Genomic DNA, 54820 nt, shown 5'->3' on the forward strand with positions numbered 1-54820 from the left:
AGTTTAGACAATGGTAGACACCAAAACAAGAAAAGCCCTGATTTTACAGGGCTTTTCGGACTACATAAGACAGCTCTGAACTGTCTCATGGCGGAGAGGGTGGGATTCGAACCCACGGTACACTTGCGCGCACAGCGGTTTTCGAGACCGCCCGATTCAACCACTCTCGCACCTCTCCGTGTTGTATTGCAAAAACTTACAGACTTTTTTCCGCCGGATCTGATGTTTTTCAACATAGGGTGTGAATATAATAAAATCCTGAATCTTTTTGGAAATTCTTTTAATCCGGCCCTGCAGAACGGGAAACGAAAAAAGCCCCGGTGGATACCGGGGCTTTTTCTGTTCCTGAGCGGGAAACGAGACTCGAACTCGCGACCCCAACCTTGGCAAGGTTGTGCTCTACCAACTGAGCTATTCCCGCGTTTATGAAGGCATAAATATAAGGATATTTCAAAACTGTGCAACACCTGCCTGAAATTTTTCGGAGGAAAAAATCAGGCCCGAAAACCCGTTTTATTTACGCTTTCCGGCTGTGCCGGAATGCCGTCCCTGCGTGACTGGATAGTGGCGCGCCATCTTCTTTCCAGGCTCCGCGCCCTTTCTTTTCAAGCCCCGTCAGGAGCGGCATACCGGCGGCGAGGGTACGAAAAACCCCATCTCGTTTCAGAGGCCGAGTGCGGTGATGATGGTTTCCATATCCTTGTCGCCGCGACCCGAGAGGCTGACCGCGATGATCGAATCGCGGCTCATGGTTGCGGCCCGGGTGATGGCGTAGTGCATGGCATGGGCCGATTCGAGTGCGCAGATGATGCCTTCGGTCTCGGCCAGCGTTTTCAGGGCATCGAGCGCTTCCCTGTCGGTGGCCGAGGTGTAGGTCACCAATCCGGTTTCCTGCAGGTGGCAGTGTTCCGGTCCTACGCCGGGATAGTCGAGACCGGCTGAAATGGAGTGCGCTTCAAGCACCTGGCCGTCTTCGGTCTGCAGCAGCTTGATCATGGCTCCGTGCAGTACGCCGGGAGAGCCGAGGGTAAGCGATGCCGCGTGCAGCCCATTGAGCCCTTCGCCCGCGGCTTCGACGCCAACCAGTTCGACGCCGGGCACATCGTTGAGGAATTCGTAGAACATGCCTATGGCGTTGCTTCCGCCCCCAACGCATGCGGTGACGACATCCGGCAGCCGGCCGGCCTGTTCGAGGATCTGTTTTTTCGTTTCCCTGCCGATAACGGCCTGAAAGTCGCGCACGATCATCGGGTAAGGGTGCGTGCCCACAACGGAGCCGATGATATAGAAGGTGTCCTCGGGGTTGTTCATCCAGTCGCGGATAGCCTCGCTGGTGGCGTCCTTGAGCGTTCTGGATCCGCAGGATACCGGCCGTACCTCGGCTCCGAGCAGTTTCATGCGTGCGACATTCGGAGCCTGCCGTCGAATATCTTCCTCTCCCATATAGACGATGCAGTCGAGACCGAAGAGCGCGCATACCGTTGCCGTGGCTACGCCGTGCTGCCCCGCGCCGGTTTCGGCAATGATGCGCCGCTTGCCCATTCTGCGGGCGAGCAGAACCTGGCCGAGAGCGTTGTTGACCTTGTGGGCGCCGGTATGGCAGAGATCCTCCCGTTTCAGGTAGATGGCCGCGCCTCCGGTCTTCCGGCTGAGGTTTTCGGCATGATAGAGAGGGGTCGGCCGACCGACATAATCGCGAAGCAGTTTTTCAAGCGTCGCATTGAAATCGGGATCGTTTTTTGCTTTCAGGTATTCCGATTCGAGATCGGCAGCATTTTTTATGAGGGTTTCGGGGATGAATTTTCCACCGAAAACACCGAAATGCCCCTTTGCATCGGGAGCAGAATAAGGAGTCGAGGACATGAACCTAAAGGACTATTGTTTTTTTCGAGGGCCGGTCAGTAGAGCGGACAGAGAAAAGTCAACGGTACTGCAACAATAAAATAATATATTGAAACTTTTCAGAGATACCTATGAAAGATAACCTTGTCCATCCGTTCCGGGGAGTTGTTTTGTGAGTGTTTCGAGGCGTACCATAGTGATTGCCGCTGCGCTGGGCATGCTCGTCAATACCGGCCTGCCCGGGTTGCCGTCGCCGGCGTATGCTGCCGGACAGCCGTCGGCTGCCGGAGGGGTTGCGGTTGCCGGGGACGGAGCAGCCATGCAGTCTCCGCAAAGCACCATATCCTTTTCGGCAAGGGATTCTGTTATCTACCGTTTCGACCGGAAGACCATGGAGCTTCTGGGGAAAGCGCGCGTCGAACGCGATTCCACCACGGTTTCAGCGCCGAAGATCAACGTCGATCTGCAACGTTCGACCCTCGACGCTTTCGCGGCGCCTGCAGGAGCCGCCGGAAAGCGTGAACCTGCGGTGTTCACCAACCGCGACGGCAGTTTCAATGCCGACAAGATCACCTATACGTTTACCTCCGGAAAAGGTGAGACCTCCAATATATCGTCGCGTTCATCGGGCGTGATTTTCAGCGGGCAGAAGGTTACCAGGCTCGAAAACGGCGAGATGATCGTGCGGGACGGCACCTTTACCACCTGCGACGACGAGGATCCGCATTACTGGGTGTCGTCGGGCTACATGAAAATCATTCCCGACAGCCGGATTATCGCCAGTCCGTTCATCATGTATATCCGGCCGGAAATCTTCTCGAAGCGCCTGCCGGCCATTCCCATTCTGCCGCTTCCCTTCATGATTTTTCCCCTCCGGGAAGGTCGGGCCTCGGGGCTGCTGATTCCCCGTTTCAGTCACGACAGCGACCGGGGTTACTATTTTTCCGATCTGGGCTATTTCTGGGCGATCAACGACTATACCGATCTGCGCATCGAAGGCGATATCGCTTTCAACGGAAGCTGGCGTCTGGGGCAGCGTTTCCGCTACAACACCCGTTACGAGTATTCCGGGATGCTTGAAGGGGAGTTCGAACGCTACCTGGCGGGGGATTCAGGGGACTCCGACTACGAGAAATACGACAGCTGGAACCTGCGCTTCCTGCATCACCAGAATTTCGGTCCCACGGCTGCCCTCGACATGAACCTGCGGTTTCAGGGCGGGGATCGCAACTACGACCTGAACACCATCGATACGGAGACCATCGTCAACGAGCAGTCCGAATCCTACGCCTCCTACGGCAAGACCTTCGACGACGAGAACAGTATCGCAACGGCCAGTTTTCAGATGACCGACGACTTGAGAAGCAGCGACCAGAGCGTGCTTATGGGCATCGGGTTCTACCAGAACCGGTACTATCCATTCCGTTCGGGCCGTCTGGGGACTTTCGACGACTGGCGCGACAGGCTTTCGGTCACTTCCGGCGCGTCGTTGCGGGGACTGTTCTCTTCGAACGACGGCCTCGATTCGTCGGAATACCTTGCCGAAGCCGGAGTGCAGGTCGGCTATTACCAGGAGTTTTCGGAAGGTAACAAAGCGCTCTTTACGCAGGGGATATCCTTGCAGGGAACCCTGCTCGACGACGATCTCAACGACGACGATCGCTACGGGATGAGGCTTCAGCTTCCGCTTCGCATGCAGTCGACGCTTTTCCGTCACTTCAACGTCAACGCGGGATTCACCTTCAACCATTACGTTGTCGGCAACGATCTCCTGAAGAGTTTCGACGGCACCGGTGTCGTAAGCACGGAGAGGACCGGTTCGGAAGGGTATTCCACCTTCAATTTCAGCACGGACATTTCCACCCGGCTGTACGCGAGCATGGAGACGCCTTTCCTTCAGGGCCTGACCGGTCTGAAGGCTCTGCGCCATACGCTCATACCTGTTATCTCCTATACCTGGAATCCGGATTTTACCGGTTCGGGGTACGACTATTACAGTGCCGTATACGATGGCGCCGGCTATCTGCGTTACAACCGCTTCGAACATTCGGTCTATCACGACATACCCGAAGGCCAGAGCACGATCGGGTTTATGCTCAAGAACCTTTTTCACGGAAAACTGGGACCGTCCGACCCGAATGGCAGCGGTCCGGACCGCACCGTGCATCTGCTTTCGCTTGCGGCATCGACCTCGTATAACATGGCTGCGGACGAATTCCGCTGGTCGCCTCTGCTCGTTACCGCGTCGAGCAGCGCGATCTCGCCGAACTTTCTCATGAGCGCCGGCGCCCTGTATGATTTTTACGATTACGACCGGGCGAGCGGCGAGAGAGTCAACCGTTTTTATGCGGAAGGGGGCAACGGACTGCTCCGGTTCGTGAGCGGCTATCTCAACATGAGCCTCAATCTCGAAGGGAAGAGCCTGACCGGCGGTTCGGGAAGGCCCGAAGCGCTTCGCGCCGAACAGGCGATTTTCCGTGAACGGTTCAACAACGGGGATTTCACCGACATCGATTACTCCATTCCCTGGAAACTCCGTATGTCGCTCTATCTGCAGTCCGACCGTCCGAACCCGCTCGATAAGGCTGAAACCACGGCGCTCCTGAACGTTTCGGCCAAAGCCGCCCTGAGCAGGAACTGGCAGGTTGGTATCAATACCGGTTACGATATCGAGCAGAACAAGTTTGTTTTTCCGATGCTTCAGGTCTTCCGCGACCTTCACTGCTGGCAGATGGGATTTCAGTGGGTGCCATCGGGAGAGTACAACAGCTACTATTTCCAGATCGGTCTGAAAGCGCCCCAGCTTCAGGATATACGCTTCAGGACGGGCGGCAAGACCAGAGGATGGACCGACTAGGGCGGCGCAGCGTCGCTTCCTCCGGGGAAAAACTCAGCAGATAGAGTCGAGTATGTTTTCGAGCCTTTCATTGAAGGCTTCGGGGGCGTCGTGGTGAATGCAGTGCGACGCTTTCGGAACGATGAAGGCTCCTGCCTGCGGGAGAAGCTGCTGGAACTCCGGGATGATCCTGTGCGGTGGCAGCGCGCTGTCTTCGGCTCCCCAGATGAGGGCGGCCTTCCCCTTGTACCGGCACGGCCGGGCGAGATGGTCAAGGGTGAAATCCTGCGGCCGGCGCGAGGGCGAGAGGTAGGACCATATGGCGCCCCTGTCCTGCAGCGGCCGAGTGAACTGGTTGATGAGACGCAGATCGACCTTGCTCTGGTTGTAGTAGGTTGGCGCAAGGCTCTGACTTACGCCTACCGGATTTGCAAATGCCGTGAAAAGTACCTCTCCGATCATCGGCGATCCCACCAGTCCGAAAAATACCTTTGCCATGCCGTCCATGCTGTCGCCGTAAAGCCCCGAAGGGTTGGCAAGCACGAGTGCGCGTACTTTTTCAGGTCTGAGATGGGCGTAGTAGATACTGCCGGCTCCACCCATCGAATGTCCAACCAGAATAACCTCGTCAAGTTTTTTCAGATGCAGGAATGCTTCAATCTGTGCGGCAAAGAGCTCGAGGCTGTAGCGGACATTGGGTTTCTGCGACCTGCCGAACCCGATGAGGTCCATGGCGTAGATCTTGTGTCTTCCGGCGAAATGCGGAATATTCTGGTCCCAGTGTTCGATCATCGCCCCGTATCCGTGAAGGAAAAGCAGGGGTGGTTGGCCGGAAGAATCGGCGGTTCCGGTTTCCTGGTAACGTATTCTGGCCTCATGCTCGGGGGATAGCTGCCACAGGAAATACTGATCTTTTGGAGAGCTGCTCATGGTTGAAAACCGGAATATTATCCTGAAGGAAAAAATTAAAATATAAAATGCTTCAAACTAATTATAATCCGGAGGTATTTAATACAGGTTAGAGCTATGAAACTCACTATACTGATTTTTTATGCTGCAGGTTTCAAGAAAATTCGAATACGGGCTCCACGCGGCGGCTTATCTTGCCACCAGAGGTTCCGGAAGGGTGGTAACGGTAAAGGAGATGGCCGACGAGATCGGCTTTTCGCAGGAGTTTCTCTCCAAAGCGATGCAGAGCATGAAAAAAGCCGGGATTACCGAGTCGGTTCAGGGAGTCAAGGGCGGTTACCGGCTGGCCAGAAAGCCTTCCGAGATCACCATTGCCGATATCGGGGTAGCCATTGAAGGCAAGCCGCATATGACCCGATGCGTGGTCAAGATCACCAGTTGCGAGATTTTCGACCAGTGTTCCTATCGCGGATACATGAACTCATTGCAGGATCGCATACAGGGGCTCATGTCGGCAACGACCATAGCCGAGCTGCTGGTGAAGAGTGAGGGCGAGCCCGAAGGCGGACGTGATTCCGGGTGAGCGGATGCGACATCCTGCAGACCCGGTTTTTCTGTCCTCCGGATTGTATATTGCCGTGTCCCTTTCAATGAAAGTTTCACCATTCAAGTAATGCCCATTTCCGCATCTACGGACACGGTTCCTGTCGAGACCGTCCTTCCCGATATCATTCTCCGGGGTATCCGTACCCACAACCTCAGAAACATTACTGTCCACATACCGAGGAACCGTTTTGTGGTGCTGACGGGCGTAAGCGGTTCGGGGAAGTCGAGCCTGGCTTTCGACACGCTTTATGCCGAAGGGCACCGGCGTTATGTGGAGTCGCTTTCGGCTTATGTGCGTCAGTTTCTCGAACGGATGCCCCGCCCCGATATCGAGGTCGTCGAAGGCATCGCTCCGGCAATTGCCATCGAGCAGAAAACCATACCGAAAAACCCCCGTTCGACGGTAGGTACGGTTTCGGAAATCTACGACTACCTCCGGCTGCTCTATGCACGCATCGGCAAAATATACTCCCGTGACACCAATGAACTGGTTCTCAAGCACAATCCCGAGGACCTCAGCTGTCAGGCCCGTTTTTTTGACGAGGGCACGAAGTTTTTCGTTGCCTTTCCCTTTCCCTGCCACAAGGATGCGGCCATGCACGACTGTTCGGCCGAAGCGGAGATCGCCAACCTCCTGAAGAAAGGCTTTTTCCGGATTATCGAGGGTGACAGCGTTGTGGACCTGAACGAGGAACAGCACTCCCTGCGTATCGGCAGGATGGGGCGCCAGGAGCTTGCCGGACTTTTCGTGCTCGTCGACCGCTTCATCGCGCGTCCTGACGAGAAGGTGTACAGCAGGATCGAGCAGGCCGCCGAGACAGCTTTCGCAGAATCGGGTGGCTATGCCGTGCTCAAGGTTGCCGGAGGCCGGCTGTTCAGGTTCAGCGACAGGCTCGAACTGAACGGCATCGAGTACCAGGAACCCTCGCCTCAGCTTTTTGCTTTCAATTCGCCGATAGGAGCGTGCACCCGATGCCAGGGGTTCGGCAGAATTGCCGGAATCGACGAGGATGCGGTCATACCCGATAAATCGCTGAGTCTTGCAGAGGGCGCGATCGTCTGCTGGACATCGGAAAAATACCGCTGGAACTGGACCCGGCTGCTTGCCTTGGCGCCGAAGGCGGGTATTCCGGTCGATATTCCCTATGAAAAACTCTCCTACCAGCACAAGGAGATGATCTGGAAAGGCATTGCCGGCCAGGAGGAGCGCTACAGCGGAATCTGGCCGTTTTTTGCCGAAATCGAGAAGGATGCCGGCTATAAAATGCACTACCGCGTTTTCCTGAGCCGTTACCGGGGTTATGCGACCTGTCCGGAGTGTGAGGGGAGCCGCCTCAATGCCGATGCGCGGCTCATCAGGATTTCAGGCCGTCATATCGGCGAGGTGACCCGCATGAACATCGGCGAGGCCTACGAATTTTTCACCACGCTCGATATTTCGCCCTTCGACCGCAAGGTTGCCGAAGCGGTTCTCGAGGAGATCCTCAAGCGGCTGACCTATCTGCTCGAGGTCGGTCTGAACTATCTTACGCTCGACCGTCTCACCCATACGCTCAGCGGAGGGGAGTTCCAGCGCATCAACCTTTCGACATCCATCGGTTCGCCGCTTGTCGGCGCAATCTATATTCTCGACGAGCCGAGCATCGGGCTCCACCAGAGCGACTCGGAACGGCTGATCAGGCTGCTCAGAAAGCTGCGCGATCTTGGCAATACGGTCGTTGTGGTCGAGCACGACCGCGAGATTATCGAGGCGGCCGACGAGGTGATCGATCTCGGCCCAAGGGCGGGACGAGAGGGAGGCGAGGTGGTTTTTCACGGCACCATAGCGGAAATGGCGGTTTCGGGAACTTCGCTGACGGCGGATTATCTCAACGGAAAAAAGGTCATTCCGGTGCCCGCCGTCCGACGCAAACCCGATTTTTCGGAAGCCATCGAGATCCGGGGCGCCATGCAGAACAACCTGAAGAACATCGATGTGCGTTTTCCTCTCGGCGTGATGACCTGCGTGACCGGCGTGAGCGGTTCCGGAAAATCCACCCTCGTCAACGATATTCTCAAGAACGGGATTCTCCGCGAGAAGGAGGGGGGCCGGGAAAAGGTGGGTACGCACCGCTCGATTTCGGGCGCGGGCCTTATCGACCGGGTCGAACATGTCGATCAGTCGCCGATCGGCAAGTCGAGCCGGAGCAATCCGGCCACCTACATGAAAATCTTCGACGATATCCGAGCTCTTTTCGCCCAGACCAGGGATGCGAAGGCAAGAGGGTGGAAGGCCGGCTATTTTTCCTTCAACATTCCGGGTGGCCGTTGCGAAAGCTGCGCCGGCGAGGGAAGCGTGAAAATAGAGATGCAGTTCCTGGCCGATATCGAAGCGGTCTGCGAGGAGTGCAACGGCCTGCGCTACAAGCAGGAGACGCTCGACATCAAACTCCGGGGGCTTTCCATTGCCGAGGTGCTCGATCTGACCGTCAGCGAGGCAATCGGGTTTTTCGGCAGCGAAAAGGCGATTGTGCGACGGCTGCAGGTACTCGATGAAGTCGGGCTGGGCTACGTACGGCTTGGGCAGTCGTCAAGCACCCTGTCTGGGGGTGAGGCACAGCGGCTCAAGCTTGCCGGCTTCATAGTCCGCGCCGACATCGAGCATACGCTGTTTCTTTTCGACGAGCCGACAACCGGACTGCATTTCGAGGATATCAACAAGCTGATCCGCTGTTTTGAAAAGCTGCTCGAGCAGCACAATACCCTGGTCATCATCGAACACAACCCGGATATCATCAAGCAGGCGGACTGGATTATCGATCTTGGACCCGGAGCCGGAGACAAGGGCGGTTCGCTCGTTGCGGAGGGAACTCCCGAAGCCGTTGCGGCTTCGGCCGTGTCGCTGACGGGGCTTCACCTTAGGCCCTATCTTTCCACGGGTGTCTGAACCGGAAAAGGGAGGCGGTCATCATCCGAAGGGATCGTCTTCGAGCGCTCCCCCGTGCAGCCTTATGTGGGGGAAGTGCGACTGGGATGTTCTTTCAACCCATACCGACCCGCCCTTGTGTCGGGCGGCCTCGTTTTCCGATACCGACACCCGGTTGCCTGCCAGTGCGGCTACCTCTTCGAGAATTGCAATATGCTTCCGGTCTTCGGCAGTCGCCGTATCGTCCCGCATTTTCGAGCGCAGACTTTCGAGTTTCTCCATGGCTACCTTGCCGATGGTGCAGTAGTACTGGTTATCGCCTGATTTCATGGGAACCGATGGTATAGCTGGATATGTCCGATAGTTTCGATCTTTCTCTTCATGGTACAGAAACAGTTTGGAGAGGGAAAATTTTTTTTTATACTTAGGTGTTCTTTTAGCACTCTCTTCGGTTGAGTGCTAAAAGGTTGATCTGATCCAGTGCAATCGAACACGATCGTTCTCTCAACCCAAATAAAAACAAGATAAGACAATGAACTTGAAACCCTTAGCTGATCGGGTTATTGTTAAGCCGGCTCCGGCTGAAGAGAAAACCAAAGGCGGACTTTTCATTCCCGACACCGGTAAAGAAAAACCGCAGTACGGTGAAGTTGTTGCTGTAGGTCCGGGCAAAGTTGCCGATAACGGACAGCTTCTCGACATGCAGGTCACGGTTGGCAAGAAAGTGCTGTACGGAAAGTATTCCGGCACCGAAGTGAATGTTGAAGGTGAAGACTACCTGATCATGCGTGAGTCGGACATTTTCGCAATTCTTGACTGATTCGTTTAACCATTTACCAACCCATTCCAGGAGGAACGCGTTACAATGACTGCAAAAGATATTCTTTTTGATTCCGACGCCAGGGCAAAGCTCAAAGTCGGCGTTGACAAACTGGCCAATGCCGTGAAAGTCACCCTCGGACCTGCCGGCCGCAATGTACTCATCGATAAAAAATTCGGTGCTCCTACCTCGACCAAAGACGGCGTGACCGTCGCAAAAGAGATCGAGCTCGCCGACGCTGTCGAGAACATGGGCGCACAGATGGTTCGCGAGGTCGCTTCGAAAACCAGTGACGTTGCCGGCGACGGTACCACTACCGCGACCGTGCTTGCACAGGCTATCTACCGCGAAGGCCTGAAAAACGTTGCCGCAGGCGCACGTCCGATCGACCTGAAAAGAGGCATCGACCGCGCAGTGAAAGAGGTTGTCGCCGAGCTGCGCAACATCAGCCGCAGCATCTCCGGCAAGAAGGAGATTGCACAGGTCGGCACCATTTCGGCCAACAACGATCCTGAAATCGGCGAACTGATTGCCGAAGCCATGGACAAGGTCGGCAAGGACGGCGTCATCACCGTCGAAGAGGCCAAAGGCATGGATACCGAGCTGAAGGTTGTCGAGGGTATGCAGTTCGACCGCGGCTACCTCTCTCCGTACTTCGTGACCAATCCCGAAACCATGGAAGCCGAGATCGAAGATCCGCTGATCCTCATTCACGACAAGAAGATCGGCAACATGAAAGAGCTGCTTCCGATCCTCGAAAAATCGGCCCAGACCGGTCGTCCGCTGCTCATTATCGCTGAGGACATCGAAGGCGAAGCGCTGGCCACCCTCGTGGTCAACAAGCTCCGCGGCACCCTGAAGGTCTGCGCCGTGAAGGCTCCGGGCTTCGGCGACCGCCGCAAGGCAATGCTCGAGGATATCGCCATCCTTACCGGCGGCACCGTAATCTCCGAAGAGAAGGGCTACAAGCTCGAAAACGCTACGATCGCCTACCTCGGTCAGGCCGGCCGCGTCAACATCGACAAGGATAACACCACCATCGTCGAAGGCAAGGGAACCCAGGAGGACATCAAGGCACGCATCAACGAGATCAAGGGCCAGATCGAGAAGTCCACTTCCGACTACGATACCGAAAAGCTGCAGGAGCGTCTTGCGAAGCTTTCCGGCGGTGTCGCCGTGCTGAACATCGGCGCATCGACAGAAGTCGAAATGAAAGAGAAGAAAGCCCGTGTCGAGGATGCCCTGCACGCCACCCGCGCTGCAGTCCAGGAAGGCATCGTGGTCGGCGGCGGCGTAGCCCTTATCCGTGCGATCAAGGGTCTTGCCAATGCGGTTGCTGACAACGAAGACCAGAAAACCGGCATCGACATCATCCGCCGCGCACTCGAAGAGCCGCTTCGTCAGATCGTTGCCAACACCGGCACCACCGACGGCGCTGTTGTGCTCGAAAAAGTCAAGGCTGCTGAAGGCGACTTCGGCTTCAACGCACGCACCGAGCAGTACGAGAATCTCGTCGAGGCAGGCGTTGTGGACCCGACCAAAGTAACCAGAAGCGCTCTCGAGAACGCCGCTTCGGTTGCCAGCATTCTGCTTACCACCGAAGCTGCCATTACCGACATCAAGGAAGAGAAGTCCGACATGCCGGCAATGCCTCCGGGCGGAATGGGTGGAATGGGCGGCATGTACTGATCCCGCTTTCCGGCCATAGCCAGACAAAGCCATCCCGAATGTTCTTCGGGATGGCTTTTTTTATGTCCTTCCGCACGATTAAAAGCGGAGAATTCCATACCTTTACAGAAAACTTCAGCAACCGTAACCATTTCCTGACATGAAAGCCGTTATCCTGATAAGCGGGGGAATGGACAGCCTCGTTACAACGGCCATCGCCGCCGAAGAGGGATTCGAACTGGCCGCCATGCACATCAATTACGGGCAGCGAACCTGGCAGAAGGAACTCGAATGTTTCCGTCTTGTCTGCACGCACTACGGCATCACCCGGCGGCTTGAAATCGATGCAGGCTACCTTTCCCAGGTCGGAGGCTCCTCTCTTACCGATCCATCCATGCCGGTCAGCGGAGCGGATCTGCAGGGGACGGACATACCTACCAGCTATGTGCCTTTCCGCAATGCCGGTTTTCTGTCGATGGCCGTGAGCTGGTCGGAGGTGATCGGGGCCGGAAAGATTTTCATCGGAGCGGTCGAGGAGGATTCGTCGGGCTATCCCGACTGCCGTCAGGCATTTTACGACGCCTTTAACAGGGTTGTCGAGCTTGGTACGAAACCCGATACCGATATCCGCATCGAAACGCCGCTTATCGCCATGCAGAAGAGCGGCATCGTGCTTAAAGGCATGGAGCTCAGGGCTCCCTTCGAGTACAGCTGGTCGTGCTATAAGAGCGAGGGTATGGCCTGCGGTGTGTGCGACAGCTGCGCCAGAAGGCTCAGGGCGTTCGAGCTGAACGGGATGCCCGATCCGATTGACTATGAGGTGAGGCCGAAGTATATTTGAAATCAGTAGTCAGTAGTCAGTAGGCTGGAGTTGTGACTTTTTGTCCACAACGTCCATGTCGTCCACAACGTCCACTTTTTAACATGACCTTTCCAGAATTAAAAAAAAACATGAAACCGGTTAAAGCGTATTCTGCAGGATTTTCCGCTCTCGACGAGCGGCTCAAGCTGTCATTCGGCCTTATGGCCCTGATATGGATCGCGGGTCTTGTGGGTCATTTCACGCCGCTTCTGGAGTGGCCGGCGCTGTTCATCTATGTTGTCGGCTCCATCGGTCTTGTTCTCTGGCGCGGCCGAACGTTCCATGAATGGTCCGATATGTACCTTGCCGGAGGCGACCTTCGCAAATCGCTTCTGTGGGGAGGAGTGGCCGGCGGCCTGCTGTTTGCCATGGACGTCATGAACACGGTGATGTACTACAAAAACGGTGGCGCGCCGATGGGGGAGATGGTGAACATTCTGGTGAACCGTTACATGCTGTTTCTTTTTCCCGTGCTGGTGCTGGCCGAGGAGTTTCTCTGGCGGGGTATCATGTTCGCCGCCATGATCGAAAAGGGGTACAACCGGCACCTGACGGTGTTTCTTACCGCCATGTTCTATGTCCTGAACCATTTCGCGGTTGCGCCCGTCGGTTTGCGGGAGCGCGCCCTGATGGCCATGATGGCTTTTCCCATCGGCATTTTCGGAGGCTATCTGGTGCTGAAGACCCGTAATGTATGGGGAAGCGTGCTGGTGCATATGATCACCATGATCTCGATGATCCTTGATATTTTCGTTATTCCGCAACTTCTGTTCTGAGCGTTCGCCGCTTTTTGCCATGAAAAAAAATCGAATCACCACTCTTCTTGAAGGCGAAAAAAAGCTGCTGATCGCCTACTACATGCCCGAATACCCGGTGGAGGGGGCAACGCTGCCGGTGCTCGAGGCGCTCCAGGAAAACGGAGCCGATATCATCGAACTCGGCATTCCGTTTTCCGATCCGGTAGGCGACGGGCCTGTTATCCAGGATGCCGCGCAGACCGCCATCCGCAACGGAGTAACGGTCAAGCACCTTCTGGAACTGGTACAGAAGGCCCGTGCGGGAGAAGGGTGCCGTAAAGTCACTGCGCCGATCCTGCTTATGGGTTACTGCAATCCGCTTATCGCCTACGGCGGGGACTGTTTTTTGCATGATGCAGCCGATGCGGGCGTCGACGGACTGCTCCTGCCCGATCTTCCACCCGAGGAGGCGGAGGATTTCCTTGAGAGGGCGAAAAGTTTCGGCCTCACGGTGGTCTTCCTCATCTCTCCGGTAACGCCTCCGGAGCGTATCGAGATGATCGACGCTCTTTCGACCGATTTTTCCTACTGCCTTGCCGTCAATGCCACAACCGGAACGTCCAAGCTTGCCGGAGCCGAAGGCGACCAAGCCGTTGAGGAGTATCTGAAACGGGTCAGGGCTCATACCCGGAAGAAATTTGTCGTTGGGTTCGGCATCAGGGACAAGGCGCGCGTTGAACAGATGTGGCGTTTTGCCGACGGCGCCGTTGTGGGTTCCGCGCTGCTGCAGCATCTTGCCGGTGCAGCCAGCCCCGCCGAGACCTCCCGGCTTGCCGGCGAGTTCTGGCGCAGCCTGCGCTGAAAGGCTGTTTTCATGGATATTTCCGTTGCTGTTGCTTACCCGACTGTTGAGGTCGTCATTCCTCATTACCGGGATGCCGGACGTCTCGAACGATGCCTCGATTCCCTTTCAAAAACCCGTTACCGGCCGCTGGGCATCCTGGTGGTCGATAACGGGAGCGGCAAGCCGGAGCTGGAGAAGCTTGTCTCCAGGTTTCCCGGTGTTCGCCTGCTCTCCCTTCCGGCAAACCGGGGTTATGCGGGCGGCTGCAATGCCGGCGCCGGAGCATCCGGGTCGGAATATCTGGTTTTCATGAACGACGATACCCGGCACGAGCCGGGCTGGCTCGAGGAACTTGTTTCTGCCGCACAGCGCGATCGGCGGATTGCTGCTCTGCAGCCTAAAATTCTCTCCCTTCCGGAGCACGAAAAGGGGCGGCAGGTTTTCGACCATGCAGGTGCGGCAGGAGGTATGATCGACCGGCTTGGCTATCCATGGTGCTACGGCCGGAATTTTTCCGGTGTGGAGGCCGATAACGGACAGTACAACCAGCCGAAAGAGATTTTCTGGGCTTCGGGTGCGGCCATGCTCGTCCGGCGGGATGTTTTCGAATCGCTCGGCGGGTTCGACGACTCCTTTTTCATGCATATGGAAGAGATCGATCTCTGCTGGCGGATGCGGCTCGCCGGATACCGTGTCATGTCGGCGCCCTCTTCGGTAGTCTGGCATGAGGGCGGCGCTTCGCTGGCGCAGGGTTCCCCGGAAAAAATATATTACAACCATCGGAACAACCTCCTGATGCTCCTGAAAAACATGAGCCTGTCTTCCCTCGTGGCGGTGCTTCCGGTGCGTCTTTTTCTGGAAGGGGGTTCTGCCCTGTTTTATCTTTTCAAAGGTCCCGACGGCATTTCGTGCTCCCTTTCGGTACTCAGGGCCTTGCGGGATGTTCTGCTGCGCTTGCCCGAAACGCTCGATGGCAGGAAGCTGGTGCAGGCTTTGCGGAAAAAAGGCGACAGGGCGCTTTTCAGCGGTCTGCCGTTCAGCGTTTTTTTTCGGAGGTGAGTCTTTCTATGGTTTTTTCGATGGAGCGAGATGGCCTTTGCGAACCATGTCGTCGGCTGCCTCGAGGATACTTTCCATGACCGGCATGAAGCTTATGCCAAGTTCCTGCTTGATTTTGCTGCATCCGTAACGGATCGAGCGTCCGATGTGCGTCCGGATGTAGGTTCCGGTATCGCGTGGCAGCGTCCACGAGAGAGCGGTCATGAGCGAGGTTCCGAGGCGTCCGGTGAGGTCCCTTTTCGGCAGCGGGTAGTCGGCGTATCCCGAAAGGCGAAGCAGTTCCACCAGTTCGCGCATGTGCATAAGGCCGGCTGAACAAAGGTACCTGCCGCTGGCTTCATCTTTTTCCATGGCAAGAATATGCGCACGGGCGGTGTCCCTGACGTCCACGAACCCCCAGTTTATGTCGAGTATGCCGGGGTAGACGCCGGTTATGATATCGCGGATCATGGCGTTGGTGGTGTTGATGGTCGGGACGATCGAGGGGCCGGTGACCATGGCGGGATTGATCGACACCAGGTCGAAATGCGGTTTATTCTGCCCGATATAGTCCCATGCCGCTCGTTCGGCAAGGGTTTTCGAGTAGTGGTAGGGATGACGCTGCAGGGATGAACGGGTGTTCCAGTCGCGCTCGGTGAACACTTTCGTACTGTCGGGCTCATCGGTGATCGCCGCCACGGAGGAGGTGAGTACGATGCGTCTGAGTGTGGCTGTTTTTCCCGCGGCTTCCATCACCGCGGCTGTGCCTTCCAGCGCCGGTTTGACAAGATCGTTTTCCGGATCCCTGACATTGATGACGTAGGGGCTTGCCGTATGGATGACACAGGCGCACTCCCTGAAAGCGGGAAGAAACGATTCGCTTCTGAGCAGATCGGCCTCCACCAGCTCAAGCCGATCCCTGGCGCCGGGAAGCTGCAGCAGGTACGGGTAGTGTTCGGGGCTCCTGCGCACGGTTCCCCTGACCCGGTACCCCTCTGCAAGGAGCTGGCTGACGATATGCGATGCGATGAATCCGGATGCGCCGGTAACGCAGACTGGTTTTTCTGTGATCATGGAGCGTGTTCCGTGAGACTTGTTACCTGTGGTTATCTGCCGCCGGAAATGCCGATCATGTGGCAGAGGCTTTTTCGGCGCTCTGTTTATGTGCTCTTAAAATGCCCGGAAGATCCTGACGCTGCACGAAACTGACCAGGATCGGCGGTGCGAAAAATGCCGGTTTGATCGTCGCTTCATAAGAGAGTATCGTGCTTTTTCGGCCGGAAAGCGGCAGCAGCAGCCAGGATCCCCCGTAGACAAGGAAGTCGCCGCTTATCTGCTCGAAGACAATCCGCTTCAGATGTTCCTCTTTGACCAGCAATCTGAAATTAACCGTTTTTTCAAATATAAATATTCCGGTTTTTCCGGTCTGATCGAGGATGACTTCGCTGTCGTTTCGTTCGACAAGCCGGCTTGCCATGACTTTCGGAAGGGTTCTGTGGAGGTTGTCGTAATCCGTCAGTGCCCTCCAGACAGCGTCAGGAGGGGCGTCGATAAAAACGCTTCCCCTGACGCCGATGATGTCGTCGGCAAGAAAGGCAAGATCGATCAGAATATCTCCCTGAACGAGACGACGCTCCTGAGCGGGTGAAATTCCGGATTGTTCTTTTTCCATCAGGAGGAATGGTTACTCCGGGCCGGCCTGCGCCCGGGTCGAAAAAAGGTTGCGCACGACAGGGCTTACATCGGCCGGTCTGCCGGATTTACGGTCTACGGGGCACCAGACCGTCCGGGCGACTGCCAGTATCCGGCCCCGGGATGCTTCGATGATTTCGGTATGGCGGTCGAAAGCGAATCTCGTTGCCGCGCCGATCCATGTTTCGGCTTTCAGCCTGTCCCCGGCAAATGCAGGCCTTTTATAGTCGATTTCATGGCGGCGCACCACCCAGAGGAGCGTTTGCCGCTCATCTGCAGGTGCAAGGGTAGCCCAGTGAGCGACAGCGGCGTCCTGAACCCATCGGAGGTAGACCACGTTGTTGACATGACCCATCAGGTCGATATCTTCAGGCAGGACGTCGATGCTGATTGAAAAACGGTCGCGTTCATTACTCATATCATGCCTCTATCCTTTTTCTAAAATAAGATTTCCTGATCGATAAGAGGCGATTGCCGGTCTGTTTTTCATGAGGTTTTCAATCTGCGTATTGTATGAAGCGGTACGAATTGTTACCATAAAGGAACCGCTCTCCTCGCTATACCGTTTAACAGGGCAAGCACGGTGAGTATGGTTGCAATATTGCAGAAACAGCCGGCCCCGCCCCGGAGGAAGATCGTCCGGTCGAGTTTCGGTAAACAGCAGCGAGAGCGTCCATGAAAATCAAGTTTGAAGCATACCTGCTTCGCTCATTGCACGGGTTCAACCATTTTCTTCATGCACTGGTCGCCATCGCTCTGGTTATAGCGAGCCTGATGGTGGTATGGGAGTTTTCCGTTGCCGTGGCCCACTCCTTCGGAAAAAACGATCTTGCCCACGGATTTCTGCAGGCTCTCGGCTCGCTCTTTATCGTCTGGACCCTTTCAAGCCTTATTGCAGCCGAAATCAACTATGTGCAAACCGGCGTGTTTCATGTCGCGGTGTTTATCGAGGTAGCCATGATAACCCTTCTGCGCCAGCTCATTGTCGAGCCGGTAAAGGTTGCCGCCGGCGCACAGGATATGGAGAGCATTTTCAACGCGTGGCATTACGGTCTGCTGCTTTCGGCCCTTCTTGTTACCGGAATCCTGCACAAGCTGGTCACCAGTTCGGAGAAACGGGAGGGCGAGTGACCTTTTCTGAAAAGATTCCGTTTTTTTCGTCCGGAAAACTATCCCCATAACAGCATCCCGAAAAGGATCTCCCATGAAAAAACCCGCTGCGACTCTTTTTTTTGCATTGCTCATGCTCTTCATGAGCAGCTGCGCCCGGCATCTGAAACCCGACAATTCCGCCGAAGCGGAGCCTCTTTCGACGGGAGACAACAGCAGGATTTCCCTCGACTGGCCGGGCGTCTACCGGGGAGTTCTTCCCTGTGCGGACTGCGCGGGCATCGAAACGACCGTGACGCTCTCTGAAAACGGCAGAAGCCTTGTCCTGAGCCGGTACACCGGAAAAAGCGGGCGGGTTTTTTCCGAAGAGGGCTCTTTCGTGTGGGACGGCGAGGGACGCACGATCAGCGTTTCGGGCAAAGGGAGCGGTTTACGCCGTTACCTTGTGGGCGAAAACATGCTGGTGCAGCTCGACAGTGAGGGTGCTCGCATTACCGGTCCTCTTGCAGAGCGGTATGTCCTGAAGAAAATCGCATCCCCCGAAGCGATCCTGCCGGACGCGGCTCTCTGTGAAACCCGCTGGAAACTTGTCGAACTCGGCGGCAGGCCCCTCAAAAAATCGCCGGGACGGCAGAATGAAGCGCATCTCGTTCTGGAAAAAGCCGGTGGCAAGATTCACGGTTCCGGAGGGTGCAACAGATTTTTCGGCAGTTACGAGCTCAGGCCCCCGGACCGGATCCGTTTTTCGGGAGTTGGCGCGACCATGATGGCGTGCCCGGACATGGAGGAGGAGAGCGCGTTTTTCAGGGTTCTCGAAACCGCCGACAGCTATACCATCAAGGGCGATACCCTGCAGCTGAACAGGGCGCGGATGGCGCCGCTGGCAAAGTTCGAGGCTCTCTACCTGAAATGAATGCCGCAGGTTCGGTGCTTTGTTTGCGGCTTCCGTAAGCCGCAGTGTGCCTGCAGGTACCTTCTGTCATCATGCAACCTGTTGTTTTTATGCTGCTTTTCGTGCTTTCTGTTGTGTTCGGCCTTGTATTGCTTGTCTGGAGCGCCGGTCGCTTCGTTGACGGTTCCTCCGCGGCCGCAGGGCATTTCAGGGTTCCGCCTCTGTTTATCGGCATGGTGATCGTCGGGTTCGGCACCTCCGCTCCTGAAATGACGGTTTCGGCCATATCCGCTTCGCAGGGAAATCCGGATATCGCGCTCGGCAACGTTTTCGGATCGAATATCACGAACATCGCGCTCATTCTCGGCCTTACCGCACTGCTGAGTCCTGTAGCCGTGCATTCCCGCGTGCTGCGCAAGGAGCTTCCGATTCTGACGCTTGCGACGGGCGTTGCCGCGTTTCTGATGTTCGACGGCATGTTCAGCAGGCATGACGCCTTCGTTCTGCTGCTTCTTTTCGCTCTCCTGATGGGATGGACAGCGTGGGAGGGTCTCCGGAAATCGAGCGACGGGTTCGCCACCGAAATGGAGAGCGAACTTGAACGGCATCAGTTGCCGCTCGGCAAGGCGCTCATGCTTGTCGTGACAGGTCTCTTGCTGCTGCTTGTCAGTTCGCGCATGCTCGTATGGGGGGCTGTCGGTATCGCCGGAACGCTCGGAGTGAGCGATCTCGTGATCGGTCTGACCGTGGTGGCCGTCGGCACCTCCCTGCCCGAACTCGCCTCGTCGATTGCTGCCGTTCGCAAGGGCGAGCACGAGATCGCGCTCGGCAACGTACTCGGCTCGAACCTTTTCAACATCCTTGCCGTTGCGGGCGTAGCGGGTGCGATCTGCCCTTCGGCCATCGAACAGTCGGTTTTTTTTCGTGATAACGTGATCATGCTTTTGTTGACCGTTTCCCTCTTTGTCATCGGTTACGGGTTTCGCGGTCAGGGGACGGGACGGATCAACAGGATCGAAGGTTCGATCCTGTTGGGCTCTTTTGCAGCCTATACCATCTATCTCGTTTTGACGGCCTTAGGGTAGCGCTTCCGTCGCGCAGGACGGAGCCGAACCGTTCTTCCCGCCCACCCTCCGGATTTCACCGGCATCGCGTTGCCCTCTCCGTTTCTGAAAAACGGCTAATCCGGAACGCCGGAACAGCGCCCGGCGGCAATGCCGTCGAGACCTTTGTGCGGGGTTTGTTCCTGCTTTTTGTGGTATATTGCGGCAACAAAAAAGCCAGAGAGTCATGAAAATAGGTATCTCCTGTCACCACACCTACGGCGGAAGCGGGGCGATTGCCGCCGAACTTGGCAAGGCGCTTGCCGGGCGCGGCCATATCGTTCATTTTTTCAGCCAGGCGGCCCCGTTCAGGCTGGGGACGTTTTCGAAGAACATTTTCTATCACGAGGTCGAGGCGATGCACTACCCGCTCTTCGAGTGCCCATTCTACTCGCTTGCCCTCGCCTCCAAGATCGCTGCTGTCGCCTTCTACGAAAAGCTCGACGTGGTTCATGCCCATTACGCGATTCCGCACGCCCTGAGCGCCATGCTCGCCCGGCAGATGCTCGAGGACAAGTGTGCCGAAGTCCGCTGTTTCCGTCTTGCCACCACGCTGCACGGTACCGATATTACCGTTGTGGGAGCCGATCCCGGCATGCAGGACGTCGTTCGTCTTGCCATCAACAAATCGGATGGGGTGACTGCGGTGTCGGGTTATCTGCAGGATGAAACCCGGCGGATGTTCAGTCCGAAAAAGGAGATTTCGGTGATTCCGAATTTTGTCGATACCGCACTGTTTACCCGCTCTCCCGATCCGGTGCTCCGCGGGCAGCTGGGACTCGGAAGTGAAAGGATCGTTATCCATATTTCGAATTTCAGGCCGGTGAAGTGCATCGGCGATATCGTCAAGGTGTTTGCAGCCATCACGGAGCATATCGATGCGACGATGCTCTTTGTCGGGGATGGCCCCGAACGGAGCTCCGCCGAGATTCGGGTGCGTGAACTGGGTATTGCCGACCGGGTGCGTTTTCTCGGCAAAATCGACGATATCGTGCCGCTGCTCTCTCTGGCCGATCTCATGCTGATGCCGAGCAACGCCGAATCGTTCGGCCTTGCGGCCCTCGAGGCGATGGCTTGCGGGGTGCCGGTGGTGGCTACCGACGCCGGAGGTTTTCCCGAGTTTATCGAATCCGGAGTGCATGGCTACCTGCTTCCTCCAGGCGATATCGGTGCGATGACCGAAAAATCGCTGACGCTGCTTCAGGACGAAACCCTGCATCAGGCCGTTTCTGCAGCCTGCGTCCGACAGGCAAAGCGTTTCGAAACCTCTCTGCTTGTCGAACGGTACGAGGCGTTCTACTCCGAACTGATCGAAGCGTCCCGCCCCGGCTGAAGGGTCAGTAGCGTTTTGTGGAAAGCAGGACGCTGCGGTACTTCTCGAGGTTTTCCAGCACTTCGCCGGTGCCTCTGGCTACGGCCGTCAGCGGCTCTTCGCTGATATGCACGGCAAGCTTCGTTTCCTCGTTGATTTTTTTATCGAGCCCCTTGATGAGGGCTCCGCCGCCTGCAAGGAAAAGTCCCCGGTCGAGGATATCGGCTGAAAGCTCGGGTTTGGTGACCTCGAGGCTTTTCTTGATCGAGATGATGATCTGGCTGATCGGCGTGGCGATCGCGTCCCTGATGGTGGGGGAGTTGATTTCGCGTTCTTCCGGGAGCGCCGTAACCAGGTTTCTGCCCCGCACGGTCATGGTCAGCTCCTTGTCGAGCTTGTAGGCCGATGCGATCTTGATTTTGACATCCTCTGCGGTGCGTTCCCCGATAGCGAGGTTGTATGCTTTTCTGAAGTGCCTGACGATTGAGTTGGTGATGTCGGTGCCGGCTACACGCAGGGACTCCCCCGATGCGATGCCTCCCAGAGAGATGACCGCAATTTCCGTGGTGCCGCCCCCGATATCGACGATCATGTTGCCCATCGGCTCCTTGACGTCGATGCCGATACCGATTGCCGCAGCCATCGGCTCGGCCACAAGGTAGACCTCCTTGGCCCCTACATGTTCTGCGGAATCCCGCACGGCACGTTTTTCGACCTCGGTGATGCCGGAAGGAATGCCGATAACCATCCTGCGTATGCCGAACGAGAACTGGGTTTTGGTTTTGTTGATCAGCCCCTTGATGAGCTCTTCGGTGGCTTCGTAATCGGCGATCACGCCGTTGGCAAGAGGTTTTATGGTAACAATGCCGGGGTGGGTTTTTTCATGCATCAGGAGGGCGTCGTGGCCTATGGCTACAACCTTTCCCGAGTTACGTTCGCGAGCGACAATCGAGGGCTCATTGAGTACGACCCCTTTGTCGCGGATATAAATAAGAGTGTTTGCCGTGCCGAGATCGATAGCGATATCCCGGAACAGGCTGCTGAAAAAGCTCATGTCATCAATAGATCTAAGTGTGGTGTCATCGCGGCTTGGAAAGGCGGCTGTTCAGGCTATATTCCAAGGTTTCATCTGAACCCTAAAAGTACTCCAATAGAACTTTTTTTTCAAATGAAAAGAGCCCCTCCTGCAGCTCTTTTTTCGGAGTCTGCTCTTTTGTCGGGAAGGGGGACGGTTTTTATAAACAGCACGATTCACTACATTAGCAAAAACAGGAAAAAGCGGTCTGCAAAACCATAAACGGGATTGAAAAAGTGTTGAATATCTACCGTTATGCCACCGACAAAGAGGCGCTGAAAAAACAGCTGGAAAGAAGCGTTGTCTACGAACCGGATGTCGAAAACGCCGTTCATGACATCCTTCATTCGGTCCGCACGGAAGGAGACGCTGCCGTGCGTGACTTTACCGAGCGGTTTCAGGGAGTCCGCCTGCAGGAGATGATGGTCTCTCCCGAGGAGATCGCCGAAGCCTACGAGAATGCCGATCCCGCCTTTATCGGGGTGCTCGAGGAGGCTTACCGGAACATAACGGCCTTTCATCGCCATGAGGTGGAAAAAAGTTTTTTCTATGAAGAACCGGGTGGAGTGATTCTCGGCCAGCGGGTGACTCCCATGGAGAAAGCCATGCTCTATGTGCCCGGAGGAAAAGCAGCCTATCCCTCCTCTCTGCTCATGAATGCCGCGCCTGCCCAGGTTGCCGGTGTCGGGGAGATCTGTCTGACGACCCCCTGCGACCGTGAGGGGAAGATCAGTCCGCATATTCTTGCCGCCGCCGCCGTTGCCGGTGTCGGACGCGTCTACAAGCTTGGAGGGGCCCAGGCGGTCGCGGCTTTTGCCTATGGCACCCGGACCATCCCCAAAGTCGATATCATTACCGGACCGGGCAACAAGTATGTCGCCCTGGCCAAGAAAATGGTGTTCGGCCACGTCGCCATCGACAGCATCGCCGGACCTTCCGAGGTGGTTGTGCTTGCCGATGAATCGGCCAATCCCGATTTCATCGTGCTCGACATGTTCGCCCAGGCAGAGCACGACCCCGACGCATCGGCCGTCCTCATCACGCCGTCCGAGAAGCTGGCATTTGCCGTAAGGGATGCTGCAATGCGCCGTATCGGCGGCATGCTCCGCAAGGAGGTGATCACCGGGGCGCTTTCGGCCAACGGGGCCATCGTCATTACCGGTTCCATGGAGGAAGCCTGTCGGGTTTCCGATATGATAGCGCCCGAACATCTGGAACTGCATGTTGCAAGCCCATGGGATGTGCTTACCGGAATCCGTCATGCCGGAGCCGTTTTCATGGGGGCGTACTCCTGCGAAACCGTTGGCGATTATTTCGCCGGGCCGAACCACACCCTGCCGACCAACGGGACGGCGAGGTTTTTCTCCCCTCTTTCGGTTCGCGATTTCATCAAGCACACCTCGATCATCTCCTATTCACGAAAACAGCTGCTCGCCTGCGGCGAAAAAATCGCCTCCTTTGCCGACCATGAGGGGCTTCAGGCCCATGCCGAAGCGGTTCGTGAACGGCTCAGGCAGTCATGAAGCCAGGCGATTTCGATTATCCGCTCGAGGAGGGGATGATAGCCCGGTACCCTCCCGAGGAGCGGGGCTCGTCCCGGCTGCTGGTGCTCGACAGCACGACGGGGGAGACGCTGCACAGCCGGTATGCGGCTCTTGCGGATTTTTTACGGGAAGGGGACCTGCTGGTGCTCAATAACAGCCGGGTGGTCAAGGCGAGGATGTTCGCCCTGAAAACCACGGGAGCCTCGGTAGAACTGATGCTGCTTGAAAAACATGAGGGGATGCAGGACCTTGTGCTTTACCGGGGACGCCTGAAAAAAGGGGACCGGCTCACGGCACACGGCCACGACCTGCTGGTCTGCGAGATCGCCGGCGAGGGCATCGCCCGCATCGCATCCACCGAGGGCCTCGACCTGCCGCTTCTGTTCGAACGGCATGCCGCCGTCCCCATTCCCCCCTACCTGAAACGGGAGGCCGAAGCGGTCGACACGGAACGATACCAGACGGTTTTCGCCGAGCGTCCGGGTTCGGTTGCCGCACCGACAGCTTCGCTCAACATGACCCCCGAACTGCTTGCCAGGCTCCGCGGAAAAGGGGTGGATACGGCGGTGCTGACCCTGCATGTCGGACTGGGAACATTTCTGCCGATACGGGTCGAACGATTCGAGGAGCACGTCATGCACCGGGAGTACTACGAAATACCGCTGGACGCCATCGAAAAGATCCACCGGACAAAGGCTGCAGGCGGAAGGGTGGTAGCGGTGGGCACCACGGTTACCCGTTCGCTCGAACATGCTGCCGGGCGTCCGGAATGGGATGCTCCGGAAACGGGAATGAGCGGGGAAGCGGATATTTTCATCTATCCGGGCTGCAGGTTCAGGGTTATCGATCTTCTGCTCACCAATTTTCACGCACCGCGTTCGACCGTGCTGATGCTGACCGCCGCATTTGCCGGCAGGGAGCATCTCATGAAGGCATATGGGGAGGCGACGGCCGAAAACTACCGCTTTCTCAGTTACGGCGACAGCATGCTTGCAGGAGCAGGAGTGCTGACCGGCCTCAGGGCTGAATCCCGCTGACTTTTTCCTGTTTTATGGAGCCTGCCGGCTGAAGAACGGAAATTTTTTTGCCGGCGCGTTTCTGCTGCCGGTTGACCGCTTTACTATTTCAGACAGGTCCGAAGATCGGACTTAGAAAGTGCGGCCTGTTCTCGGGCCATGTTTCCGCTATTGTTTTGTTTTAAAAAAAAGGTGTGCTATTATAGTTCTTTTGTCTTTTTCCTGAAGACAAAAGAGCGTTTCCCTTCCTGTCGGATCTCAATGTAATAACCGTTTCAATCGTAACTCCGGGAGAATGACCTATGAGTTTTGTCAGCCAATATCGCGCGCATACTGAAGAGAGAGCCCAGCTTGGCATTCCGCCTCTGCCGTTGACGGCGGAACAGGCACGTTCGCTGATCGAACTGCTCCGGCAGCGGCCGGTCGTCGATAAAGAGTATCTGCTTGAACTGTTTTGTGAGCACATCAGCCCCGGTGTGGACGATGCCGCTTTCGAGAAAGCGGCGTTTCTTGACGCCATCATCAAGGGTGAGGCGAGCTGCGAAGTCCTGACGCCGGCAGAGGCGGTTAAAATTCTGGGCACCATGCTTGGCGGTTACAACGTAAAGCCGCTTATCGATGCATTGAGCCATGAGGATTCCCTGATCTGCAGCACGGCCGCAGCCATGCTCAAGAGTGTGCTGCTGGTCTATGATTCATTCGATGCCGTTGCCGACATGTCGGTTTCCAACCCGTATGCAAAAGAGGTGCTGCAGTCGTGGGCCGATGCCGAATGGTTCACCTCGAGGCCGTTACTGCCTGAGAAAATGACCCTGACGGTCTTCAAGGTGCCCGGCGAAACCAATACCGACGATCTTTCACCGGCCAGCGAGGCGTTTACCCGCAGCGATATTCCCTTCCATGCGCTCTGCATGCTCGGCTCGAAAATGGACGACCCTATCGGAACAATTGCCCGCCTCAAGGAGAAAGGCAACCCGCTCGCCTATGTCGGCGATGTCGTGGGCACCGGATCGAGCAGAAAATCGGGTATCAACTCGGTGCAGTGGCATCTCGGCCAGGATATTCCCGCCGTACCGAACAAAAGAACCGGCGGCGTGGTGATCGGCGGCATTGTTGCACCGATTTTTTTCAATACCGCCGAAGATTCAGGCGCCCTGCCTATCCAGGCCGATGTGAGCGCCATGGAGACAGGGGACGTGATCGATGTTTACCCCTGCGAAGGCAGGATAGAGAAGAACGGCCAGATCATCTCCCGTTTCGATCTCGCTCCCAATACCCTTGCCGACGAGGTGAGAGCCGGCGGGCGGATTCCTCTCATTATCGGAAGAACCCTTACCAGAAAGGCGCGAGCCGTGCTCGGCATGGGAGAGGAGAGCATTTTCACGGCGCCTTCCCAGCCTGCTGATTCCGGAAAGGGTTATACTCTCGCGCAGAAAATGATCGGCAAGGCATGCGGTCTCGAAGGAGTAAGGCCGGGCATGTATGTCGAGCCCGAAACCCTGACGATCGGCTCGCAGGATACGACCGGCGCCATGACCCGCGACGAGGTCAAGGAGCTTGCCGCACTCAGCTTCAGCGCCGATCTGGTGATGCAGAGTTTCTGCCACACGGCGGCTTATCCCAAGCCTTCGGACGTCAAGCTGCACCGCACGCTGCCGTATTTCATCATGAGCCGTGGCGGCGTAGCCCTCAGGCCGGGAGACGGTGTCATTCACACCTGGCTGAACCGCATGGTGCTTCCCGATACCCTCGGTACCGGAGGAGACTCTCATACCCGGTTTCCCATCGGCGTATCCTTTCCCGGCGGTTCGGGTCTCGTGGCCTTTGCCGCGGTGACCGGCACCATGCCGCTCAACGTGCCCGAGTCGGTGCTTGTGCGCTTCACCGGAGAACTGCAGGAGGGGATCACCCTGCGCGACCTTGTCAATGCCATTCCGTATGTCGCCATCAAACGGGGACTGCTGACGGTCGAGAAAAAAGGAAAGAAAAATATCTTCGCCGGCAGGATTCTGGAGATCGAAGGACTTCCGCAGCTCAAGGTGGAACAGGCTTTCGAACTCAGCGACGCTTCGGCGGAGCGCAGCGCGGCGGCCTGTACGGTCCGCCTCGACAAGGAGCCGGTCATCGAGTATCTCAACTCCAATATCGCCCTGCTCCGGCAGATGATCGAAGAGGGTTACGGCGACCCCGAGACCCTGCGTCGCAGAATAGGCAAAATGCAGGAGTGGATTGCCAATCCCGTGCTTCTGGAACCTGACGCCGATGCGGAATATGCGGCGGTGCTCGACATCGACCTGAGCACCATCACCGAGCCGGTGCTTGCCTGTCCGAACGATCCCGACGACGTCATGACGCTCAGCGAGGTGCTGCTCGACGACACCCGCCCGAAGAAGATCGATGAGGTCTTCGTGGGCAGCTGCATGACCAATATCGGCCATTTCCGCGCTCTCGGCGAAGTGCTTCGCAACAAGGGGGTCGCTTCGGCAAGGCTCTGGATTTCGCCTCCCACCAAGATGGATATGAAAAAGCTCGTCGAAGAGGGCTACTATTCCGTGTTCGGCGCTTCCGGCGCGCGTATGGAGATGCCGGGCTGTTCGCTTTGCATGGGCAACCAGGCAAGGGTCGCCGACAACGCAGTGGTGTTCTCGACCAGTACGAGAAACTTCGATAACCGTATGGGCAAAGGTGCGCAGGTTTATCTCGGTTCTGCCGAGCTTGCCGCCGTAGCCGCGCTGCTCGGTCATCTGCCCAACAGGGACGAGTACCTCGAAGTGGTCAGAAAACTGCTTTCCGGCGAGCGGGAGCGGGAGATTTACCGTTATCTGGATTTCCACAGGCTTGGCCAGGAGGATCTTCAGGTGCTCGTCGATTAAAAAATATTTTTATATGGCTGGATTTGGAAATATTTTGCATATTCAGCCATGCAGTCGGTTTTTGAAAACTCACTGTTTTTTTTTAATATTCGTTAGCTGAAGAAGCTGTTCAATTATCAAAACAACAAAAACAACAATCGAGCAATGAAAAAACTTTTCATTTTCCTCTTCCTCTTAAGCTCAGTTTCATTCGTTGGCTGTGCAAAAACTGAAGCTCCTGTAGAAGCACCTGCAACCGAAGAAGCAGCACCTGCAGCTGAAGAAGCAGCACCTGCAGCAACCGAAGAAGCAGCACCTGCAGCAACCGAAGAAGCAGCTCCTGCAGCTGAAGAAGCAGCTCCTGCAGCTGGCGCAGAAAAGCCTGCAGAAGCTCCTGCAGCAAAATAAGTTCGGTTCTCCGATCTATTTTAAAGGAAGACAGTGCGCAAGCGCTGTCTTCCTTTTTTTTGCCCTGTCAGACGTTAAAGGGGCAAGCGCCGTATCCGTGGTTGTACGGACAGGACAAAAAAAACACGGCCACCAGGGTAACCGTGTCTTTTTTTTGCTGAAGAGCCAGGACCCGAACCCGGAATCGCCTGATCCGGGACCAGGGGTCTCATGCCTGCCTGAAAAAAGCTTATGCCGCAAGCATACCGCGAGGGTTGATTACGGCAAACCCTTTGGCCTGCCTCCGGAAGCCAGCGCCTGAAGCTGAACGTTAAAGTGCTTCCCCTCATCCGGCTTCGTACTCTTGTTCACTCGGTCAATGAAAAACCATCCAGGATTATGGATAATGTACTCCTGCTGATTCCCCGGACAGGCGGCAGACCCGGCGAAGTATGAATATGCAGTGGAAACAAATCGATGATGATCAACGGACGTCAGTGCCAAAGGAACATAAGGGAGGGTAGAGGCACGAACCATTGTTCGCTTCTCTGAATAATACGATTGTGAAAATTTTGCAGAAGTACAGGAGTTTCACCCCCTGGCCACCTCAGGCACGCCATAAGCACCGGAATGCGCGCAACAGGTATCCGTCCTGACATTGCCGAGCGGGATCATCGGCCATCATGTTGACAGCGGAATCGTTGGGGTCTGTAGCAGCTACACAACCGGCACTCAGAGATGAAGGATGATCTCATACGGTGGGAGGAGTGGACTGGTGCTAATGGTGTAGTAAGTGTAGGTGAGAATCAAACAAATTCTGCATGCCTACTGATTTTGTTGGCGTGGTAGAAGCGTATGCAATCAACAATTAACGAAACACCTCAGTATTATGTGGGCCAAGCCGGCACGGAGGACATTTCCTTCAATGCCGGGTGACGAACTTTTCTCGACGGTACCGAATTGTCTGTGAATCGCATACCCTTGAGCTGAAATGGCTTCATGTATTCCCGATAATAACAAGCTCGGCAACTGCAATACTGAGGAGTTTTCCGGCTTCTACACGTATCTCTGTGACCCTTTTATCGGCATTACTTGGTACTGTTTCACCGGAAGGATGATTGTGAGCCAGGATGATAGCATGAGGATTGGTTAAGAGAGTACTCCTGAATACCACTCTTGGATGTATGAGAGATGAGTTTAAGGTTTCCCTGCTCGCCATCTCAAAGCCTGCGATCCTGTTCTTGGTTATGCATGCAGATGGAATAAAACTCCATCTGCGGCTTCTCATGCAGTCCTGTAGATATAAGGAACTCAGCTGAGAATGCAGCGCTCGATATCTTCTTGCCGGCATGGAATATCCGAAATTTTTTGTCTGTATTTTTTATTAAAAAAATATATTGTTACGGTAACCCCCTAAATCATAATCCGAGGTATTACTATGCAAACTATCGCAGAATTACAGGCACAGATAGCGGCCATCCAGAAGCAGATTAAAGAACAAAAAGCTGCAGGCAAAAGAGAAGCAATAGCTGATATTCTTTCAAAGATGCATGAATTTGGCATTTCAATCAATGATATACAGGGGAAAATGCTCTCCGGTAAAGTAAAAAGACCAAAAACAGTTAAATACAGGCTGGAGGATAAAACCTGGAGCGGAAAAGGTAAAAAGCCTAACTGGGTTAAGGCTATTGAGGAAAGAGGCGGGCGGCTGGACGATTACCTTATTGCATGATTCTGTGAGAGCAAATAATTACTGAAAAAAGGGATCACAATTATAGTGATCCCTTTTTTATTTCTCTGCGAATAAGACGCAATTCTTCCCGGAATTAGTAAAAAATTCTACATAATCCGATAAAATTCTTCAAAACGAAGGATACCACACAAACACCAGTCCCCATCAATTCATAGTAACTGTTCAACAATGTGTCGCATCATGTCAATCTCTATTAATAAAGGTATGAAGAGCAGGGCATAGACAAGCAAATTGCATCACCAGGCTTCCAACCACATCTCTTCATGTCGGTGACCTCTTCACCTTTCGCTGACAGGATCGGGTTCATATGATGCATCTCATTGGTCGATCTTGTTATCCTGTCGGCCTTGCATGTATCGTGAGGCGGAAGGCTTTCGAAGCATGTTATGGAAGAGCTTTTTGGCGGGGGATATTTTGCCCTGCATTACGGGGATCCCGAGGGACAGTTTGAGGTACGGTTCCAGGGACAGTTTTGGCTGAAATCACCAGAGAAAGATTGTTCCTTCCGGAAACGAAAAAACCCTGTAACATTTTCCGTTACAGGGTTTTTTCGTTGCTGAGGAGCCAGGACTCGAACCTGGAATTGCCTGATCCAGAATCAGGAGCCTTACCAATTTGGCCACTCCTCAATAAAGTTCAGCATATGATCGTATGGTACACCCGAGAGGATTCGAACCTCTAACCGTCTGATTCGTAGTCAGATACTCTATCCAGTTGAGCTACGGGTGCAACAGTGTAGCGTGTACGGGATTCGAACCCGTGATCTTCGCCTTGAGAGGGCGATGTCCTGGGCCACTAGACGAACACGCCATGATACTGTGTGATGCTAAAGAACGTTCTGCCTTTCTCAGTGGGCCCTGTAGGACTTGAACCTACGACCCAGCGATTATGAGTCGCTTGCTCTGACCAACTGAGCTAAGGGCCCTCAAACCTTCGCTTTAGAGGCTGTTAATATAACTTTTGGCTTCAAATTAGCAAAACAATAATAATTCTTTCAAAGGTTTTTTCCGATCAGGAAAACTCCTTGTATTGCTCCCTTGCGATGTCGGCTCCGAGAGCGGTGAGCTTCGTTTCGATTTTTTCGTATCCCCGGTCGAGGTGGTAGACCCGAAGCACCTCGGTAACCCCCTCTGCAACCAGTCCGGCAAGCACCAGGCAGGCCGAAGCCCTCAGGTCGGTCGACATGACCTTCGTTCCGGAAAGCTTCCGTGGTCCGTGCACCACAGCCTGATTCTTCTTGATCTCGATATGCGCTCCGAGGCGGTTGAGTTCGGGAATGTGATTGAACCGCTCGTGATAGACCCGGTCGGTAATGCGGCTCGTGCCCTCGGCCTGGGTCATGAGCGCAGTCCACTGGGCCTGCATGTCGGTGGGGAAGGAGGGATAGGGTTTTGCGGTGATGTCGGTCGCTCCGAGTTTTCCGGGGCTTTTGAGGGTGACGCTGTCCGCCGTGTGGGTGACGGTGCAGCCGGCATGGGTGAATTTTTTCAGAACCGATCTGAGCTGATCGGGTTCGACTCCCTCGATGGTGATTTCGCCTCCGGTTATGGCGGCAGCGGCAAGCAGGGTGCCGGCTTCAATTCTGTCGAAGACGTTGGTGAACTCGACGGCCGACAGGGAAGGTACTCCTTCGATAACCAGTTCGGTGGTTCCTGTTCCGGTGATATGGGCTCCCATTGCCGAGAGAAAGCGGCAGAGCGTCACGATTTCGGGTTCCGCAGCCGCGTTGGTAAGGGTTGTGGTGCCTTCGGCAAGCACGGCGGCCATCATGGCGTTGCCGGTTGCCCCTACTGAAGAGATCGGGAAGTCGATATGGGCGCCCCGGAGCTTTCCTCCCGGAGCTTTTGCCGTGATGAAGCCGGTTTCTATGGAAATCTCAGCCCCGAGTTTTTCCATGGCCATCAGATGCAGGTCGATCGGCCTTGGCCCGAAAGCGCAGCCGCCGGGCAGTGAAACTCTCGCCTCTCCGAAACGGGCAAGCAGCGGGCCGAGCACGTAGATGGAGGCCCTCATTTTCTTGACAAGCTCATACGGAGCCAGAATGCTCTCGACGTCCCCGGTTGCAACAGTCAGGGTATTATCCGAGAACGATGTTTTTGCGCCGAGATGATTGATCAGCTGGGTGAAGGTCCTGATGTCCTGCAGATCGGGAATTCTGTGCAGCGTGCAGCTTCCCCCGCTGCACAGCAGGGTTGCTGCAATGACCGGCAGCGACGAGTTTTTCGATCCTGAAGCGGTCACTGTGCCCGCTAAACGCTTTCCGCCCTTTATGACAAGCTTGTCCATGGTACTGTGGAGTAATGAAAAAACTCATATTTACTTATTTCGATTCAAAAAAAACAGAAAAAAACACCGGGGCCTTTGATGAGAAGAAAAAAATTATGATTTACCTATTAACTGCACATCCAAAAGGTTCTCTTTTTCCCAAATGCCGGAAAGCATGTTATGTACATGATGATCCCTGAATCCCCGTTACCGAGAGTCCGCTGTCCGCAAAAGCTTGTCTGTTTTCTGCTTCTGTTTTTTCTGTCGCTTCCCTCTTTCACTGCGGCCGTTTCGGCGCCGGTTGTCAATACCGAGATACAGAGGATCAAAAGGGAGCGCCTGTCGGTTGAAAAGACACTCAAACGCCTGCAGCAGGAGCTTCGGGTCTATCAGTCGAAACTCAATACGGCTTCGAAACAGGAAAAACAGTCGCTCAAAACACTGGAAAACATCCGCCGCCAGATACTGGTTACCGAAAAGCTGATCAGCGAGAACCAGAGCTACCTTGCGACGCTCGACGGGGATATCGACAGTCTCGGCAACGAACTGAACGTAAACAGGAAGACGCACGACCGGCTTTCGGAGGGTTTTCGCCGGACCGCGGTTTCCGTATACAAATACGGGCGGAACAGGGAGGCCGAACAGCTGTTTGCCTCGGAATCGATCAACGATGCCCTTGTGCGGTCGAAGTACATGGGCTTTTTCTCCAGAGCGGTAGGCGGCGATGTCGACAGGCTGCAGAAAAGCGCGGTTCAGCTTGAAAACAACCGGGCGACGCTGCAGCAGCGCTACCGTGAAAAAGCCGCCCTTGTCCGGGAGCAGGAACGCCAGCTGAAAAACTATGCCCAGAACCGGAAAGAAAAGGAGAGTGTGCTTGTTCAGCTGAAAAAAGACAAGCAGCAGTATATGGAGCAGCTCAATACCGTAAAACAGAAACGGCAGCAGCTGCAGTCGAAAATACAGAATCTGGTCATGGCGGAACAGAAGGCCGTTGCCGCCGAGGCGGCGCGTCGGCAGCAGCAGCTCGAGGCCCGCCGTCTTGAAGCAAGCCGTCTTGAAGCAAAAAGACTTGAAGAAAAGCGTCTTCTCTCGCAGAAAAAGCCTGAACCCGAAAGGTCTGGTGAACGCGAGGGGAAGCCTCCGGCTTCGGTAAAGGCCAGGCAGGAAAAGTATGCCTCCAGAAAAGAGGTCACCATTGTACCCGATTACACATCGAAAGATATTGAGAGCGTATCGGCCGATTTCGATAAAACATACGGTTCGCTGCCGTGGCCGGTCAGGGGTGGAGTGGTTTCCCAGAAGTTCGGAACCACGCAGGACCGGGACCTGAAAATCGTGACGACAAACAACGGTATCGACATATCCGTACCGGCAGGCACACCCGTACGGGCCGTATCCGGCGGAAAAGTGGTCCAGATAGCCTATCTTCCGACGTTCGGCAATATTGTCATTATCCGCCATCCCAACTCGTACCTGACGGTCTATGCAAATTTAGGCGCCCTGAATGTGGCGAAAAACGACATCATCAAATCCCAGCAGCTGATCGGTGTTTCAGGAAAAATGCCTGAAGGCGGATCGGTTGTTCATTTTGAAATCTGGAAGGGGAAAGTGAAGCAGAACCCTGAAAGATGGCTCAGACGGTAGTAATCAATGGATCTAAGAAAACTTTTTCTGACAATTCGGGTGGTACTGTTTTCCTGCCGGAAATTCTGGGCGGATTTCCGGGCCAGCGGATCCGGGAGCGGCGCGAATGTGCTCAGGGAGTACTCCGTGCCGGTTATCGCGATGGTGCAGCTGGTGAAATTTCCCGTTATCGGTGTTCCCCGCCAGGCGATGATTACGGCCATAGCGAGTTTTCTGGCGGATATGGCCGCCGTTTATCTTCTCGCAGGAGGAACCATGCGCCTTCTCGACCGGGAGAACCGCAACGATATCGAAGAGGGCGTGACGGCTCTGACGGGGTTTTCGCTCACTCCGGTCTGGCTCGCCGAGCCGTTTTTTTTTATTGACGGCTGGAACTGGTTTTTTGCCGCTGCGGCCATCGTTTATGCGATGGTGATATGGCGCTGCGGCTTTCTTCTTCTGCTCGATCGCAAATCGCCGCCGGGGGGAGGCGCCCTGCGCAATTCCCTGATCCTGCTTGCTGCGGTTTCGGTGGCGGTGTTTCTGCTTGAAAAAGGTATGCTTCGCTTATTTAACGGGTTTCCGGTATGATGCACGCCAGGGATTTACATCTCGACTACGGGATTGTCGAGGATCTGCTCAAGGCTTTTCTCCTGAATGAAATCCAGAAATTCGGTTTTCGTTCCGTGGTGATCGGACTTTCCGGAGGCATCGATTCGGCCGTGGCGGTCGAGCTTGCCGCACGTACATTCGGTCCTGAACAGGTGCTTGCGCTTCTGATGCCCTACCGTTCGAGCAGTTCCGAAAGCGTGGAACATGCCGGCCTGATGGTTTCGCGGCTCGGCATCCGTTCGGAAACTGTCGATATCTCCGCACCGGTCGATGCGTTTGTCCGCTCCGTTCCCCAGGACCACCGCATGAGAAGGGGCAATATCATGTCGCGTACCAGAATGGTCTACCTGTACGACGTTTCGGCAAGAGATGGCAGCCTTGTCGTCGGCACCAGCAACAAAACCGAACTGCTGCTCGGCTACGGCACCCTGTTCGGCGATATGGCCTCGGCGGTCAATCCACTCGGCGACCTCTATAAAACCCAGCTGCGGGGCCTGGCGCGACATCTGGGCATACCCGAGCCGATCATCGCCAAGGTGCCGTCGGCGGATCTCTGGGAGGGACAGAGCGACGAAGCCGATCTGGGGTTTTCCTACGAAGAGGTCGATGTCCTGCTGTACATGATGCTTGAAAAGCGCATGGACCGGTCCTCGATTCTTGCCGAAGGGGTGGATGAGGCTTTTTATGACCGGGTCAGAACCATGGTGGTGCGAAATCAGTACAAGAGAACGATGCCGGTCATCGCGAAAATCTCCGGCCGAACCCCCGGCATCGACTTCCGCTACGCGAGGGACTGGCAGGAAAATATCGTTTACCGTTTGCCGTGAGCAGGAAGAATGTGGGCGGTGAGCAGGAAAAACGTGTGCAGTGGGCAGTGCGCGGTGGGAAGGAAAAATTCTGTTTTTTTTCCGCTCACCGCCCACTGCCTACATTCTTTTAGAATGACCGCAGCACCGTGTCGATGAGAAAATGCTTGTCGTCGCGCTGCGGGTAGTCGGTCGTATAGTGCAGTCCCCTTGATTCGCGGCGCTTGATGGCGCTCTCGATGATCAGGCTTGCTACCTTGATGATATTGCGCAGTTCGAGAATCTGCGTGGTGATTTTCGTTCTCTTGTAATAGGCTTCGGTTTCATCCTTCAGGAAATCGATTCTCCGCTGCGCCCTCTGCAGGCGCAGGTCGCTGCGCACGATACCCACATAGTCGTTCATCACCTCCTGTGCTTCGCGCTTGTTGTGCGATACCAGAATCCACTCTTCGGGGTTGACGGTTCCGCTGTCGTCCCAGTCGGGAAATGCCGTGTCGTTCTGCAGGAGAGGGAGCTGCATGCGGATATCGGTGAAGGAGCGCCAGGCGAAGACCAGAGCTTCGAGCAGCGAGTTGCTTGCAAGCCGGTTCGCACCGTGTACGCCGGTGCAGCTGGTTTCCCCGCACGCATAGAGGCGGTTGAGGGTTGTCCGGCCGATGTCGTCGGTACGGATTCCGCCGCATGAATAATGCGCGGCGGGCACAACCGGAATCATCTCCCTGGTCATGTCGATACCGTACCGCAGACAGGTTTCGTAGATATAGGGAAAGTGCTCCCTGGTTTTTGCGGCATCGATGTGGGTGACGTCGAGAAAGACGCACTCGTCGCCCGATTTCTTGATTTCGGAGTCGATGGCTCTTGCCACAATGTCCCTCGGGGCGAGGTTCTGGCGTTTATCGTACTTGTGCATGAACTCCTGACCGTTTTTCAGCTTCAGAATACCGCCGAACCCCCTGACCGCTTCCGATATCAGAAACGATTTCGCCTTCGGATGGAAGAGCGAGGTTGGGTGGAACTGGATGAACTCCATATTGGCGGTTTCAGCCCCTGCGCGGTATGCCATGGCTACGCCGTCTCCGGTCGCTATATCGGGATTGGTGGTGTGCTTGTAGACGTGTCCGAGCCCTCCCGAAGCGAGCATGGTTATTTTCGCGAGGATTTTTTTCGGTTTGCGCTGCATCGAGTCGAGCACGTAGGCGCCGTAACAGGTGATATCGTTGGTCTTGATGCCCAGATGGTGTTCGGTGAGCAGTTCGATTGCGAAGTGGTGTTCGAGCAGCGTTATGTTCGGATGGCTGTTCACGCGCTCCAGGAGGGCGTTTTCGACTTCACGTCCGGTGGAGTCCTGGGCATGCACGATTCTGCTGCGGGAGTGACCGCCCTCCTTGCCGAGGTGGAGATGGTCGTGGTCGGATGTCGTGAACTGGACGCCGAGCTCCGTAAGGCGCTTGATGTGCCGGGGTCCCTCTTCCACCATGATGGTGACCATATCACGGTTGCAGAGCCCTGCACCGGCGTTGAGCGTGTCCTCGATGTGCAGCTCCGCCTTGTCGCCACTGTCGATGGTGGCGGCAATGCCGCCCTGCGCCCAGTTGGTGTTCGATGTCGAACTTTCCTTTTTGGTGATGATGGTGACCGATGCATGGTCGGCCATGTGGACAGCGAAATAGAGCCCCCCTATGCCGCTTCCTATAACCAGAACATCGGTATGGATCGCTTCAGTCATACAGTACTTCCCCCTGGGTAGTTGTTCATGAATGTTTGCCTGGCCTGAGGTGCCGGAGTGCGCTGAGCACGATCAGCACGATGCCAACCATGATGACGATGTGCAGGTAGCCGACGGCTTCAGGGAACATACTTGCTATATAATACCCTGCAAGCGTGAAACAAAGCACCCAGAGCACGGCTCCGGATACGCTGTAAAAAAGAAACACCCGGTAGGGCATGGCGGCCACTCCGGCAAGCGTTGCCGCAAAACTCCGGACGACGGGCACGAATCGTGCAAGAAAAACGGTTTTTGCCCCGTGTTTGCGGTAAAAGGCTTCGGTTTTCAGCAGATGCTCCCGGTGAAAAAACAGCGTTTCCTGCCGGGTAAACAGGGTTTTCTGGAGCTGTTTTCCTATCAGGTAACCGGCCGAATCTCCCAGAACCGCCCCTGCGGCCAGGGTCGCAATCACCCGGGTGATATCCAGCCCTCCGGTTGCCGCGATCAGTCCGGCGGTAATCAGCAGGGAGTCTCCGGGCAGAAAGAATCCCGCGAACAGCCCTGTTTCAGCGAAAATGATGGCAAAAAGCAGAAGATAACCTCCCCAGAGAACCAGTTCGTCGAGGGTTCGGATGTTCTGCAGGGAGGCGAGGAGCTGCATAGACGAATTGGTGGATACGGAGTTGACAAGGGAGTCTCCTTGTGAAACGGGAGACGGGGAACAGGTTTCGAACCATATTCCCCGTCGCAGGTTTTTCGGAACCGCACGATTTCAGGAGAGAATCGCCCGGCGGAAAGCTCCCGGATGCGCCCTCTTTTCTCAGGGCAGAAGCACCGCACAGGAGATGACGGTCGTCCAGAGACCGTTTTCCCCTTCAGCCGACTGCGTGATATTGTATGAGTTGATGATTTTCCCGCTCATCTTGTAGATGCCTTCACGTTCGTCCCAGTCCTTGTTCGGATCGAATTCGATACCGAGAGTCGTGGCCAGCATCGTGGCGGCAAGATCTTCGGCGTATTCGCCCGACTGTTCGTCGGATTCGCCGAACGGGTGGTGTTCCGAGAGATAGCCGTACTGGGTATCGTCGGCAGGTATGGCTACGCCGACCGACGAGGCGATAAGGCGGTTGTACTCATTGGTCGAGTTCCGCGCCATGACGGCAAAGGTTATCTGGCCGGGGGAGAGCAGTTTCAGCCCTTCCTCCACGCTGATGCGCTGGCACTTGGGCGGGAAAATGCTTGAAACGGTGACGAGATTGCATTTTTCGATTTTGGCATCCCTGAGCGCAAGCTCGAATGATGAGAGATACTCTTTGTGTCTTCCGACACCTTTAGTGAAGAATACTTTTGTCGGGACGAATGACAAGGCCGTTCCTCCGGATAGTTAGTGTGTGAATAGTTACGCTCGCTGTAACGAGTTGCTCAATTATAGGAAAAAGCAATGGTATTCAAAACGTTTTTTTCGCGGCCACTTTATAAAACTTTCTTTTGCCCGCCCTGAGGGTTTTCGGCTTTTCAACCAGCGGAATCATGGTGTTCGCGTCTGTGATTTTCTGCTCGTCAATCGTTACGGCATTCTGCTGTATCATTCGCCGGGCCTCGCTTCTGGATGGCGCCGCACCGAGCATCACGAGGAGGTCGATCACCGGACAGGCCTGTCCGTCGAACAGGAAGATTTCGATGTTGTCCGGGGCTTTTTTCTGCACGAAGACCCGGTCGAAATGTTCTTCGGCTTCACCTGCGGCCGTCAGGGAGTAGTACTGGGCGACAATTGCCCTGGCCAGGGTGCGTTTGGCCTCCCTCGGGTTTTCGGCAACGTTTTCGAGCACTCCGGCAAGGGCCTGAGGCGCCAGCAGCCGGCAGTAGGTTTCAGTCAGACCGTCCGGGATGGAGAGCATCCTGCCGTACATGTCGTTGGGCGTATCGTTGAAGCAGATGGCGTTGCCGAGCGATTTCGACATTTTTTCCTTTCCGTCGGTGCCCACAAGCAGTTCCATGGTGATGCAGACCTGCGGTGCGATACCGTATTCCCGCTGCAGGTCGCGGCCGACCAGCAGGTTGAATTTCTGGTCGGTGCCTCCGAGCTCGACATCGTTTTTCAGATGGACCGAGTCCATCCCCTGTGCCAGAGGGTAGAGAAACTCGTGAATGGAGATCGGTTCTCTTGACCGGTACCGGCGTTCGAAGTCGTCGCGTTCGAGCATGCGGGCCACCGTGTAATGGCTTGAAAGCCTTATGACATCGGAAAAACTCATTTTTCCGAGCCAGTCGGAATTGTAGCAGATGGTGGTTTTTCCGGCATCGAGAATTTTCGACGCCTGTTCGAAGTAGCTTTTGCCGTTTTCCCTGGCCTCTTCAGCCGAAAGCTGCGGGCGGGTTTTGCTTTTGCCGGATGGGTCGCCGATCATGGCGGTGAAGTCGCCGATAATGAGGATCGCCTCATGACCGAGATCCTGAAACTCGCGGAGCTTGCGGAGCACCACGGAGTGCCCGAGGTGCAGATCGGGCCGCGACGGATCGGCCCCGAGCTTGATTTTCAGCGGCGAGCCCGTCTGCAGGCTGTGCTGCAGCTTTTTTTCGAGCTCTTCGGTACTGATGATTTCAACGATATTGCCGACAATAATATCAAGCTGTTCCTGTATGGTTGGAAAACGCATGAATGCTCTTGTTTTGCTTAATAGGATTTTCTTACCTGCTGCAGCTGGCGCTCGCTGTCTCTTGCCTTTATGGTTTCCCGCTTGTCGTAGAGCTTTTTGCCTTTGGCCAGCGCGATTTCGATTTTCAGGATTCCCCGGTCGGTGAAAAACGCCTTGAGGGGAATGAGCGTCAGCCCCTTTTCGCTGATTTTAGCCTGCAGTCTGCGGATCTCTTCGCGGTGCAGGAGCAGGCGGCGGCTCCGTTTCGGTTCGAGCTTGTCGAGCGTGTTGTGCTCGTAGGGGGTGATCTGCATGTTTTCGAGCCAGACCTCGCCATGGTGGATGATGGCGAAGCTCTCGTTGAGGCTCGCCTTGCCGAGCCGCACCGATTTCACCTCGCTGCCCAGCAGTTCGATGCCGGCAACCATCGTGTCGAGAATATGAAACTCGAAACGGGCTTTCCGGTTCTGTATCGACTGCACGTACTGCGGTTTGTCTGTTTTTTTCGCCAACTCTTTTCTCAGTGTTTTTCAGGTTGCAAGGTATGACTCCGGTATCAGGTTCCCGATATTGAGCACCAGTTCCGGGTCGAAGCACTTTTTTATCCGGACCATCTCCATGATGCCGCTTTCGCCGTACATGGCAGCCAGATATGGTGATTTCAGCTTTCCGATGCCGTGCTCCGCCGACAGCGTTCCGCCGAGCGCGATGGCTTTTTCGACAAACTCCCGGTAGAGCGACTTGGCCCGCAGAAACTCCTCCCGGTTACGGGGCAGGATGTTCAGGTGCACGTGCGAGTTGCCGATATGGCCGAAGATAATAAAGGTAAAGCGGTTTTTCCGGCACGAAGAGTCGTAAAAATCGAACAGTTCACGGAATGAAGGGTCGGGGACCGCCATATCGGTACTGATTTTGCTTTCCTGCTGGCGGTTCAGCCATTCGTTTACCAGAAGCGGCAGGGCATGGCGGAACGCGGTCAGGCGGCGCTGCTCCTCGCGGTCAAGGGCAATCCAGGTCGTATCGACGAGGGCTCCCGACGACTCCATGATCTCCAGCCACCGCTCCAGGTCGCTCTCCTCGCGTTCGGGGGCGGTCTCCTGTTCAAAGAATATCGCACCGGCCGCGTTTTCGGGAATGTCCGGATAGTCTTTCCGGAGAAAGTCGAGCGAGTTGCCGTCGAAAAACTCGAGAACCCTGGGATTCACCCCGCTTTCAGGGGATTTTGCCTTTGCCGTGAAGCTGAACAGGTCGTCGAAGGCGGCGAAGTACACCAGGCAGGAGAAGAGACGGCGGGGAAGGGGGATGAGTTTCAGGTCCGCTTCGACAATGATGCCGAGCGTGCCTTCGCTTCCGATGAAGAGATCGATCAGGTCCATGCCGGCTTTGGAAAAGTAGCCGGCATTGTGCTTGCTCGTTTCCGGCATGGAGTACTGTGGCCTCAGGAACGAGAGCGTTCCGGAAAGAGGCAGCTCGATATGGAACAGGCCCTCTTCGTCGGCAAGGTGTTTTCCTCTCGGAATATCGAAAAGATCGCCTCCCGGCAGCGCGACAAGAATTCTCAGGATATGATCCCGCGTCGGGCCGTATCTGAATGTTCGTGCGCCGGAGGAGTTGTTGGCGATGGTGCTGCCGATGAAGCAGAGCCCTTCGGTAGGATCGGGAGGGTAGAGCCAGCCGGCCTGCTCGACCTTTCGCTGAACCTCTTCGAGCAGGGCTCCGGCCTGTACGGTAATGGCAGCTTCGTTTTCCGATAACCTCGCCGGTTCGCCGATCTTCCCGAGCCTCTGCATGGAGATCACCCAGTCCCCTTCGGGAATGCGTCCGCCGGTAGTTCCGGTGCCGTTTCCCGCAATGGTGAAGCGTTTCCCTTCTTTTCCGGCCGAACGGAGCAGTTCCGCGACCTCTTCACCGGTTTCGGGGAAGTAGACTCCGGGTGTTTTTCCTGTTTTCAGGTTGCTTGTATCGGAGAGAAACTCCGCTATGGATGCCGGGTCGCTTTTGTAGATCATGGTTCGCTTCCGTTTTCTTCTCCGTCACCGGTCTCGCGGTTTTCCTCCACAGGCGATGCTGCCGGTGTTTCATCGGCAGCATTGGCCGGGGTCGCGCTTTCGACTGCAGGCCGCAGACTGTCGGGTCCGGTTGCCGGGGAAGGGGACTTCCTCGCTCCGGAGCGCACGGAAGAGGGCTGCAGTTTTTTGTCGCCCCTGACATAGTACCTGATCAGCTCACGGGCAATAGGCGCAGAAATGGAGCCGCCGAATCCCGAATTTTCGACAAGCACGGTGATGGCGATTTTCGGATTGTCGAGCGGAGCGAAGGCTATGAACCACGCGTGGTCAAGTCCGTGGGGGTTCTGCGCCGTTCCGGTTTTTCCTGCTACGGGAATATCCGCAATATTGGCCATCGTTCCCGTTCCCTGAAGCACGACACCGCGCATGGCTTCACGGATGTAGGCCAGATTTTTTGCCGACAGGGGAAGGCTCCGTTTTATGTACGGGAGCGCCACATACCTTCCCGTAGCCGTATCGCGGTACCCTTTGACCAGATGCGGCTGATACCAGGTGCCGTTGTTGGCGATCGCGGCGGTATAGGCCGCCAGCTGCACCGGAGTGGTCCCGAGTTCTCCCTGGCCGATGGCAAGGCTGATCAGATAGCCTTTGGTCCATTTGTCGCGGCCGTATCGCCGGTTGAAATACTCGACCGAAGGCAGGATTCCCGAACGCTCGCCAGGCATGTCGATGCCGGTTTTTTCTCCGAACCCGAACATCCGGCCGTACTTCGTCCAGTTGTCGAATCCTGTTTTGAACATCAGATTGAAGAAGTAGACGTTGCTCGACTGAATGAGGGCTTTTTTCATGTCGATAGCCCCCAGTGCGTGGCCGGCATGATTCTGGAATCTTCTGTTTCCGTAGGTAAAGCTTCCCCGGTCGAGAAATTTCGCATCGGGATCCGCTTTTCCCTCTTCGAGGGCGGCCATGGCAAGCACCATCTTGTAGATGGAGCCCGGCGGGTAGACCGCCTGCAGCGTACGGTTGAAGAGCGGTTTCTGCGGATTGTTGATGATATTTCGCCATCCGTCGGGATCGGTCGATCCGTTGAAAATATCGAGGTCGTAATCAGGGGCGCTGACAAGTGCGAGGATGCCTCCGTTCGACGGATCGATGGCCACCACGGCGCCGGATTTTCCGGTTTTCCGTATCAGTTCCTCGGCAAGCTGCTGCAGGCCGGCATCGATGTTCAGGTAGAGATCGTCGCCCCGTATGGCAGGGATGTCACTGTTGCCGTCGTCATATTTGCCGACAAACCTTCCGAGCGGATCGACCATTTCGAAACGGGCGCCTTTCTGACCCTTCAGCCGCTCCTCGTAGATTTTTTCGAGACCGCTGAAGCCGATCTTGTCCTCCTGGGTATAGCCCTCCTCGGAAAGCTTTTCGAGCTCTTCCTTCGGAATCAGCCGCTGGTAGCCGAACAGGTGCGATCCGTAAAGGAAACCGGTATATTTTCGTTTGTTGTCGGCCTCGATGACCACTCCGGGAAGCTGCCAGAGATTTTCACTCAGGCGGGCTATGATCACCGGGTTCAGGTTTTTGGTGACGGTCACTGCCGAAAAGCGGTTGAAGCGCTCTCCTTTCCGGATTTTTTCGGCAAGCTCTCCGACCGGCATGTTCATCAGCCGTGCAAAAAAGCCGGTTTTCGATTTCCGGAACTCGGAAGGGATGACCCTTACCGAATAGAGCGGCTGATTGTCCACGACGATCAGCCCGTTCCTGTCGATCATCCGACCCCGAGGCGCCTGTATCCAGATTCTGCGGATGCTGTTGGTGCTCGATATGGAGCCGAGCTCCTGAAAATTCAGAACCTGGAGATAGAAGAGGCGGGCGAGCAGCAGGGAAAATACCGCGACAACGATATAGGTAACCAGCGATGCTCCCCGTTGAATGGTATCCATTGGTTACTCGGAAAGGGTTTTTCTCAGAAACAGCCGGTAGATGGCAATGGTCAGGAGCAGATTCATCATGCAGGCCAGGGCTCCGGAGACGAATACGCGGTAGAGGAGCGGTTCCCCGAGAGGATTTTTTGCCAGGCTGAATACCAGATTTCCCGTAAACGAAGCGAGCACGACGCCGAGATAGAGCATTCTGGACTTCTGGGTCATGGTCGCATGGCTGTTTTCCGGTACATGGCAGTATCCTGCCGTGAATCCTTCGATCGTTCTGGTGAGCAGCACGATACCCATGTTTCCGGAAAGGGCTCCGGCGAGGAACCCGGCGGCAAATCCGAAGGTCATGCCTTTCCGCTGTCCGGTGAAAACCGACATGAAGGCCAGAAAGACGGTAACGGCATCGGGCGAAACGCCCAGCAGCGTCAGTCGCGAAAAACCGAATACCTGCAGCAGCGTGACTGCAAGCAGGATGATGATGGGGAGGGTAAGGGTTTTTGTCACAGCTCAGTTCACAGGGTTGATGATTGCCGGTTTATCCTGGGGCAGGACGCTTTCGAGCATCTCTATCTTTTCCGGGTCTTTCTTTGCCGGCGCTACCAGTACGTGGGTCAGGGTCGAGAAATCGACCGCCAGGCGGACAGTGATGTCGTAAAAAAGTTTGTCCGGTTTGATGCGGACAATCCGTCCGACGGGTATGCCGCTTGGCGCGAAGGTGCTGAAGTCCGTCGTCAGCATCAGTTCGCCCTTTTTCAGCGGACTGCTTATCGGAATGTGCTCGATCTGGGCAAGATGCTCCGCACCGCCGTTCCAGCTGAGTATACCCAGAGCGCTGCTTCTGTCGGACATGACGCTCACCTTGAAGTCGCTGTGTATGACCGGCATCACGCCGGCGTAATGCCGGGATACGAACACGACCCTTCCGACCAGCCCGTGAGGGGTAAGCACCGTCATGTCCGGGCGGATGCCCCGGTCTTTTCCGGCATCGATCAGGAGCATGTTTTCCCTTGAACTGAATTTCCGGTCGATCACCCTGGCGATGATGTAGCCCGAGGTGTCGAATGTGGAGTCGGCCAGCAGTGCGCGCCTGGCTTTTTCGTTTCTGAGCGCCGTCTCGCTGCGCAGGGTTCTGGAGAGCATCTCCGCGTTGATTTTCAGCAGCCGTTCGTTTTCCCCGCGGAGATTGAGCAGGTAACCGTAGCTCGATATTTTCTCATTGATCGACGCCTGGAGCTCGGTGCCGCCGCTCCGTATTTTCGAGAGCATGTCGTCCTGCTCGAACCTGATCAGGAGGAGAGCGATACCGCAGTAAAGCAGCAGGAGCAGGTAGGCGTTATGTTTGAGGAGAAAACTGAAAAACTTCTGCACGATCACAAATTCCGTTTAAGATACCTGATGCCGTCCGCTCCTGTAGTCCGCAAGCCCGTGTGGTTTGCCTGAGCGGTTATTTTTATTACATTTTCCTGTTTCAGGTACAGTATTGTTCCTGGCCAATATGACAAGTTGTCAACATATGGTGCAAAACATAAATATAACAGATAAATTTATTGTTGTCGGCGACAGAGTGTTAATCAAGCCGAAATCTCTCGACGAACGCACAAAATCAGGCATATACCTGCCTCCGGGCATTCAGGAAAAAGCCCGGATCCAGAGTGGTTATGTCATCAAGACCGGGCCGGGCTATCCGGTAGGACCGCCGCCGGAATCCGACGAGCCCTGGAAGGAGCAGCTTACCGGCGCGCAGTACATTCCCCTGCAGGCGAAAGTCGGTGATCTGGCCATTTTCATCCAGAACAGCTCCTATGAGATCGAGTATGAGGAGGAGCGCTACATCATCGTGCCCAACTCGGCGATTCTGCTTCTCATCAGGGAGGACGACGATCTTGAATATTATCTGAAATAACCGGCGGGCAGTTACGGGCCGCATCAAGTTTTCCAGTAACGGGGTACGCTCAGGGCGGAGCCCCGAACCCCTTAGCAACGCGATCATGACTTCTGAACCTGTAGAGCCGTTTCCATCAAAAGAGGAGTTGCTTCTCCGTGTAGGGCAGTTGAAAAAAGAGCTGAATGCGGTTCTGCTTGCCCATTACTACACGCTTCCCGAAATTCAGCAGGCAGCCGATGTTGTCGGCGACAGCCTTGCCCTGGCGCGCAGTGCGGAGAAAACCGGCGCTGACGTGATCGTTTTTGCGGGCGTTTACTTCATGGCCGAGACAGCCAAGATTCTCAATCCCGAAAAGCTGGTGCTCGTTCCCGACGAATATGCCGGATGCCCGCTGGCCGACAGCTGTTCTCCGGAGGAGTTCATGCAGTTCCGCCGGCAGCATCCCGGCGCGGTTGCCGTCAGCTATATCAACTCTTCGGCGGAGATAAAGGCGCTTTCCGATCTTATCTGCACCTCTTCGAACGCCGAGCGGATCATCCGCTCCATTCCTGCCGGGCAGAAGATAATTTTCGGGCCGGACCGCAATCTCGGCGGCTACCTCATGAAAAAGCTGCAGCGGGAGATGGTGCTCTGGCAGGGGTACTGCTATGTACACGAAGCGTTTTCCGAAGAGTACATTCTCGAAGCGTGCCGGCAGTACCCCCATGCCCTCCTGATAGCGCATCCGGAGTGCAGGGAGGAGGTGCTGCGCCATGCCGCTTTCGTCGGCTCCACCCAGGCGCTGCTCGACTTTACGGTATCGAGCCAGTCCTCCGCTTTCATTGTTGCAACCGAGCCGGGCATTCTCTACGAAATGCAGAAACGTTCGCCCCTGAAACAGTTCATTCCGGCGCCCAAGGACATGCAGAACCCGCGCAGCGTCTGCAAGCAGATGAAGCAGAACACGCTCGAAAAGCTGGTGCAGTGCATGCAGGAGCGCAAGCCGGAGGTGGTGCTGCCCGAAGATCTCAGAACCGCCGCCCTGAAGCCGATTCGGCGTATGCTCGATCTTTCGGCCTGAACATGACTTTACCGGGCGCCGGACCGGGTCGGCGCCGTTTCACTCTCGAACCATCAAACCCTCATCACGTATGGAACGCTTTTTCGGACGCACATCCAGAGGGATGTCGATCATGACCACCGTTCTGGTCCTGTTTTTCAGCGCCGCCGATGCCTGCGCATGGCATGACCGGACGCATATGGCCGTCGCCCAGGCTGCGGGGTTCGAACGCTGGTACAGCGCCGCGGCTCCCGATGTGGTGAAGTCGAGGGATATGTTCAGGCCCGTCGAGGAGAAGAACCACTACTACAACAACAACGCAGACAGGAAAGTGACGGCGCGGATGGTCATGGAGCAGGTGGAGCGCTTCAACCTGCCTGATGACGAAGAGGGGCACCTTTACGGGGCGATTATCGGTTCCGTCAGGGACTATAAAAAGCTGAGTGCGACCGGCAAGTATGCCGACTATCCGCTCGTGTTCTGCGCCCACTATGCCGGCGATCTCTCCATGCCGCTGCACAATACCGTCTACGACGACTTCAACAGGGAGCGCCACGGCGTCAACGACGGCATTATCGAATGCAACGCCCTGAACAATATCGGCTATATCCAGCGGAGCATGTACGATATCCGTATCGAAAGCGAGGAGGATCTTGCCCGCGAAATCGCACGGGTTGCCGAAACCGCCCGCAGGCTTGGCCGGAAGATCAGAAAAGAGAACCGCAACATGACCCAGGCCGAGACCTATACGCAGGTCATTCACAGCGCGTCGCTCTTCAGGGCCATTCTTCGCTACGTCGGAAAGAACCCCTGCTGATCAATACCTAAAACATGGCAAGCCAGGAACAGCTTTCGGTTCTCCTGCGGGGAGTCGCCTCATGGAACCTGTGGCGCCGTCAGAATGGCATGGCGTATCCGGACCTCCAGGGCGCGGATCTCCAGGGCTTCGACCTCCGTGATGCCGACCTGAGCGGCGCGAGTCTTTCCGGAGCGAATCTGCGGGATTCGGACCTCGGCGGAGCCGATCTCAGGGGGGCCGATCTCGATGGTGCGGATCTTGGAGGAGCCCGGCTGAGCAAAAGCACGATCGACATCAATACCCGGTACGAAACCCTGCTGGGGTGCGATATCGGCGTCAACGGTTTTTATTCCGCCCCGACCGATTCCGCGGCGCTCATGCGTCTCGATCCTCCGGGAAACTCCATGCAGGGGTCCAATGCCGAGGCGGTGATCGAGAGTCTCCGGCAGGCCAGAAAACTCCATACCTTTTCCATGATCCTTGCCGGCATCGGCCTCCTGTTCATCGTCATCCGGCCGAAATCGATATCCCTTCCGTACCTGTCAGGCTCCTTCAAGTTCGATGACCTCAGCTATGCCTTTCTTGCCGCCCTGCTCTCGACCGGCCTCCTGAGTCTTGTGGCTACCTTCATCGACTCGGCCCTGCAGGGTGCGCGCTATCTCAACGACCGCCGTTCGGTCATGACCGTCGGGCATTTCCCCTGGGTGCTTTCAAAATATGAGCAGAATCCGGAGGTCCGCCGTCAGTCGAAAATCCTGCGGTTTTTTCTCAGTTTCCATCCGCTGGTCTATCTCTACTTTTTCGTCAAGTGGGATGCGCTGTTTTCCGGCGACTGGGCAGGGGTTGTCAGTCACTACCAGGAGCTTCCCGTCGTGCTCGGCGAATGGCTGCTGCCGGTTTTCTATGTGATGCTTTTCAGGCTTTGCCTGCGGATTTTCAGGCTTTCCGCCGGCTTTCAGAAGCCGATTCTTTTCGACGCCGAAACCGAACGGGAGCGGCGCTCCGACATGGAGCGTCTCGCCCATGCCGTTGAAGCGCAGGCTGCGGAGATCGCCGCACTCGCCACCCTCCTGCGGGAGGAAAAAGAGCGGTGAGGGATTGACAGGGAGCGGTCGGGGTCGGGCATTATCAGGCTCTTGGTGTTGAACGCTCTCCGGAGTTCGATCGATGCTGCAGGGGAATTCGTGCCATGGCCCGAAAATCACCATCCTGTTTTGCCTGCCGGTGAAAAATCGTTACACTTCAGCAATTCATTCGATAGTACGGTGCCGGATGCGTAATGCTGCCGGATAATAGGGAAGTACGTCTGAATCGTATACTGTACCCGCAACTGTAAGATGGTTTGCCGTGAGTCGATACGGACAGCTCTGTCCGGATGGTCGTTGCGGTTCGCGGGCATGCACTCTGCCGATTCCAGATACCACGGGAAAAGCAGGGGAAGGATGCCGCAGGAAAAAGCGTCGGAAGTCGATGCAACCGTCGAAGTCAGGAAACCTGCCGTAATTGCTTGTCGCCGATCGGCTTCGGGAATAGAGCCGGGTGACCTTTTCAGCCGTCTGATCTTTTTTTATTTCATGATCTTTTTTCGTCAGTATGGTGAGGTTATATTATCCATACTATTGCCCCCCTAAAGACAGTAGCAATGGCTTGCAAGCTTGTTGTCCGGGTAAGGTAACTTATTGAATATAAAGGGTTTACCTATCAACAATCATTTATCGATTCTGGAGACTTCATATGAAAATCGCCCGCCTGTTTACCTCTCCCGGAGAGAACGTCTACGACCGTTTCGAGTACACCCTCCGTTCATCCGTGCTGCGTAATCCGGACGGCTCGAAGGTGTTTGAACTGAACGATATCGAGGTGCCGAAACACTGGTCGCAGGTGGCGGCCGATATTCTCGCCCAGAAATATTTCCGCAAGACAGGGGTACCCCGGCGTGATGCTGACGGAAACGCGGTGCTCGACGAAACGGGCCAGCCTGTAACCGGCAGCGAGCGCTCCATCAAGGAGGTCGTGCACCGTCTTGCCGGATGCTGGAAGGAGTGGGGCGAAAAGAACCGTTATTTCGATTCGCCCGACGACGCGCAGGCTTTCTACGACGAGGTCGCCTATATGCTGCTCCGCCAGATGGGCGCACCCAACTCTCCCCAGTGGTTCAATACCGGACTGAACTTCGCCTACGGCATCGACGGACCCGCTCAGGGGCACTTCTATGTCGATCCGGCAACCGGCCAGACCAGGGAGTCCGAAGACGCCTATTCCCGTCCCCAGGCCCATGCCTGTTTCATCCAGTCGGTCAATGACGATCTGGTCAACGACGGGGGCATTTTCGATCTTGCCGTGCGCGAAGCGAGAGTGTTCAAGTTCGGCAGTGGATCGGGCACCAACTACTCGAACCTGCGTTCATCCGGCGAAAAACTCAGCGGCGGCGGCAGCTCTTCGGGGCTGATGAGCTTTCTCAAGATATTCGATTCGGCGGCCGGAGCCATCAAGTCCGGCGGAACCACCCGTCGCGCGGCCAAAATGGTGATTGTCGATATCGACCACCCGGACGTGGAGCGCTTCATCGAGTGGAAGGCGCGTGAAGAGGACAAGGTAGCTTCACTGGTGGCCGGTTCGAGGATCTGCTCCCGTTTTCTCAAGGCGATTGTCGACGAAGCCATTGCCAACGGCTCCGACCGTTCCGAAAACATGAAGCTGCAGCTTCTCATCAGGAACGCTCTTTCGCGGGCCGTGCCGATGAACTATATCCTCAGGGTGCTTGCCCTGGTCGATCAGGGTTACACCACCCTCGACTTCGACGAATACGATACGCATTACGAATCCGAAGCCTACCAGACCGTCGGCGGCCAGAACTCGAACAACACCGTCAGGGTCACCAACGCCTTCATGAAAGCCGTCGAAAACGACGATATGTGGGTGCTCCGCGAGCGTACGACCGGCAAAACCGCAAGAGCCGTGAAAGCCCGCGACCTCTGGGAAAAAATTCTCATGAGCTCATGGAAATGCGCCGATCCCGGCCTCCAGTTCGATACCACCATCAACGAGTGGCATACCTGTCCGGAGAGCGGCAGGATCAATGCAAGCAATCCGTGCTCCGAGTACATGTTTCTCGACGATACCGCATGTAATCTGGCCAGTCTCAACCTGATTCACTTCGTCGATGAATCGACCGGAAAGATCAGGGTCAGGGAGCTGCTGCACGCTTCGGCACTCTGGACTGTGGTGCTGGAGATATCGGTGCTGATGGCGCATTTCCCGTCGAAGGATATCGCCCGTCTCAGCTACGAGTACCGCACGCTCGGTCTCGGCTTCGCCAATCTCGGTACCGTGCTGATGGTGCTCGGCATTCCTTACGATTCGCCCAAGGCCCTCGCCCTGGCCGGCGCGATTTCCGCGCTCATGACCGGTCAGGCTTATGTGACCTCGGCTGAAATGGCAAAGGATCTCGGCGCGTTTGCCGGCTACGCGGCCAATTCCAAAGAGATGCTGCGCGTCATCCGCAACCACCGCCGTGCCGCCCGCAACAATTCGGAGGAGGAGTACGAGGGACTCAGCGTCAAGCCCCGCGGCATCGACAGCGAATACTGTCCGGCCGACCTTTTCGAGGCTGCCGGAAAAATATGGGATGAAGCCCTGCAGAAAGGCAAAAAGCACGGCTTCCGCAACGCGCAGGTCAGCGTCATCGCCCCTACCGGCACGATAGGTCTGGTGATGGACTGCGACACCACCGGCGTCGAGCCCGAGTTCGCCATCGTCAAGTTCAAGAAACTGGCCGGCGGCGGTTACTTCAAGATCGTCAACCAGTCGGTGCAAAAGGCTCTCGAACGGCTCGGCTACACCGACTCGCAGATCGACGATATCGAAAAGTACTGCAAGGGTCACGGCACGCTTGCCGGATGCCCCGCCATCAACCGCCAGTGGCTGAAGAGCAGGGGATTTACCGACGAGAAGATCGAGCAGGTCGAGTTGCAGCTCGAAACCGTTTTCGACATCCGTTTCGCCTTCAACAAGTGGATACTCGGCGAGGAGTTCTGCCAGTCGCTGGGATTCAGCGACGAACAGCTCAACAGTCCCGATTTCGACATGCTTCAGGCGCTCGGGGCCACCGAACGGGACAGCGAAGTCGCCAACGACTACATCTGCGGCACCATGACCATCGAAGGGGCGCCCCATCTGAAGCTCGAACACCTGCCGGTTTTCGACTGCGCCAGCCGGTGCGGCAGAAAAGGGGAGCGCTATATCACCCACATGGCCCATGTCCATATGATGTCCGCCGTACAGCCCTTCATTTCCGGAGCCATCTCGAAAACTGTCAACATGCCGGGCTCGGCCACAACTGCCGAAATCGGCGACGTATACCGTGCCGCCTGGCAGCATATGGTCAAGGCCATCACCATCTACCGTGACGGTTCGAAGCTCTCGCAGCCGCTCAACATTTCAAGCTACAAGGACCTCGACGAGATCATCATGCTCGGCAACGAAGAGACGCTCGACGAAACAAAAGGCCCGAGGGAAGTTCAGGAGCGGATTGTCGAGCGGGTCTATCACCGCTCGGAGCGCCGGATGCTGCCCAAGCGGCGCAAGGGGTATATCCGTGAAGCCTACGTCGGCGGCCACAAGGTGTTTCTCCGTACCGGCGAGTACGAAGACGGCTCGCTCGGGGAGGTGTTTATCGACATGTACAAGGAGGGCGCTTCGTTCAAGGGTCTCCTTAACTGTTTCGCCGTGCTCGCCTCCAAGGCCCTGCAGTACGGCATGCCGCTCGAAGAGCTTGTGGACAGCTTCACCTTCACCCGGTTCGAACCCGCCGGTGCGGTGCAGGGTCACAATGCCATCAAGAACTCCACCTCGATTCTCGATTACGTGTTCCGCTCGATCGGCTACGACTATCTCGGTCGCAAGGATTTCGTGCATGTCAAGGCTGTCGACGAGGTGCCGCCGTCGGGAGGCGAAGGGGATGACAAGGCGAAAAGCAACGGCTCGGCCCACCGGGAGCCGGTTGCGGAAACGGTTGCGGAGCAGCATCACCTGATGTCGGAGTACGCCTCGAGCATGAGCACCCAGATGCTGCAGGCAAAGGTTCAGGGCTTTACCGGAGAGCAGTGCGAAAACTGCGGATCGATGCGGGTGAAACAGAACGGAACCTGCAAGGTGTGCGAGGATTGCGGTACCACGACCGGCTGTTCGTAAGCCGGGGAAGAGGTTTCCGGACGGGTTTGGGAGAAGCTGAAGGAAAAAGGTGAAAGAGGGTGTCCCCGATATGACCGGGGACACCCTCTTTCGCGTTGTGTTACTGGGCGACCGCCGCCGGTGCGGGCCGGTACCCGGTTTCCGACGCCACCAGGCATGATTCCTGCAGATTCATGCCGCTGATCTGCAGGGTTCTTGAAGGGGAGTGGCGCACCAGTTCATAGTCGTGCGTTCCTATCAGTACGGTAATGCCTTTCTGGTTGATCCGCTTCAGGTATTCAAGAATCTCGATCGAGGTATCGGGGTCGAGGTTGCCGGTGGGTTCATCGGCGAGCACCACCAGCGGTTCCCGCACAATCGCCCGTGCAATGGCCACCCGCTGCTGTTCTCCCCCCGAAAGGCAGAGCGGCATCTGCCGCGCGGCATGCTGGAGCCCTACGCTTTCGAGGGCGTGCATCACCTTCTCCTGAACCAGCTTCTCTTTCGTGCCGGTGACTTTCAGCACAAAGGCCAGATTGTCGTAAACACTGCGGTCCTCGAGCAGGCGGAACTCCTGGAAGACGATGCCGAGCTTGCGGCGCAGGTGCGGAATCTGCCGTTTTCTTATGGTGCGCGAACTGTAGCCGGCAATCTGGATCTCCCCTTTTTTGGGTCGGATATCCATGTAGAGCGACTTGAGCAGCGTGGTTTTCCCGCTGCCGCTTTTTCCGACGATATAGACAAGTTCTCCGGGCTGAACGGTCAGGTTCAGGTCGCGGAATATGGCTTTTTTGTTCAGTTCGAGGTCAACCTGGATGAATGAAATCATGATGATCGTTCCGTTTGTTTTCGGTTCCTGACTATTCTGAGGGCGAGCAGAGCCGCTTCACAGCAGCTCCGTTCGGAGGCTTTGCCCGATCCGGCAATATCGAAACTGGTGCCGTGGTCGGGAGAGGTGCGTACTATCGGGAGGCCGAGGGTGACGTTGACGCCGGTATCGAAAGCCAGCACCTTGAAGGGCAGCAGCCCCTGATCGTGGTACATGGCCACCACCATGTCGAATTTCCTGTAACGTTGCGCTCCGAAGAATCCGTCGGCAGGAAAGGGACCCTCCACCTGAAGGCGTCCGGCGAGGCTCGCGATTGCGGGAGCGATGACCTCTTTCTCTTCGCTGCCCATTATTCCGCCGTCCGAAGCGTGCGGGTTGAGCCCGAGCACGGCCATACGAGGCAGCGCGATGGCGAAATCGGTTTTCAGGGAGCGCGCAAGGTTTTCAAGAAAGCCCGTAAGGTCCATCTCCCGGATGCGGCCCGGCACCTCTGCAAGCGGGACATGAATCGTGGCAAGGGCAACCCGCAGTTCCGTCACCGGGTCGAAAAACATCATGGTGGGGGAGCTTACGCCGAAAATTTTCCCGAGAAAACCCGTGTGGCCGCTCTCTGTATAACCTGCAAGGGCAACCGCTTCCTTGTTGATCGGAGCGGTTACGAGTGCGTCGCAAATACCGCTGCGGCAGAGTTCGGCGGCGGCGGCTACCGAGAGCATGGCGATCCGGCCGGAGTCTGCAGAAACGGTTCCGGGGCTTATCGTCTCCGGTTCGGCCACGCTCAGTACGGGAAGCACGCCGCAATGCGGGGTGCAAAGCCCGCTGAGTGCGGCTGCATCGTTCACCAGTTCGAGTTCTACCGGAAGATCGAGCCTTTTCCGGTAATATTCCATCGCCTTGTACGAGCCGGCCACCAGAAAGGAGTGACCGGTTTCGCGAAGCTTCTGAAAGCTTTTCAGAATGACCTCTGGCCCGATGCCGTTCAGATCGCCGATGGAAAAGACAATTCGCATGTTCAGAGGCGTTTGTAGGCATTGGCGATTTTCTCGTCCTTTTTGACCCCCTTCAGGGCCATCCAGAAGAGCAGCGGTTCGGGCAGCATCATGAACATGCCGATCTCCGGCTTGTGTGCGGCCTCAAGGCCTGCAACCTGGAAATACTGGTTCAGAAAGTGCGCCGCCGCGAGTCCGGAGAGCAGGTCTGCCACGAAAAGCAGCAGCGCCAGCACGATGAGATTGCTCTGCAGGGACCTGTTTTTGTAGAGAAAGATCGCGGCGAGCGACACGAGGGCGGTGAGCGGAGAGAAGATGCCTGCGGCATAGCTTGCCGTCACCTGCAGCAGGCCCGCCTCCGGCCTGGCTCCGAAATCGTAGAAAAGCACCAGTTCGTTCGAGCTGAAGCTCCAGAACGGAACGAACATGCTCAATGCGGCAAGCAGTGCGGCGACGAGGAGGTAAAGCGACTGGATTCTGGCTAACATGGGTCTGGCGGTTTAAGGTGCATGATAACGAGTACGTCAATATAACATAATCACCGGAAAAGAGTCCCAGCGCTAAACCCCTTATTGCCTCAAAGACTTTCCCGCATGCTGATTTAGCATTGCGAAATCATGATTAATCCACGCACCCCCTTGCAGGGGTGCGACCGAGCGTCCTTTTCGTACATCTTCTGTACCTGGTTTCAATCCACGCGCCCGCATGGGGCGCGAC

47 protein-coding genes, 6 tRNA genes and 1 riboswitch are annotated in these 54820 nt (G+C 56.0%); of the genes, 26 read left to right on the forward strand and 27 right to left on the reverse strand.

The features are described 5' to 3' along the window. Window positions 1-88: 88 nt before the first annotated feature. From WBP50_RS06385 to trpB, 3 genes are all read right to left on the reverse strand, one after another. Window positions 89-178: transfer RNA gene (locus WBP50_RS06385), tRNA-Ser, on the reverse strand. Between the two features lie 170 nt (window positions 179-348). Next, a tRNA-Gly gene (locus WBP50_RS06390) sits at window positions 349-421 on the reverse strand. Between the two features lie 242 nt (window positions 422-663). After that, complete coding sequence (gene trpB, locus WBP50_RS06395) at window positions 664-1863, reverse strand: tryptophan synthase subunit beta (protein ID WP_423932542.1); 1200 nt, start codon at window positions 1861-1863, stop codon at window positions 664-666. 151 nt (window positions 1864-2014) lie between these two features. Here trpB and WBP50_RS06400 point away from each other — a divergent pair, with 151 nt between their 5' ends. Continuing rightward, the gene (locus tag WBP50_RS06400) at window positions 2015-4699 is read left to right on the forward strand and encodes a putative LPS assembly protein LptD (RefSeq protein ID WP_423932543.1); all 2685 of its coding nucleotides are present in this window, start codon (window positions 2015-2017) and stop codon (window positions 4697-4699) included. Between the two features lie 33 nt (window positions 4700-4732). On the opposite strand, the gene WBP50_RS06405 is transcribed toward WBP50_RS06400, so the two are convergent. Then, window positions 4733-5608, reverse strand: a complete 876-nt coding sequence (locus tag WBP50_RS06405) for an alpha/beta fold hydrolase (RefSeq protein ID WP_423932545.1) — start codon at window positions 5606-5608, stop codon at window positions 4733-4735. Between the two features lie 121 nt (window positions 5609-5729). Here WBP50_RS06405 and WBP50_RS06410 point away from each other — a divergent pair, with 121 nt between their 5' ends. Then, window positions 5730-6170, forward strand: a complete 441-nt coding sequence (locus WBP50_RS06410; protein ID WP_423932547.1) for an RrF2 family transcriptional regulator — start codon at window positions 5730-5732, stop codon at window positions 6168-6170. 90 nt (window positions 6171-6260) lie between these two features. Further along, on the forward strand, window positions 6261-9119 hold the full coding sequence (gene uvrA / locus WBP50_RS06415; RefSeq protein WP_423932549.1) for an excinuclease ABC subunit UvrA: 2859 nt from the start codon (window positions 6261-6263) through the stop codon (window positions 9117-9119). 21 nt (window positions 9120-9140) lie between these two features. On the opposite strand, the gene WBP50_RS06420 is transcribed toward uvrA, so the two are convergent. After that, the gene (locus WBP50_RS06420; protein ID WP_423932551.1) at window positions 9141-9428 is read right to left on the reverse strand and encodes a hypothetical protein; all 288 of its coding nucleotides are present in this window, start codon (window positions 9426-9428) and stop codon (window positions 9141-9143) included. Window positions 9429-9630: 202 nt separating this feature from the next. Between WBP50_RS06420 and groES the strand changes: the two genes are divergently transcribed. The 6 genes from groES to WBP50_RS06450 all read left to right on the forward strand — a co-directional run bounded on the left by groES (window position 9631) and on the right by WBP50_RS06450 (window position 15088). Further along, on the forward strand, window positions 9631-9918 hold the full coding sequence (groES, locus tag WBP50_RS06425; protein ID WP_012465471.1) for a co-chaperone GroES: 288 nt from the start codon (window positions 9631-9633) through the stop codon (window positions 9916-9918). Window positions 9919-9963: 45 nt separating this feature from the next. Continuing rightward, a complete protein-coding gene (groL, locus tag WBP50_RS06430) occupies window positions 9964-11607 on the forward strand; it encodes a chaperonin GroEL (RefSeq protein ID WP_423932552.1) in 1644 nt (547 codons plus the stop codon). A gap of 139 nt (window positions 11608-11746) precedes the next feature. Then, complete coding sequence (gene queC, locus WBP50_RS06435) at window positions 11747-12427, forward strand: 7-cyano-7-deazaguanine synthase QueC (RefSeq protein ID WP_423932553.1); 681 nt, start codon at window positions 11747-11749, stop codon at window positions 12425-12427. A gap of 110 nt (window positions 12428-12537) precedes the next feature. Next, window positions 12538-13224, forward strand: a complete 687-nt coding sequence (locus WBP50_RS06440) for a CPBP family intramembrane glutamic endopeptidase (protein WP_423932555.1) — start codon at window positions 12538-12540, stop codon at window positions 13222-13224. 19 nt (window positions 13225-13243) lie between these two features. Further along, a complete protein-coding gene (trpA, locus tag WBP50_RS06445; protein ID WP_423932557.1) occupies window positions 13244-14047 on the forward strand; it encodes a tryptophan synthase subunit alpha in 804 nt (267 codons plus the stop codon). A 12-nt stretch (window positions 14048-14059) separates the two neighbouring features. After that, window positions 14060-15088 (forward strand): glycosyltransferase family 2 protein, encoded by a 1029-nt coding sequence (locus WBP50_RS06450; RefSeq protein ID WP_423932559.1) that lies wholly within the window; start codon window positions 14060-14062, stop codon window positions 15086-15088. 6 nt (window positions 15089-15094) lie between these two features. Here the strand turns inward: WBP50_RS06450 and WBP50_RS06455 are convergent, their stop codons facing one another. From WBP50_RS06455 to WBP50_RS06465, 3 genes are read right to left on the reverse strand one after another with little or no spacing between them, the layout of a single operon-like run. Continuing rightward, the gene (locus tag WBP50_RS06455; RefSeq protein ID WP_423932561.1) at window positions 15095-16141 is read right to left on the reverse strand and encodes an SDR family oxidoreductase; all 1047 of its coding nucleotides are present in this window, start codon (window positions 16139-16141) and stop codon (window positions 15095-15097) included. Window positions 16142-16196: 55 nt separating this feature from the next. Continuing rightward, entirely contained in the window at window positions 16197-16739 is a 543-nt protein-coding gene (locus WBP50_RS06460) for an SRPBCC family protein (protein ID WP_423932562.1), read from the reverse strand. A gap of 12 nt (window positions 16740-16751) precedes the next feature. Further along, a complete protein-coding gene (locus tag WBP50_RS06465) occupies window positions 16752-17177 on the reverse strand; it encodes an acyl-CoA thioesterase (RefSeq protein ID WP_423932564.1) in 426 nt (141 codons plus the stop codon). Window positions 17178-17434: 257 nt separating this feature from the next. Here WBP50_RS06465 and WBP50_RS06470 point away from each other — a divergent pair, with 257 nt between their 5' ends. The 4 genes from WBP50_RS06470 (at window position 17435) to bshA (ending at window position 21197) form a co-directional block, all read left to right on the forward strand. Continuing rightward, complete coding sequence (locus WBP50_RS06470) at window positions 17435-17890, forward strand: phosphate-starvation-inducible PsiE family protein (RefSeq protein WP_423932565.1); 456 nt, start codon at window positions 17435-17437, stop codon at window positions 17888-17890. Between the two features lie 73 nt (window positions 17891-17963). Continuing rightward, window positions 17964-18782, forward strand: coding sequence for an META domain-containing protein (locus tag WBP50_RS06475; RefSeq protein WP_423932567.1), 819 nt, complete (start codon window positions 17964-17966; stop codon window positions 18780-18782). Window positions 18783-18871: 89 nt separating this feature from the next. Continuing rightward, window positions 18872-19846, forward strand: coding sequence for a calcium/sodium antiporter (locus WBP50_RS06480; protein WP_423932614.1), 975 nt, complete (start codon window positions 18872-18874; stop codon window positions 19844-19846). 205 nt (window positions 19847-20051) lie between these two features. Continuing rightward, window positions 20052-21197, forward strand: a complete 1146-nt coding sequence (gene bshA, locus WBP50_RS06485) for an N-acetyl-alpha-D-glucosaminyl L-malate synthase BshA (protein WP_423932569.1) — start codon at window positions 20052-20054, stop codon at window positions 21195-21197. A gap of 4 nt (window positions 21198-21201) precedes the next feature. On the opposite strand, the gene WBP50_RS06490 is transcribed toward bshA, so the two are convergent. Then, window positions 21202-22230, reverse strand: a complete 1029-nt coding sequence (locus WBP50_RS06490; protein WP_423932571.1) for a rod shape-determining protein — start codon at window positions 22228-22230, stop codon at window positions 21202-21204. A 257-nt stretch (window positions 22231-22487) separates the two neighbouring features. Between WBP50_RS06490 and hisD the strand changes: the two genes are divergently transcribed. From hisD to WBP50_RS06510, 4 genes are all read left to right on the forward strand, one after another. After that, window positions 22488-23774: a histidinol dehydrogenase gene (hisD, locus tag WBP50_RS06495; RefSeq protein ID WP_423932573.1), complete on the forward strand. Its 1287-nt coding sequence runs from the start codon at window positions 22488-22490 to the stop codon at window positions 23772-23774. Continuing rightward, on the forward strand, window positions 23771-24832 hold the full coding sequence (gene queA, locus WBP50_RS06500; RefSeq protein WP_423932574.1) for a tRNA preQ1(34) S-adenosylmethionine ribosyltransferase-isomerase QueA: 1062 nt from the start codon (window positions 23771-23773) through the stop codon (window positions 24830-24832). The genes hisD and queA overlap by 4 nt, the downstream gene beginning before the upstream one ends. A 281-nt stretch (window positions 24833-25113) precedes the next feature. After that, the gene (acnB, locus tag WBP50_RS06505) at window positions 25114-27684 is read left to right on the forward strand and encodes a bifunctional aconitate hydratase 2/2-methylisocitrate dehydratase (protein WP_423932576.1); all 2571 of its coding nucleotides are present in this window, start codon (window positions 25114-25116) and stop codon (window positions 27682-27684) included. Between the two features lie 144 nt (window positions 27685-27828). Then, window positions 27829-28071, forward strand: a complete 243-nt coding sequence (locus WBP50_RS06510; RefSeq protein WP_423932577.1) for a hypothetical protein — start codon at window positions 27829-27831, stop codon at window positions 28069-28071. Between the two features lie 976 nt (window positions 28072-29047). Here WBP50_RS06510 and WBP50_RS06515 read toward each other — a convergent pair. After that, complete coding sequence (locus tag WBP50_RS06515) at window positions 29048-29338, reverse strand: JAB domain-containing protein (protein WP_423932579.1); 291 nt, start codon at window positions 29336-29338, stop codon at window positions 29048-29050. Window positions 29339-29488: 150 nt separating this feature from the next. Between WBP50_RS06515 and WBP50_RS06520 the strand changes: the two genes are divergently transcribed. Beyond that, window positions 29489-29782 (forward strand): H-NS family nucleoid-associated regulatory protein, encoded by a 294-nt coding sequence (locus tag WBP50_RS06520; protein ID WP_423932581.1) that lies wholly within the window; start codon window positions 29489-29491, stop codon window positions 29780-29782. Between the two features lie 577 nt (window positions 29783-30359). Here the strand turns inward: WBP50_RS06520 and WBP50_RS06525 are convergent. From WBP50_RS06525 to murA, 5 genes are all read right to left on the reverse strand, one after another. After that, a tRNA-Gln gene (locus WBP50_RS06525) sits at window positions 30360-30432 on the reverse strand. A 23-nt stretch (window positions 30433-30455) separates the two neighbouring features. Then, window positions 30456-30532: transfer RNA gene (locus WBP50_RS06530), tRNA-Arg, on the reverse strand. A gap of 7 nt (window positions 30533-30539) precedes the next feature. Continuing rightward, window positions 30540-30613: transfer RNA gene (locus tag WBP50_RS06535), tRNA-Glu, on the reverse strand. 41 nt (window positions 30614-30654) lie between these two features. Then, window positions 30655-30728: transfer RNA gene (locus WBP50_RS06540), tRNA-Ile, on the reverse strand. Window positions 30729-30814: 86 nt separating this feature from the next. Further along, on the reverse strand, window positions 30815-32089 hold the full coding sequence (gene murA, locus WBP50_RS06545; RefSeq protein ID WP_423932582.1) for a UDP-N-acetylglucosamine 1-carboxyvinyltransferase: 1275 nt from the start codon (window positions 32087-32089) through the stop codon (window positions 30815-30817). A 165-nt stretch (window positions 32090-32254) separates the two neighbouring features. On the opposite strand from murA, the gene WBP50_RS06550 reads away from it, so the two are divergent. The 3 genes from WBP50_RS06550 to WBP50_RS06560 are packed head-to-tail and all read left to right on the forward strand — an operon-like array spanning window position 32255 to window position 35130. Further along, entirely contained in the window at window positions 32255-33712 is a 1458-nt protein-coding gene (locus tag WBP50_RS06550) for a peptidoglycan DD-metalloendopeptidase family protein (protein WP_423932584.1), read from the forward strand. A gap of 6 nt (window positions 33713-33718) precedes the next feature. Beyond that, window positions 33719-34282 (forward strand): hypothetical protein, encoded by a 564-nt coding sequence (locus WBP50_RS06555; protein ID WP_423932586.1) that lies wholly within the window; start codon window positions 33719-33721, stop codon window positions 34280-34282. Further along, window positions 34282-35130, forward strand: a complete 849-nt coding sequence (locus tag WBP50_RS06560; protein ID WP_423932616.1) for an NAD+ synthase — start codon at window positions 34282-34284, stop codon at window positions 35128-35130. The genes WBP50_RS06555 and WBP50_RS06560 overlap by 1 nt, the downstream gene beginning before the upstream one ends. A 109-nt stretch (window positions 35131-35239) precedes the next feature. On the opposite strand, the gene nadB is transcribed toward WBP50_RS06560, so the two are convergent. The 9 genes from nadB to mreC all read right to left on the reverse strand — a co-directional run bounded on the left by nadB (window position 35240) and on the right by mreC (window position 44758). Further along, a complete protein-coding gene (gene nadB / locus WBP50_RS06565; RefSeq protein WP_423932588.1) occupies window positions 35240-36835 on the reverse strand; it encodes an L-aspartate oxidase in 1596 nt (531 codons plus the stop codon). A 25-nt stretch (window positions 36836-36860) separates the two neighbouring features. Next, entirely contained in the window at window positions 36861-37475 is a 615-nt protein-coding gene (locus tag WBP50_RS06570) for a DedA family protein (protein WP_423932589.1), read from the reverse strand. 159 nt (window positions 37476-37634) lie between these two features. Next, a complete protein-coding gene (locus WBP50_RS06575; RefSeq protein WP_423932591.1) occupies window positions 37635-38180 on the reverse strand; it encodes a pyruvoyl-dependent arginine decarboxylase in 546 nt (181 codons plus the stop codon). 82 nt (window positions 38181-38262) lie between these two features. Further along, the gene (tyrS, locus tag WBP50_RS06580; protein ID WP_423932592.1) at window positions 38263-39471 is read right to left on the reverse strand and encodes a tyrosine--tRNA ligase; all 1209 of its coding nucleotides are present in this window, start codon (window positions 39469-39471) and stop codon (window positions 38263-38265) included. 17 nt (window positions 39472-39488) lie between these two features. Then, the gene (smpB, locus tag WBP50_RS06585; protein WP_423932593.1) at window positions 39489-39962 is read right to left on the reverse strand and encodes an SsrA-binding protein SmpB; all 474 of its coding nucleotides are present in this window, start codon (window positions 39960-39962) and stop codon (window positions 39489-39491) included. Between the two features lie 18 nt (window positions 39963-39980). After that, window positions 39981-41459 (reverse strand): FAD-binding oxidoreductase, encoded by a 1479-nt coding sequence (locus WBP50_RS06590; protein WP_423932594.1) that lies wholly within the window; start codon window positions 41457-41459, stop codon window positions 39981-39983. After that, window positions 41456-43399, reverse strand: coding sequence for a penicillin-binding protein 2 (gene mrdA / locus WBP50_RS06595; protein WP_423932596.1), 1944 nt, complete (start codon window positions 43397-43399; stop codon window positions 41456-41458). Before mrdA ends, WBP50_RS06590 begins: the two co-directional genes overlap by 4 nt. A 3-nt stretch (window positions 43400-43402) precedes the next feature. Further along, window positions 43403-43894 (reverse strand): rod shape-determining protein MreD, encoded by a 492-nt coding sequence (gene mreD, locus WBP50_RS06600; RefSeq protein WP_423932598.1) that lies wholly within the window; start codon window positions 43892-43894, stop codon window positions 43403-43405. 3 nt (window positions 43895-43897) lie between these two features. After that, complete coding sequence (gene mreC / locus WBP50_RS06605) at window positions 43898-44758, reverse strand: rod shape-determining protein MreC (protein WP_423932600.1); 861 nt, start codon at window positions 44756-44758, stop codon at window positions 43898-43900. A 145-nt stretch (window positions 44759-44903) separates the two neighbouring features. Here mreC and WBP50_RS06610 point away from each other — a divergent pair, with 145 nt between their 5' ends. From WBP50_RS06610 to WBP50_RS06630, 5 genes are all read left to right on the forward strand, one after another. Further along, window positions 44904-45293, forward strand: a complete 390-nt coding sequence (locus WBP50_RS06610; RefSeq protein WP_423932602.1) for a co-chaperone GroES — start codon at window positions 44904-44906, stop codon at window positions 45291-45293. Between the two features lie 85 nt (window positions 45294-45378). Beyond that, window positions 45379-46335, forward strand: coding sequence for a quinolinate synthase NadA (gene nadA, locus WBP50_RS06615; RefSeq protein ID WP_423932603.1), 957 nt, complete (start codon window positions 45379-45381; stop codon window positions 46333-46335). A gap of 70 nt (window positions 46336-46405) precedes the next feature. Then, a complete protein-coding gene (locus WBP50_RS06620) occupies window positions 46406-47131 on the forward strand; it encodes a hypothetical protein (RefSeq protein ID WP_423932604.1) in 726 nt (241 codons plus the stop codon). Window positions 47132-47145: 14 nt separating this feature from the next. Beyond that, window positions 47146-48207 (forward strand): pentapeptide repeat-containing protein, encoded by a 1062-nt coding sequence (locus tag WBP50_RS06625; protein WP_423932606.1) that lies wholly within the window; start codon window positions 47146-47148, stop codon window positions 48205-48207. 152 nt (window positions 48208-48359) lie between these two features. Continuing rightward, a riboswitch (cobalamin riboswitch) is annotated at window positions 48360-48629 on the forward strand. Window positions 48630-48847: 218 nt separating this feature from the next. Beyond that, the gene (locus tag WBP50_RS06630; protein WP_423932607.1) at window positions 48848-52306 is read left to right on the forward strand and encodes a vitamin B12-dependent ribonucleotide reductase; all 3459 of its coding nucleotides are present in this window, start codon (window positions 48848-48850) and stop codon (window positions 52304-52306) included. Window positions 52307-52406: 100 nt separating this feature from the next. Here WBP50_RS06630 and WBP50_RS06635 read toward each other — a convergent pair whose 3' ends face one another. The 3 genes from WBP50_RS06635 to WBP50_RS06645 are packed head-to-tail and all read right to left on the reverse strand — an operon-like array spanning window position 52407 to window position 54591. Continuing rightward, window positions 52407-53114: a cell division ATP-binding protein FtsE gene (locus WBP50_RS06635; protein ID WP_423932609.1), complete on the reverse strand. Its 708-nt coding sequence runs from the start codon at window positions 53112-53114 to the stop codon at window positions 52407-52409. Continuing rightward, a complete protein-coding gene (gene pdxA, locus WBP50_RS06640; RefSeq protein WP_423932611.1) occupies window positions 53111-54124 on the reverse strand; it encodes a 4-hydroxythreonine-4-phosphate dehydrogenase PdxA in 1014 nt (337 codons plus the stop codon). Before pdxA ends, WBP50_RS06635 begins: the two co-directional genes overlap by 4 nt. 2 nt (window positions 54125-54126) lie before the next feature. Next, entirely contained in the window at window positions 54127-54591 is a 465-nt protein-coding gene (locus WBP50_RS06645) for a DUF4293 domain-containing protein (protein ID WP_423932613.1), read from the reverse strand. Window positions 54592-54820 lie beyond the last annotated feature (229 nt).

The sequence above is a fragment of the Chlorobium sp. genome (genome assembly GCF_049593655.1).
Lineage (GTDB): Bacteria > Bacteroidota > Chlorobiia > Chlorobiales > Chlorobiaceae > Chlorobium.

Excerpts from the sequence above, each read along its gene's own strand:
- trpB (WP_423932542.1), bottom strand. The coding sequence starts at position 1,863 with ATGTCCTCGACTCCTTATTCTGCTCCCGATGCAAAGGGGCATTTCGGT.
- WBP50_RS06405 (WP_423932545.1), bottom strand. The coding sequence starts at position 5,608 with ATGAGCAGCTCTCCAAAAGATCAGTATTTCCTGTGGCAGCTATCCCCC.
- WBP50_RS06410 (WP_423932547.1), top strand. The coding sequence starts at position 5,730 with ATGCTGCAGGTTTCAAGAAAATTCGAATACGGGCTCCACGCGGCGGCT.
- uvrA (WP_423932549.1), top strand. The coding sequence starts at position 6,261 with ATGCCCATTTCCGCATCTACGGACACGGTTCCTGTCGAGACCGTCCTT.
- WBP50_RS06420 (WP_423932551.1), bottom strand. The coding sequence starts at position 9,428 with ATGAAATCAGGCGATAACCAGTACTACTGCACCATCGGCAAGGTAGCC.
- groES (WP_012465471.1), top strand. The coding sequence starts at position 9,631 with ATGAACTTGAAACCCTTAGCTGATCGGGTTATTGTTAAGCCGGCTCCG.
- groL (WP_423932552.1), top strand. The coding sequence starts at position 9,964 with ATGACTGCAAAAGATATTCTTTTTGATTCCGACGCCAGGGCAAAGCTC.
- queC (WP_423932553.1), top strand. The coding sequence starts at position 11,747 with ATGAAAGCCGTTATCCTGATAAGCGGGGGAATGGACAGCCTCGTTACA.
- WBP50_RS06440 (WP_423932555.1), top strand. The coding sequence starts at position 12,538 with ATGAAACCGGTTAAAGCGTATTCTGCAGGATTTTCCGCTCTCGACGAG.
- trpA (WP_423932557.1), top strand. The coding sequence starts at position 13,244 with ATGAAAAAAAATCGAATCACCACTCTTCTTGAAGGCGAAAAAAAGCTG.
- WBP50_RS06450 (WP_423932559.1), top strand. The coding sequence starts at position 14,060 with ATGGATATTTCCGTTGCTGTTGCTTACCCGACTGTTGAGGTCGTCATT.
- WBP50_RS06455 (WP_423932561.1), bottom strand. The coding sequence starts at position 16,141 with ATGATCACAGAAAAACCAGTCTGCGTTACCGGCGCATCCGGATTCATC.
- WBP50_RS06460 (WP_423932562.1), bottom strand. The coding sequence starts at position 16,739 with ATGGAAAAAGAACAATCCGGAATTTCACCCGCTCAGGAGCGTCGTCTC.
- WBP50_RS06465 (WP_423932564.1), bottom strand. The coding sequence starts at position 17,177 with ATGAGTAATGAACGCGACCGTTTTTCAATCAGCATCGACGTCCTGCCT.
- WBP50_RS06470 (WP_423932565.1), top strand. The coding sequence starts at position 17,435 with ATGAAAATCAAGTTTGAAGCATACCTGCTTCGCTCATTGCACGGGTTC.
- WBP50_RS06475 (WP_423932567.1), top strand. The coding sequence starts at position 17,964 with ATGAAAAAACCCGCTGCGACTCTTTTTTTTGCATTGCTCATGCTCTTC.
- WBP50_RS06480 (WP_423932614.1), top strand. The coding sequence starts at position 18,872 with ATGCTGCTTTTCGTGCTTTCTGTTGTGTTCGGCCTTGTATTGCTTGTC.
- bshA (WP_423932569.1), top strand. The coding sequence starts at position 20,052 with ATGAAAATAGGTATCTCCTGTCACCACACCTACGGCGGAAGCGGGGCG.
- WBP50_RS06490 (WP_423932571.1), bottom strand. The coding sequence starts at position 22,230 with ATGAGCTTTTTCAGCAGCCTGTTCCGGGATATCGCTATCGATCTCGGC.
- queA (WP_423932574.1), top strand. The coding sequence starts at position 23,771 with ATGAAGCCAGGCGATTTCGATTATCCGCTCGAGGAGGGGATGATAGCC.
- acnB (WP_423932576.1), top strand. The coding sequence starts at position 25,114 with ATGAGTTTTGTCAGCCAATATCGCGCGCATACTGAAGAGAGAGCCCAG.
- WBP50_RS06510 (WP_423932577.1), top strand. The coding sequence starts at position 27,829 with ATGAAAAAACTTTTCATTTTCCTCTTCCTCTTAAGCTCAGTTTCATTC.
- WBP50_RS06515 (WP_423932579.1), bottom strand. The coding sequence starts at position 29,338 with ATGAGAAGCCGCAGATGGAGTTTTATTCCATCTGCATGCATAACCAAG.
- WBP50_RS06520 (WP_423932581.1), top strand. The coding sequence starts at position 29,489 with ATGCAAACTATCGCAGAATTACAGGCACAGATAGCGGCCATCCAGAAG.
- murA (WP_423932582.1), bottom strand. The coding sequence starts at position 32,089 with ATGGACAAGCTTGTCATAAAGGGCGGAAAGCGTTTAGCGGGCACAGTG.
- WBP50_RS06550 (WP_423932584.1), top strand. The coding sequence starts at position 32,255 with ATGATGATCCCTGAATCCCCGTTACCGAGAGTCCGCTGTCCGCAAAAG.
- WBP50_RS06555 (WP_423932586.1), top strand. The coding sequence starts at position 33,719 with ATGGATCTAAGAAAACTTTTTCTGACAATTCGGGTGGTACTGTTTTCC.
- WBP50_RS06560 (WP_423932616.1), top strand. The coding sequence starts at position 34,282 with ATGCACGCCAGGGATTTACATCTCGACTACGGGATTGTCGAGGATCTG.
- nadB (WP_423932588.1), bottom strand. The coding sequence starts at position 36,835 with ATGACTGAAGCGATCCATACCGATGTTCTGGTTATAGGAAGCGGCATA.
- WBP50_RS06570 (WP_423932589.1), bottom strand. The coding sequence starts at position 37,475 with ATGCAGCTCCTCGCCTCCCTGCAGAACATCCGAACCCTCGACGAACTG.
- tyrS (WP_423932592.1), bottom strand. The coding sequence starts at position 39,471 with ATGCGTTTTCCAACCATACAGGAACAGCTTGATATTATTGTCGGCAAT.
- WBP50_RS06590 (WP_423932594.1), bottom strand. The coding sequence starts at position 41,459 with ATGATCTACAAAAGCGACCCGGCATCCATAGCGGAGTTTCTCTCCGAT.
- mrdA (WP_423932596.1), bottom strand. The coding sequence starts at position 43,399 with ATGGATACCATTCAACGGGGAGCATCGCTGGTTACCTATATCGTTGTC.
- WBP50_RS06610 (WP_423932602.1), top strand. The coding sequence starts at position 44,904 with ATGGTGCAAAACATAAATATAACAGATAAATTTATTGTTGTCGGCGAC.
- nadA (WP_423932603.1), top strand. The coding sequence starts at position 45,379 with ATGACTTCTGAACCTGTAGAGCCGTTTCCATCAAAAGAGGAGTTGCTT.
- WBP50_RS06620 (WP_423932604.1), top strand. The coding sequence starts at position 46,406 with ATGGAACGCTTTTTCGGACGCACATCCAGAGGGATGTCGATCATGACC.
- WBP50_RS06625 (WP_423932606.1), top strand. The coding sequence starts at position 47,146 with ATGGCAAGCCAGGAACAGCTTTCGGTTCTCCTGCGGGGAGTCGCCTCA.
- WBP50_RS06630 (WP_423932607.1), top strand. The coding sequence starts at position 48,848 with ATGAAAATCGCCCGCCTGTTTACCTCTCCCGGAGAGAACGTCTACGAC.
- WBP50_RS06635 (WP_423932609.1), bottom strand. The coding sequence starts at position 53,114 with ATGATTTCATTCATCCAGGTTGACCTCGAACTGAACAAAAAAGCCATA.
- pdxA (WP_423932611.1), bottom strand. The coding sequence starts at position 54,124 with ATGCGAATTGTCTTTTCCATCGGCGATCTGAACGGCATCGGGCCAGAG.
- WBP50_RS06645 (WP_423932613.1), bottom strand. The coding sequence starts at position 54,591 with ATGTTAGCCAGAATCCAGTCGCTTTACCTCCTCGTCGCCGCACTGCTT.